Here is a 56,732-nt window from a genome sequence, read left to right on the forward strand (position 1 = left end):
CGGCAAGCTGATGCGCGGCGAGGAAAGCCGTATCGGCGATAAGAAGAAGGCGGCGGCTGCGAGTGCGGTGAGCGGCGAGGATCGTTGAGCGGGTGCAGCGCCGCTGAAACCGGCGCTGCGTCGATGACATAAACGCTCAGTCGCGGAAGTTATTGAAGTCGAGCGGCGTGTCCGTCACGTCCTTGCGCAGCATCGCGATCACGCTTTGCAGGTCGTCGCGTTTTCCCCCGGTGATGCGCACCGCGTCGCCCTGAATGCTCGCCTGAACCTTGATCTTGCTGTCCTTCACGAGGCGCACGATTTTCTTCGACAGATCGCCCGACACGCCCTTCTTGATCTTGATGACCTGCTTGACCTTGTCGCCGCCGATCTTCTCGATCTTGCCGTAGTCGAGGAAGCGCACGTCGACGTTGCGCTTGGCCATTTTGGAGATCAGCACGTCTGTGACCTGGCCGAGCTTGAAGTCGTCGTCGGCGTAGGCGGTGATTTCGTTTTCCTTGTGTTCGACGCGCGCGTCCGACCCCTTGAAGTCGAAGCGGGTTGAGATTTCCTTGTTGGACTGCTCGATCGCGTTCTTGACTTCGATCATGTTCGCTTCGCAGACGACGTCAAACGATGGCATTGCATTCTCCCAATAGTGCGGCGGTGCGCGACGCGGCCGGCGGCTCGTCGCGGGGCACTCGCTATAATCACGGACCAGCGTCATTTTACCGACGCAACCCTCATTTGCCCAAGGCCGCCGCGCGGGCCCGCAGCCCACGGCCGTTTGCCCGCCCATAGTTCCGATTCCGATGTCTCAAACCGATTCCGCCGAGTTCATTGCCGGCTATCCGCTGAAGGCGCACAACACCTTTGGTTTCGACGTCCACGCGCAGTGGGCGTGCCGCATCGAGCGTGAAGCGCAGTTGCCGGCCGCGGCGCACGATCCGCGCATTGCTGGTTTGCCGCGGCTCGTGCTCGGCGGCGGCAGCAATGTGGTGCTGACGCGCGACTTCGCGGGACTGGTGCTGCTCGTGGCGCTGCGCGGACGCCGTGTCGTCGGCGAGGACGACGAAGCCGTCTATGTGGAGGCAGCCGCCGGCGAGCCGTGGCACGAGTTCGTCGGATGGACGCTGTCGCAGGGTTTGCCGGGCCTCGAAAACCTCGCATTGATTCCAGGCACGGTGGGCGCCGCGCCGATTCAGAACATCGGCGCGTACGGGCTGGAAATGTGCGAGCGCTTTGCCTGGCTGCGCGCCGTGGAACTGGCTTCCGGCGAGTCGGTCGAGTTCGATGCGCGGGCCTGCGCGTTCGGCTACCGCGACAGCTTTTTCAAGCGGGAAGGGCGCGACCGTTTCGTCATCACGTCGGTTACGTTCCGTTTGCCGAAAGCCTGGCAACCGCGCGCGAACTATGCGGATCTCGCTCGCCAGCTCGCTGCTGACGGCTACCACGCGGACGGCAAGGAGCCGGATGCGCAAGCCATCTTCGACGCGGTCGTCGCCGTGCGGCGCGCCAAACTTCCCGATCCGCTGGAACTCGGCAACGCGGGCAGCTTCTTCAAGAATCCCGTGGTGAACGCCGATCAGTTTGAAGCGCTGAAAAGCCGGGAGCCGGATGTCGTGTCCTACGCGCAGCCGGACGGGCGCGTGAAGCTCGCGGCGGGCTGGCTGATCGACCGATGCGGCTGGAAGGGCCGCTCGATCGGCGCCGCCGCCGTGCACGAGCGCCAGGCGCTGGTGCTGGTGAATCGCGGCGGCGCGAGCGGGGCGGACGTGCTGGCCCTCGCGCGTGCGATCCAGCATGACGTGCTGGAGAGATTCGGCGTCGAGTTGGAGGCGGAGCCGGTTTGCTTGTGAGCGTGCGGGCTTGTAGGGCAAAGTAACGCCGCTTTGCCGGTGTTTTACAGCGCGCATGAAGAAAGGCGCCGCGAGTTTCCTCGCGGCGCCTTTCTTTTCGTTGCATCTATCGCGCTAGCGGGAAGCTCTGTTTAACCGCAAGGTTTCCGCCCAGCCGCGCCTCGACGGCGCTCCGCTTAACCGCGCTGACGGCGCGCGTTCTCCGCGATCCGCATACGCAACGCGTTCAGCTTGATGAAGCCGCCGGCGTCGGCCTGGTTGTAGGCGCCGCCGTCGTCGTCGAAAGTGGCGATGGTCTTGTCGAACAGCGTTTCCTTCGAATCGCGAGCGACAACCGACACGCTGCCCTTGTAGAGCTTCACGCGCACCCAGCCGTTGACCTTCTCCTGCGTGTGGTCGATCAGCACCTGAATCGCGCGGCGCTCCGGGCTCCACCAGTAGCCGTTATAAATCAGCGCGGCGTAGCGAGCCATCAGGTCGTCCTTCAGGTGCGCGACTTCGCGGTCGAGCGTGATCGACTCGATGCCGCGGTGCGCCTTCAGCATGATCGTGCCGCCCGGCGTTTCATAGCAGCCGCGCGACTTCATGCCGACATAGCGGTTTTCCACCAGATCCAGACGGCCGATGCCGTGCTTGCCGCCAAGACTGTTCAGTTCAGTCAGCATTTCGGCCGCCGACAGACGCTTGCCGTTGATCGCGACCGGATCGCCGTGCTCATATTCGATGTCGACGTATTCGGCCTGATCCGGCGCCTGCTCCGGCGACACGGTCCAGCGCCACATGTCGGCTTCCGCCTCGGCCTTCGGGTCTTCGAGGTGACGGCCTTCGAACGAAATGTGCAGCAGGTTCGCGTCCATCGAGTACGGCGCGCCGCCTTGCTTGTGCTTCATTTCAATGGGAATGCCGGCTTTTTCCGCGTAGGCGAGCAGCTTTTCGCGCGACAGCAAATCCCATTCGCGCCACGGCGCGATCACCTTGATGCCCGGCTCGAGCGCGTAGTAGCCCAGTTCGAAGCGAACCTGGTCGTTGCCCTTGCCGGTCGCGCCGTGCGACACGGCCTGCGCGCCGGTGGCGCGGGCAATCTCGATCTGACGCTTCGCGATCAGCGGACGCGCGATCGACGTGCCCAGCAGATATTCGCCTTCGTAAATCGTGTTGGCGCGGAACATTGGGAACACGAAGTCGCGCACGAATTCTTCACGCAGGTCTTCGATAAAGATGTTGTCCTGCTTGATGCCCAGTTGCAGTGCCTTCTTGCGCGCCGGTTCCAGCTCTTCGCCCTGGCCGATGTCGGCCGTGAACGTGACGACTTCGGCGTCGTAGTTGTCCTGCAACCACTTCAGGATGACGGAGGTGTCGAGGCCGCCCGAATAGGCGAGCACGACTTTCTTGATATCGCTCATGGTGAACTCGTAGCTGGAGAAAGCGGGAAAACAAGGCGCGCCGGCGGTTCCGGAGCGCGGAAAACAACTATTTTGACACTAAAACGGCGCGCGTCCGCGTTTTTGGCTGTTGCGGCGAATATTGCGGAGCGCTGGTGAGGCTGCTGCGGGCCGAAGCGTGGTGCGCGGTGCGCGGTCCCGGCGTGGACGGCTTGCGTCGTAGTCAAGGCCGAACGCCGCGCCGCGCTTCATGCAAATGTCGCGCGGCAATGCGCTCAGTGATTGAGCTTGCCGAGCAGCAGATATTCCATCAGCGCCTTCTGTACGTGCAGACGGTTTTCCGCTTCGTCCCACACGACGCTTTGCGGACCGTCGATCACTTCCGCGCTCACTTCTTCGCCGCGATGAGCCGGCAGGCAGTGCATGAAGAGCGCGTCGGCGTGCGCGCGCGACATCATTTCCGCGTCGACGCACCAGTCGGCGAAGGCTTTCTTGCGCGCTTCGTTTTCGGCCTCGAAGCCCATGCTGGTCCACACGTCAGTCGTGACGAGATCGGCGCCCGCGCACGCTTCGTTCGGATCGTCGAATTCCTCGTAGAACGGCGCGCTTTCCGCGGCGACGAAGCCGCGGTCGAGCTTGTAGCCCGGCGGCGTGGAGAGGCGCAGCTTGAAGCCGAGAATCTGCGCGGCTTCGATCCACGTGTAGAGCATGTTGTTCGCGTCGCCGACCCACGCGACCGTCTTGCCGCGAATCGGACCGCGATGCTCGAAATACGTGAAGATGTCGGCCAGCACCTGGCACGGGTGATATTCGTTTGTCAGCCCGTTGATCACCGGCACGCGCGAATTTTCTGCAAAGCGCTGAATGATGTCCTGACCGAACGTGCGGATCATGATGATGTCGACCATGCGCGAGATGACCTGCGCAGCGTCTTCGATAGGTTCGCCGCGGCCGAGCTGCGTGTCGCGCGTGCTCATGAAAACGGCGTGCCCGCCCAACTGGAAAATGCCGGCTTCGAACGACAGGCGCGTGCGCGTCGAATTCTTTTCGAAGATCATGGCGAGCGTGCGGTCGTGCAGCGGATGGTAAGTCTCGTAGTTCTTGAACTTGCGCTTCAGAATTCGCGCGCGCTCCAGCACGTACTCGTAGTCGTCTAGCGAGAAATCCTTGAACTGCAGATAGTGGCGAATTTTCTTGGCGGTCATGAAACAAATACGGCGGTCTCACCCGGCAGGATTGCCGGACGGCGCCGCCGTCGTTTTGTGGTAACTCAATGCAGCATAAAGGATTTCGCCTCATTTGACGAGTCGGCCAAAAGGCCGGGAAAGCGCTTTGAAAGCCGCGCTGCGCTGCCGAAACAAGCTTGTGTGCAGTGCGGAAAAAGGTCCGCTGCGCTATAATCTGCGGGTTATTCAAAGGCCCAGCAGGCCCGTGCTTCGTGGTGAGGGCACAGGCGTCGCGTGGCGGCTCAAGCGGTTCGCAAGGCGCCGCCTTTGTGCGTGATGCTTCGTTAGTGCGCCGTTTAAGGTAGGCACAGCGCGTGCGTCACGACGCCGACAACGCGCACGTCATAGCGGCCAAACCGCTTTGCACGATCCTGCGGCGGCGCTCTCTGGAGCGGTTCACTCGCCGGGCACAGCGTTTCGAAATCCGTTTTGTTGCTTGCTGTCGCCGTCATCCGCTGGGCAGTCACACAGGTATTTCTACATGGCCGAAGCAGCTCCAACCGAATACTTCATTCAGGGCATCACGTCGACGGGAAAAAGATTCCGGCCGAGCGACTGGTCGGAGCGTCTCGCAGGTGTGATGTCATCTTTCGGACCGGGTGCCAGAAAGGGCCCCAACGCCTACATGCAGTACTCGGTGTACGTCCGGCCGACCATGATCGGCGACCTCAAGTGCGTGATTCTCGATTCGCGCCTGCGCGACATCGAACCCATGGCGTTCGACTTCGTCATGAACTTCGCCAAAGACAACGACCTCGTGGTGACGGAAGCGTGCGAGCTGGAACTGGAGCATGCGCCGCCGCCGCAGACGAAGCGGCACATCATCTAGCGCCAGCGAAACCGGCTCGCAGAAAAGCAAAAACCCGCCACATCGGCGGGTTTTTTCATGCTGGCGTTGCTGCGCCAATCGGCCATTCTCTTCCGCTACGCGCGCGTGGCAAACAAAAAAGCCCGCCAAAGCGGGCCTTCATGCGCAGCGGAAACAGGAGGTAGCCCGCCGGAGCGGGCCGACCGGAATTACTGGGCTGCGGAAGCCTGCAGACCCTTGATGGCTGCGGCGAGGCGGCTCTTATGGCGAGCTGCCTTGTTCTTGTGAACGATTTTCTTGTCGGCAATGATGTCGATGGTCTTCGACGATGCCTGGAAGATTTCAGCGGCCTTGGCCTTGTCGCCGGCGTCGATTGCCTTGCGCACTGCCTTGATGGCCGTGCGGAACTTCGAGCGCAGTGCCGAGTTGTGCGAGTTTGCCTTGGCGGCCTGGCGGGCGCGCTTGCGTGCTTGTGCGGAGTTAGCCATGACGGTTCCTTATCCTGTTCCTGTTTCCAGTACCTGACCTTCAAGTGGTGAGGCGCTGCTTTTAGATCCGAACTCTTGGAAGCGATTGCCCAAGAGCGCAAAAGTGTCGAAAAACGATCGAACTACGCGAAGGCGGGCCCGTGTTTGCGGCGCCATGTTCCGGCGTATGTGAAGGAAGTGGCGGCCCATATTCGTTCACATTCGTGACACCTGGCGCCGACCTCGACCCTCGTCCGGAAGCCGTCCGAGAACTGAGCGAGCTTCGAAACCGGCGATTATAGCAACAAAATCAGGGACGTGGCAACGGGAATGCATGCCGCGCCGCCGGCTCGGGGGAGGCCAGACCCGCCCGCGCGAGTCGGATTGCTGCCCGGCCGCGGTTCACCGCGCCCGAGCGCGGCCCGATTGCACAAGCCCTTGCCGGCCGCCCGCGGCGCGCGCGAAAAAATGCAGCGGAATTCGCTGCCCCAACCGAACGTCTCTAGAGGAAATCGGTCCGAATCGCTTCCTGGCTCGTCGTCCGCCTTTGCGGCACCCTTATAATAAGCGCCCCATGAATCTATTCCGAGCCCTGCTGACGGTCAGCGGTTTCACGCTGTTGTCGCGCGTGACCGGACTGGCCCGCGAAACGCTGATCGCGCGCGCGTTCGGCGCCAGTCAATACACTGACGCGTTCTACGTCGCCTTCCGCATTCCCAACCTGCTGCGCCGCATTTCCGCCGAAGGCGCGTTTTCGCAGGCCTTCGTGCCGATCCTCGCCGAGTTCAAGAACCAGCAAGGACATGACGCCACCAAGGCGCTCGTCGATGCCACCTCGACGGTGCTCGCCTGGGCGCTCGCGGTGCTGTCGCTCGTCGGCGTGCTGGGCGCGTCGGGCGTCGTGTTCGTGGTCGCGTCGGGCCTCGCTCACGAAGGCCAGGCCTACGCGCTCGCGGTCACGATGACGCGCATCATGTTCCCGTACATCATCTTCATTTCGCTGACGTCGCTCGCGTCCGGCGTGCTGAACACGTACAAGAACTTCTCACTGCCCGCGTTCGCGCCGGTTTTGCTGAACGTGTCGTTCATTGTCGCCGCGGTGTTTTTCGCGCCGCGCATGCACACGCCGGTCTATGCGCTTGCGTGGGCAGTGATCGCGGGCGGGTTGTTGCAGTTCGTCGTGCAACTGCCGGGCCTCAAGAAGATCGACATGGTGCCGCGCATCGGCCTGAATCCGCTGCGCGCGCTCGCGCATCGCGGCGTGAAGCGCGTGCTGTGGAAGATGGTGCCGGCCATGTTCGCCGTCTCCGTCGCGCAAATCAGCCTCATCATCAATACGAATATCGCGTCGCGCATTGGGCCGGGCGCCGTCTCGTGGATCAACTACGCGGACCGGCTGATGGAATTTCCGACCGCGCTGCTCGGCGTCGCGCTAGGCACGATCCTGCTGCCGAGTCTATCGAAGGCGCACGTCGACGCCGATCCTCACGAATATTCGTCGCTGCTCGACTGGGGTTTGCGCGTCACGTTTTTGCTCGCTGCGCCGAGCGCCGTTGCGCTGTTCTTTTTTGCTGAGCCGTTGACGGCCACGCTGTTTCACTACGGCAAGTTCGACGGCAACGCGGTCGTCATGGTGGCGCGCGCGCTGGCCGCTTACGGTGTCGGCCTGATCGGTCTGATTCTGATCAAGATCCTCGCGCCCGGCTTCTACGCGAAGCAGGACATCAAGACGCCGGTGAAAATCGGCATCGGCGTGCTGATTCTCACGCAGTTGAGCAACTATGTGTTCGTGCCGATCTTCGCGCATGCGGGGCTCACGCTGAGCGTCGGGCTCGGCGCTTGCGGCAACGCGCTGTTGCTGTTTCTCGGACTGCGCAAGCGCGGCATCTATACGCCGTCGAGCGGCTGGCTCAAGTTCTTCGCGCAGTTGTTCGGCGCGTGTCTGGTCCTCGCGGGCACCATGCGTTGGCTGTCCATCAGCTTCGACTGGATCGGCATGCATGACCGGCCCATCGACCGCATGGCGCTGCTCGCTGCCTGCCTCGTGCTGTTCGCGGCGCTATATTTCGGTATGCTTTGGCTGATGGGCTTCAAGTACGCGTATTTCAAAAGGCGAGTGAAGTGATGACGATCACGCGGGTTCTCGACTATTTCAGCACGCTCGTCGCCGAAGACGAGAGCTTGCCGCTGACCGAGGCGGCGCTCTCGCTCGCGCAGGATGCTTACCCGGACCTCGATCTGCAAGGCACGCTGGCCGAGATCGACGAACTGGTGGTGCGCCTGCAGCGCCGCATGCCGGACGACGCGGACATCCGCCAGAAGGTCGGCATTCTGAACCGGTTCTTCTTCCGCGAGTTGGGTTTTGCCAGCAATCTGAACGACTATTACGACCCCGACAACAGCCATCTGAACGCGGTGCTGAAGCGTCGCCGCGGCATTCCGATTTCGCTCGCGGTGCTGTACCTGGAGATGGCCGAGCAGATCGGCATTCCGGCGCGCGGCGTATCGTTTCCCGGTCATTTCCTGTTGCGTGTCACGACACCCGATGGCGACGTGATGCTTGATCCGACGAGCGGGCATTCGCTGTCGGAATCGGAAATGGTCGACATGCTGGAGCCGTATGTGGCGTCGGCCGGCGAGTCGGTGAGCCGGGCGCTGCGCATGCTGCTGCAGCCGGCCACGCGGCGCGAGATCATCGCGCGTATGTTGCGCAATCTGAAGTCCACGTATTTGCAGACCGAGCGCTGGCAGCGCCTGCTTGCCGTGCAGCAGCGTCTCGTGATCCTGTTGCCCGACAGTATCGACGAGATTCGCGACCGCGGTTTTGCGTATGCGCGCCTGGACTATTTGCGCCCGGCGCTCGAAGACCTCGAGCGTTATCTTGGCGAGTGCCCGGATGCGGAAGACGCAACCGTTGTGGAATCGCAGTTGCAGGAATTGCGTCAGCGCACGCAGCATAACGATCGCGACTAGCGAGCATTAAAACCGCCAACGGTTGTAAGGCCGCGCGCTAAAAACAGAACGCCTGCATGCGATTCGCGTGCAGGCGTTTTTCATTATCGCGGCGGCAAATCGCAACGGCAATTCGCGGCGCGTCGTTACTTCGGCTGCATGCGAATCGCGCCGTCGAGACGAATCACTTCGCCGTTAAGCATCGGATTGTCGAGAATCTGCTTCGCGAGCATCGCATATTCGATTGGTTTGCCAAGGCGCGGCGGGAACGGCACCATCGCGCCCAGCGCGTCCTGCACTTCCTGCGGCATGCCGAGCAGCATCGGCGTTTCGAAGATGCCGGGCGCGATCGTCATCACGCGGATCGCGTTGCGCGACAGGTCGCGTGCGATAGGCAGCGTCATGCCGACCACGCCGCCTTTGGACGCCGCGTAGGCTGCCTGTCCGATCTGGCCGTCGTAGGCCGCGACCGACGCCGTGTTGATGATCACGCCGCGTTCGCCGTTCGCATTCGGCTCGTTCTTCGACATCGCAGTGGCCGCGAGGCGAATCATGTTGAACGTGCCGATCAGATTGATCGAGATGGTGCGCGCGAACGCGTCGAGCGGATGCGGCCCGTCCTTGCCGACGGTCTTGGCGGCGGGCGCGACGCCCGCGCAATTGATGAGGCCGCGCAGCGTGCCGAGTTTCGTCGCGGCTTCGACGGCTCGCGTCGCGTCGTCCTCGCGGCTCACGTCGCATTTGACGAAAACGCCGCCGAGTTCCTTGGCGAGCGCCTCGCCGGCGTCCTGATTCAGGTCGGCGAGCACCACCTTGCCGCCGTTCTCCGCGAGAAGGCGCGCGGTCGCGGCGCCAAGCCCCGATGCGCCGCCGGTGATCAGGAATGCGTTGTCACGAATCTCCATCTCTGCTCCTTTCCTTGATACGGTAAGTAACGTCCAGATCGAATATCTTTTCGATCATGGATGATCCCACATCGCCATCGCCGAGGAGCAAATTAAAACGGCCGTGCTGAAGGCATAAAAAAACCCGCCGGAAAGAGGCGGGTTTTTTGCCAACGCAAGCTGCGGCGTTGAATTACTTCAGCGCGTCGAACACGCGGTCGCGGATTTCCTCGACCGTGCCGAGGCCGGAGATGCGGCGGTATTGCGGCGCCTTCAGCGATGTGGTCGCGTCGCCGTTCTTCGCCCAGCCGTTGTAGTAGTCGATCAACGGCTTGGTCTGCGCTTCGTACACCTGTAAGCGCTTCTTGACGGTTTCTTCCTTGTCGTCCTCGCGCTGGATCAGCGGCTCGCCCGTCACGTCGTCGAGACCTTCCACCTTCGGCGGGTTGAACTTGACGTGATACGTGCGGCCCGACGCGGCGTGCGAGCGGCGGCCGCTCATGCGCACGATGATCTCGTCGAACGGCACGTCGATTTCCAGCACGTAGTCGATCGCGACGCCGGCCTGCTTCATCGCCTCCGCTTGCGGAATGGTGCGCGGAAAGCCGTCGAACAGATAGCCGTTTGCGCAGTCCGGCTGTTGCAGACGCTCTTTCACCAGGTTGATGATCAGCTCGTCTGTGACGAGTTCGCCTGCGTCCATGAAGCGCTTCGCCTCGAGGCCGAGCGGCGTGCCTGCCTTGACGGCCGCGCGCAACATGTCACCGGTGGAAATTTGCGGGATGCCGAATTTTTCCTTGATGAAGTTTGCCTGAGTGCCCTTACCCGCGCCGGGCGCACCCAAAAGAATCAAACGCATGTGTATCTCCAGATCTATGTGAATTCTTGGTGGCGCTGCGGTCGTCCCACGAGGGGCAAGGGACCCGCGTCGGCTGCCGCTTCGCGTTTCGCGCTGCACGTCGACGACGGCGCTGCTGAAACACGTACGGCGCGACCGGGCAAACCCTGGCTCTCGCTAATCACGGGAGGCGCGCACAAGCGTCCGATTATGCCACGGGTTTTTGCGCTCAAGACCCGAATAAAGCCCGCACGCGCGCGAGGTCCGCGGGCGTGTCCACACCCGGCAACGGCACTTCGGGCGTGACCAGGACGGCGATGCGTTCGCCGTGCCACATCGCGCGCAATTGCTCGAGTGCTTCGACCTGTTCGATCGGCGAGATCGCCAGATCGGGATAGCTGCGCAGGAATTTCGCGCGATACGCATACAGCCCGATATGCCGATGAACCACGGCGGGCGAGGGCGGCACAGGCATCGACGCAACGTTGGGCCAGTGCGGCTGGTAGGCGTCGCGTGCCCAGGGAATCGGCGCGCGCGAGAAGTAGAGCGCGACGCCGCGCGCGTCGAGCACGACCTTGACGACGTTGGGATTGAAAATCTCCGCGGCATCGGCGATAGGATGCGCCGCGGTGGCGATCGCGCAATCGCTGCGTGCCGCGAGATGCGACGCGACGCCACGCACGAGAGACGGATCGATCAGCGGTTCATCGCCTTGCACATTGACCACGATCGTCTCGTCGCTCCAGCCGAATTGCGACGCGACTTCGGCAAGACGGTCCGTGCCCGACGGATGATCGGCGCGCGTCAGCACGGCTTCGAAACCATGCTCGCGGGCGGCGTCGAGTACCGACTGAGCGTCCGATGCGATCAACACCTGCTCGGCGCCCGATTCGCGTGCGCGCTCGGCGACCCGCACGACCATCGGCTTGCCGCCGATATCGGCGAGCGGCTTGTTGGGCAGACGGGTCGACGCAAGGCGTGCCGGCACGACGGCAATGAACGGGGGCGTGGCGGAGGCGGTGTGGGTCATCGGAGAGATGAGGAAGTGGGGGGAAGGGGAGAGGGAGGTGGTGTGGGGTGCGTCAGGGGGTGGGAGCGGGAGCGGGCTAACGAGAGCTGACAATTTTGACGAATCAACGAGGGCCAACAAGCCACGCGATGAGCTGCGAGCCGAGGAGCCAGCCAAGTCCCGAGCCGCAAGCCAACCGGCACAACCGGCCAACGAGCCACCTTGGCAACCGGCACACTAATCTTGCACCAATCGCCGCTTCGTAAACATGGCCAACCACCCGCCGCTAACAGACCCGAAACTGGCTCCGCGCGAAATCCTCGCGCCGCGCCAGCCCGACACGCCTCAGGCCACGGACCCCGGATTCAGATCCACAGGCGTGCCTTCGACAGTCTGCCGCGCTTCGTCGACCAGCATGACGGGGATGCCGTCGCGGATCGGATAGGCGAGCTTGTCCGCGTTGCAGATCAGCTCCTGCGCCGAACGGTCGTAGCTGAGCGGGCCCTTGCAGATCGGGCAAACGAGAATTTCAAGCAGGCGAGCGTCCACGGACTTTCTCCACAACTAATGCAATGAGGCGATGATCGAGCGCGGCTTCGACGGGAACAACCCAGATGCGCGCGTCGCGCCAGGACCCCAATTTTACCGCATCCTTTTCCGTTATCAGGATGGCGTCGGCGTCGGCGCCGGTAAAAGGATTGCGCTCGAAAGCGTAGTGATCGGGCAGCGCGCGCGTCTCGGGCGCGAGGCCGGCGGCGCGCAGCGTGGCGAAAAAACGCTCGGGCGCGCCGATGCCGGCGGCCGCCAGCACGCGCTCGCCGCGGAACTGCGCGAGCGGGCGGCGCAACGCGGGATTGTCGAGGTGCCACGCGTCGGCCGGTGCAAGCTGAAGCGCGAACGTGTTCGGCCACGGAGGCAGCGTCTTCGCGTAAGGGTCGTTGATCAGCGTGGCGTCGCGCCGACGCGAGAGCGGCTCGCGCAAGGGACCCGCCGGCAGCAGAAAGCCGTTGCCGCCGAGCCGGTGATCGAACACGACCAGCTCGGCGTCGCGCGCGAGCCGGTAGTGCTGAAGGCCGTCGTCGCTGACGATCACGTCGACGTCGCGATGCGCCGCGCACAACGCCTCCGCCGCCGCCACGCGATCGGGGCACACCCAGACGGGCGCGCCGGTGCGCCGCGAGATCAACAGCGGTTCGTCGCCGCCGACACTGGCCGCCGAGGCGGGCGTAACCGGCGTCGGCGTCTTGACCCGCGCGCCGTAGCCGCGCGACACGACGCCAGGGTTGAAGCCGGCGCCGCGCAACGCTTCGACGAGCGCGATCACGGTCGGTGTCTTGCCGGTTCCGCCGACGGTCACATTGCCGACCACCACCACGGGCACGCCCACGCGCACCGGCTTAATCCAGCCGAGCGAGAATGCCGCGCGGCGCAGCGCGGCGACAGCGCCGAACACGCATGCGAGCGGTGTCAGCGACCACGCAAGCGGTCCGCGGTGCTGCCACTCGCGCGCCACGCGCGCTTCGAAACGATCGAAGATTCCGCTCATCGGCAGGCCGGGCGGACGAGCGGCTCGCCGCTCGCGGGACGGCGCGAGCGCGGCGGCGTGAAGGCGCCAGGGGCAATACGCGGGACAGGCATCAGCGCGATTCTCCGGACGGTCGAAAAACTTAAAAGCAGAAAGGGAAGCATAGGCAGCGCGTGTCAGCAGCGCCCTTCGTCACGCGCACGTTGCGGCGCTTGCGTGCGTGCTTTTCCCTTACTGTCGAACCCGCCACTCTAGCGCGCACGCGTCCCCGGCCGCAAGTCGCGTTGGCTGCGTCCTATGCCTGCCGCGTCGCGTGTTGCGCCTCTTGCAGCCTGTGGATAACTTTGTGGAGAACCCGCCCGCCGCAGCGCCTCAAGGGCCGTTGCAAGCGCCTTGCGTCGGCGATCACCTCAGGAGGTCATCAGTAAATTTCATATAAATCAACGGGATGCTTCGGTTTCCCGTAGTTTGCCGGGCGCGTGGCGGAATTCGCCTTGACGGTCCCGGCATGTGGACACTTTTAACAATTTGCGCGTCGCGCTGGACGCGATTGGCCACTCGGTCTATCGTCTGTCCGGCCAGTCACCACCATCCCTTCGCATGAATTCCGACAGTTCCCTTACCTCGTCGACGATGCCCGGCGGCGAAGTCGTCGTTCCCGTTTCCGCTCTGAATCGCGCGATCGGCAGCATGCTCGAGCGCTCGTTTCCGCTGGTGTGGGTTGCCGGCGAAGTCTCCAATTTCACGCGCGCCGCGAGCGGTCACTGGTACTTTTCGATCAAGGACGCGCAGGCGCAAATGCGCTGCGTGATGTTCCGCGGCCGCGCGCAATACGCCGAGTTCACGCCGAAGGAAGGCGACCGCATCGAAGTGCGGGCGCTCGTCACGATGTACGAGCCGCGCGGCGAACTGCAACTGAACGTCGAGGCAGTGCGGCGCACCGGCCAGGGACGTCTTTACGAAGCGTTTTTGCGGCTCAAGGCACAGCTCGAAGCCGAGGGCCTTTTTGCCGCCGAACGCAAGCGCGCGCTGCCGTCGCATCCGCGCGCAATTGGCATCGTCACGTCGTTGCAGGCCGCGGCGCTGCGCGACGTGCTGACGACGCTGTCGCGTCGCGCGCCGCATATTCCCGTGATCGTCTATCCGGCGCCGGTGCAAGGCGTGGGCGCAAGCGCGAAGCTCGCGGCAATGGTCGATGCGGTCAGCGCGCGGCGCGAGGTCGACGTGTTGATCGTGTGTCGTGGCGGCGGCTCGATTGAAGACCTGTGGGCCTTCAACGAAGAAGTGCTCGCGCGCGCGATTGCGGAGAGCGCGGTTCCGGTCGTGAGCGGCGTGGGGCACGAAACCGATTTCACGATCGCCGATTTCGCCGCCGATGTCCGCGCGCCCACGCCCACAGGCGCCGCCGAACTGGTGAGCCCGCAGCGCGTGCTGTTGCTGCGCGAGCTCGACCATCGCCATGCGACGCTTGCACGCGGCTTCGGCCGGATGATGGAGCGGCGCGCCCAGCAGCTCGACTGGCTCGCGCGCCGGCTTGTGTCGCCCGCCGAGCGTCTCGCGCGGCAACGCACGCATTTGCAGCAACTGAGCGCGCGGCTCGCGTCGGCCGGGGCAAGGCCCGTGCGCGATGCCCGAGCGCGGTTTTCGCTGCTGCAGATGCGTTGGCAGCGCTGGCGTCCGGATCTCGCTGCGCATCAGGCGCGGCTTGGCAATCTCACGCAACGGCTCGACGCCGCATTGCTGCGTCAGCATGAACGTCAGGCCGCGCGCATCGCCACGCTGTCGGCGCGGCTCGAAGTGCTGAGTCCGCAGCGCACGCTCGAGCGCGGCTATGCCGCGGTACTCGATGCACAGACCGGCCGCGCGGTGCGCGCGCCGTCGTCGTTGAAACCGGGACGCCGCCTGACGATGCATCTCGCCGAGGGCACCGCAGACGTCGCCCTCGCCGATGTGCAGCCGCGTCTTGCCGACGGTTTCTGACATCGCGCTGACACGCTGCGCGTGCGTAGTTTTGACTGCGCGAGCTCGCGTTTGCAGAGCAAACGGAAGCACTAATTACGCGGTTTTGCGGGCGATTCGCCGATGCCGGACATAAAGTCCGTTCGTTTGCGGGGTTATTCCAAGTCGCCTACAATCGAGTGCTCTAAAGCGTTATCCGCAGACTCCCCACAACAGATACAGACTGAAGGAAAGCACCATGGAACATACGCTCCCGCCGCTGCCGTTCGCGAAAAACGCACTCGCTCCGCACATGTCGGAAGAGACGCTCGAGTTTCACTACGGCAAGCACCACCAGACCTATGTGACCAACCTGAACAATCTGATCAAGGGCACGGAGTTCGAGAATCTGTCGCTCGAAGAAATCGTGAAGAAGTCGTCGGGCGGCGTGTTCAATAACGCAGCTCAAGTGTGGAACCACACTTTCTTCTGGAACAGCCTGTCGCCGCAAGGTGGCGGTGCACCGACCGGCGCGCTGGCCGACGCGATCAACGCCAAGTGGGGCTCGTTCGACAAGTTCAAGGAAGAGTTCGCGAAGACCGCAATCGGCACGTTCGGCTCGGGCTGGGCATGGCTCGTGAAGAAGGCAGACGGTTCGCTCGACCTCGTGTCGACGAGCAACGCTGCGACGCCGCTGACCACGGACGCCAAAGCGCTGATCACGATCGACGTGTGGGAACACGCGTATTACATCGACTATCGCAACGCACGTCCGAAGTTTGTCGAGGCTTACTGGAACATCGTCAACTGGGAATTCGCGTCGAAGAACTTCGCGTGATTTTTCGGTGTGTTGCGGCGTTGAATCGATTCTGAGCCGGCTCTGAATCGGTTCACAACGGCCGCTATGCAAGAAAGAAAAGCCCTCCATGTGAGGGCTTTTCTGCTTTTTGCGCGCGTCGCCGCACGAGCATCGTTCATGACTTGCAGAATCTTTGTCACTGTTCGTAACCGCGCGATAACGCACATCGCGTGGCTCAGGCTTGCGGCGCGGCTTCGCGCACGGGCATAAAACATACGGTAACGATGCGGTAAACATCGCGAGCGTGGATTCGCATAACGTGTGATTTCCAATCCACGCTATTCGCGCCATCATGATTTCACGTCTAACACCGTTGCGCGTCGCGCTGCCTCTCGGGGCCGTCGCGCTCGCGCTATTGGGCGGCTGCGCCGTCGTGCCGCCGAGCGGTCCGTCGGTGGTGGCCATGCCGCGCAGCGGCGAGCCGCTCAGTCAGTTTCAGCAGGACGACTACACGTGTCGCGACTATGCGTTCCATTCGTCCGATGCGGCCGGCGCTTCGCAAGGAGCGACCACCAGCAGCGTCAACAGCGCGGCGGTGGGAACGTTGGGCGGCGCGGCCGTCGGCGCGCTGCTCGGCGCGGCGGCGGGCAATGCCGGAGCGGGTGCGGCGATCGGAGCGGGCAGCGGTTTGCTGATCGGCGGCGCGGCTGGCGCAAACGGCGCGCAGTACTCGGCGAACAGCTTGCAGGCGCGCTACGACGCAGCCTACGCGCAATGCATGACGTCGAAGGGCAACACGATCTCGCAGCCGCAAGTGCCGGTCTACGCGCCGCAGCCTGTGTATGCGCCGCAACCGGTTTATGTTGCGCCGCGGCCGCGCTATTACGGACCGCCGCCCGTTATCTACGCGCCTTATCCGTACTACTGATGCTTTGATTACGATGCTTTGATGCCTGACACACGATCGCGCGTGCGGTCGCTCCTTGTTTTCGCGTTGCGCCGCCAGCCGCGCGTTCGCCTGGCGGAGAGTGGCGAGACCCTGGCGGCATGAAATTCCGCAAACGGCGTACGGTTAATTGGCCGCGGACGTTGAATGTGATCATCCATCAGCCATCGGAAGATGTGCACGGGGCGTCCCTCCGCGGCACGCGACGTGTTCGCATCACGCGCAGCCTTCGTCTTGCGGAACTGAGCGTCGCATCGTTTGAGAGACGAGGCGGACATGCGCATCTCGCGAGGTGGCGGCGACCGGCTATCGGCCGGGCCGTGGGTTCGTGTGTGCACAGTGGCGGCGCTGCTCACTGTTGCCTGGGGGTTTGCTTCATGTGGCGGCGGCTCGGGCGGATCGCCGGGAGCGGCGTCTACATCGTCGGGCGGAGGGGCGAGCGGTGGTGGCTCGGGTGCGGGCAGCAGCGGCTCAGGGTCAGGCTCCGGCGCCGGCGCGGGGAGCGGCGCGGGCGGGGCTGCACCCGCCGGACCCGTATTCGCCACCGACGTGCTGATGCACCACAACGACCTTGCGCGCACCGGCCAGATGCTTGCCGAAACCACGCTGACGCCGGCCAACGTCAACGCATCGAGCTTCGGCAAAGTCTCGTTCCTTGCGGCGGACGGCAAGGTGGATGCCCAGCCGCTCTTTGCGACAGCGTTGTCGATTGGTGGCGCGCCGCACGACGTAGTCTACGTCGCGACCGAACACAACAGTGTCTATGCGTACGACGCGACCAGCTACGCGCAGTTGTGGCACGCGACGCTAAACGGCAGCGGCGAAACGCCCAGCGACGACCGCGGATGCCCGGACATCACGCCCGAGATTGGCGTGACGTCGACGCCGGTGATCGACCGCTCGCGCGGCCCCAACGGCGCGCTATATGCGGTCTCGATGACGAAAGACAGCGGCGGCGCCTACCATCACCGCCTGCACGCACTCGACCTTGCGACGGGCGCCGAACTGTTGGGCGGTCCCACCGAGATTGCGGCGACTTATCCGGGCGGCGGCGCGGGGAGCGTCAACGGCGTCATTACGTTCAACGCGTCGTTGCACACGGAGCGGGCGGCATTGACGCTCGTTGGCGGCAACATCTATATGGGCTGGACGGCGCACTGCATGTCCGGCGCTTACACCGGCTGGCTCATGGCGTACAACGCCGGCACACTCAAGCAGACCAGCGCGTTCAACATCACGCCGAACGGCAGCCAGGGCTCGATCTGGATGGCCGGCTCCGGCATGGCTTCCGACGGCTCGTCCATCTATGTCGTCGACGGCAACGGCACGTTCGGCACGACGCTCAATGCACAGGGCTTCCCGGTCGACGGCAACTTCGGCAACTCGCTGATGAAACTGTCGGCTGGCCAACTGCAAGTCACCGACTATTTCGCGATGTCCAACGTAGTCGAAGAGGCCAATACGGACAACGACTTCGGTTCTGGAGGCGTGATGTTGCTGCCGGACCAGACGACCGCGGCCGGCGTGGTCAAGCATCTTGCTGTGGCGGCCGGCAAAGACAACCACATCTATGTGGTCGACCGCGATTCAATGGGCAAATTCAGCCCAGCGGCCAATAACATCTGGCAAGAACTCATCGGCACGCTTGCTGGCGGCATCTGGGGTTCGCCGGCGTATTACAAGGGCGTCGTGTACTACGGAGGGCTAAACGACAACATCAAAGCCCTGCCGATTGCCGGCGCGTTCCTCGCAACGACGGCTTCATCTCGAAGCCCGACGACCTTTGCCTATCCGGGCGCAACGCCGGCGATATCCGCCAATGGCGCGAGCAACGGCATTGTCTGGGCGGCGGAGAACGGCTCGACCGGCGCCCTGCATGCCTACGACGCGAGCAATCTTGCCAACGAGCTGTACAACAGCAACCAGGCGGGCACGCGCGATCAATGGGGCGCGGGCAACAAGTTCATCACGCCGATGATCGCGCGCGGCAAGGTTTATGTCGGCGCGACCAACGGTGTTGCGGTGTTCGGCTTGCGGTGACACTTGGCTTCGGCCGCTGCCGGGTGCGGAGCAAGGCGCGGACTATTCAGTGTGGTTCGGCGCCATTCGGTGTCGTTCGGTGTCACTCGGTGTCGTTGCCTCCCGTTGTCTTGCGCGGCCGGCGGTTGCGCGACGACGCGGTTTTACGCGCGGCTTTCCTGGCGGGCGCGGGTGTTTCCTCTGCGGTCGGTGAAGGTTCGGTTGCTGGCGATGCGGTGTCTGGAGTGTGCGCGGTGTTCGCCGTGTTCGCCGTGTTCGTGTTGCTTGCCGTGTCGTCCGATCGTGCTGCGGTCTTCCGCGTTTTCTTCGCGGCCGTTTTACGCGGCTCGCGTTGCTTGCGACGCTTGGGCTGCGTTTCGTCGGTCTGGTGCAAGTCGGCATTTTCGGCCGCGCCCGCCTGATCAGAAACATGGCTCGGTTCGTTCGTGAGCGCTTGCGGCAGCTCGGACGTCGCGCGCTTGTTTTCCGCTTCAGGGGCATACATCGCATCGCCTTCAGCCTGGCTCAGGTTGGCTCCGCTTTCTTCGCGTCTGGTGCGTCGGGTGTTGGCGGCTTGCGGCGTCCTTCGTGGCGCCGTTTGGTGGCCGGCTTCCTCTGCGCTTCCCTGTGCCGTCTCGTGCGTGGCTTCGCGGGCGGCTTGCTGGCTTGCGCCTCGCTTCCGATCTCCACGACCCCGACGACGAGACTCGTGTTTGGCGCCTGTTTCCGCTTGCGCCGCGCCAACTGTCTGCGACTCGTCAAGTTGTTCCGCTACCTCTGCGGTGTCCACAGCTTCGTTTCCACGTGCGGCTGCATGCTCGCCCGCCGATTCGCCCGTACTTTCTCCGGCACCTTCCCCCGCAGCGCCCGAAACCGTGCTCCGATATACGTAAGCCCCTGATTTTTCGTCGCGGCCGAATTCCAGCAGCCCGCGCGCGTGCGCCTCTTCGAGCAGATTGCCGAACGCGCGAAAGCCATAATAGGTTTCGTTGAAATCCGGCTTGCGCCGCTTGATCGCGTTCTTCAATACCGACGCCCAGATTTTCCCGCTGTCGCCCCGCTCGGATGCAAGCGCGTCGAACGTTTGCACCGCAATCTCCACCGCCTTGGTGCGGCGCTTTTCCAGATCTTCCTTGTTGCGGCTTTTCTCTTCGTCCTGCGATACCTTGGCTGTCGGCTGAGCGCTCTTCTGCTGGCGCAAGGACTCCCGTTTGGCGACGGTGCGCTGACTTTCGCGTACCAGGTCGTCGTAAAAAAAGAACTCGTCGCAGTTCGCGATCAGCAGATCAGACGTGGACTGCTGGACGCCGACACCGATCACCTGCTTCGCGTTCTCGCGCAATTTCGACACGAGCGGTGAAAAGTCCGAGTCGCCGCTGATGATCACAAACGTATTGACGTGCGACTTCGTGTAGCAGAGGTCGAGCGCGTCCACGACGAGCCGGATGTCCGCCGAATTCTTGCCCGATTGACGCACGTGCGGAATCTCGATCAGCTCGAAATTGGCTTCGTGCATCGCACCTTTGAAGCTCTTGTAGCGATCCCAGTCGCAATATGCCTTTTTCACGACAATGCTGCCCTTGAGCAGCAGACGTTCGAGCACCAGCTTGATATCGAACTTGTCGTACTTCGCGTCCCGCACGCCCAGCGCGACGTTTTCGAAGTCGCAGAATAGCGCCATGCTGACGGTTTCGTTGGATGACGCCATGTAAATCTCCATTGAAGCGCTCGTCGGAGTCGACGAATCGCGACCATGATAGCGATTCCAGCCAACGTGATCAGCTTTTGTCGGGCAGACCAGTGCAAGCGCGGGCAGTTGAACCCGGCACAGTTCAACCGCGCTGCGCTATACGTCATGGTGTCTGTCCGACGCCACCGAAGACGAGTTCAGCGCCGCCCGCGTTTCCAGCACTTCGTCCACGAGGCCATACGTTTTTGCCGCGGACGCGGACATGAAATTGTCCCGGTCTGTGTCGCGCGCGACTTCCTCGATGCTGCGCCCCGTGCGTTCGGCCATCATTGCATTGAGACGTTCGCGCAGATAGAGCACTTCCTTAGCCTGAATGTCTATGTCCGCTGCCGTGCCCTGGCTGCCGCCCGAAGGCTGGTGAATCATGATGCGCGCGTTGGGCAACGCGTACCGCTTGCCGCGTTGGCCCGCGCACAGCAGGAATGTGCCCATGCTCGCTGCAAAACCTGTGCATAAAGTGGATACCTCCGGCTTGATGAACTGCATGGTGTCGTAAATTGCGAGCCCGTCGTACACCGAGCCGCCGGGCGAATTGATATAAAACGAAATGTCCTTGTCCGGGTTCTCCGACTCCAGAAACAGTAATTGCGCCACAATGAGACTGGCCGATTGCTCGTTCACGGGTCCGACCAGAAACACGATGCGCTCGCGCAGCAGACGCGAGTAGATGTCGTAGGCGCGCTCGCCGCGGCCGGACTGCTCGATCACGGTTGGCACGAGGCCAAGGCCGGTAACAGGTGGATAGCTCGATTGCATATTTGCCTCGTCAAAAGTGGGCTGCTGTCCTTATGACGAGCCGGCTGTCGGCGGCGTGACATAAATTTTTTTTCGCGCGCCTGTCACGCGGCGGCTCGCCCAATCGTCAAGCTGCAATGGATGTCTTTGCGGCGCGCGGTCGAGGAATCTGGCAGGCGGCGCACGCGCTTTTACCACGCACGATCTGGAGGTCTACGCATGAAAGAACACGAAATCGACAAGGCATCCAGCTTCGGGGCGGTGCGGGCCCGCCTGCTCGCGTTGGCGTACCGCATGCTCGGCAGCCGTGCGGAGGCGGAAGACATCGTGCAAGACGTCTGGCTGAAGTGGCATCTCGCTGATACGCATGAGGTGCAGACGCCGGCCGCGTGGCTCACCACGCTCACCACGCGCACGGCGATCGACCGTCTGAGAAATGTGCAGCGCGAGCGCGAGTCTCAGGCCACCGGCTGGCTGCCGGAGCCGTGGCTCGACGAATTCGCGCCATCGGCTGAAGAACTCGCGCTGCGTGCGGCGGAAATGTCCTATGGCGTGATGCTTTTGCTCGAGCGCCTCAAACCCGACGAGCGCGCCGCGTTTGTGCTGCATGAAGCGTTCGATTGCGACTACGCGGAGATCGGCAGGATTCTTGAACGTAGCGCGGCCAGTTGCCGGCAGATCGTGCATCGGGCGAGGGCGCGCCTGCAGCGCGCGGGCGCACCGTTGCATCGGGCCGATCCGGAGAGCCACGCGCGGATTGTCGAGCGCTTGCGCAACGCACTTGAGGCGCAGGACAGGACTAGCCTGCTCGAGCTGTTTAGCGATGCGCCGCATGTCGTCAGCGACGAGCCGGTGTGCGGCCCGCCGCTGAATGTGCCGGGCGACTCACCGGCCGTTGTGCGTGCCGCTGCCTCGACAAACTGCTATGCACACGCCGATGCACGCGCGCTTGGTGTGCCGCCGAAGGCGTTCGCCCAGGCACGCACCGGCGCGTCAGACCGCGCATTGGGTGACTGGATGGAGAAGGTGACGTCGCTTGCGCGTCAGGCGAGCCACGTGGAACTGGTATCGGTGGAGGGGGCGTTGTCTATCGCGCTGCTTATCGAAGGCGACGTCGTTGCGTTGATCGACATCGCCACCGAGGGCTCGGGCAGCGGCGCGGCGAGCGGCATGAAAAACGGGACGACCGGCGGCTTCGACACTGGCTTCGAGAGCGGCCTTACAACCGGGCTCACCACCGGCGAGGCGCACGGTCATAGGCGGACCCACGGTCCGGCCAACGGCGCTGGAAGAATCGTTTCGTTGCACGCAGTGACGAGCGCATCGCGATTGCAGGCCGCCAATCGTGTGCTGGGCCGCACTGCGGTCACCGAATTGCTGGCGCGCATTCAGCAGCGCTCGGTGGACTCGGCCGACTCAATTGCGATGAGCCGCGACTTCCCAGTTGATGTCTACGCATAGCACTTGCGTGCCGCCGGGCGTATGCGCCGCGATGGAAGCGGTCACGCACAAATGCGCTTCATTGATCGACAGATAAGGAGGAGTGAGATGCACGCGCCCAGGCGTACGCATCGCCTGAATGAAGTAAGGCCGGCGCTCCCAGCTTGCACCTTCGGAATGCAATAGCGGACGGAAGCGTTTCGCGCGTTGCGACGCGCGGCCAGGAGGCAGCACGTTGTCGCCGATTTGCCGTCCGGAGCCATCCAGAATGAAGCAGCGCGCCGTCTCGCCGAGCTTGAGCAGCGCGGCCGTCGCGTCAGCGGCTGGCTGCCCGGCAACCAGCTGTGCGGCTGCGGTTTCGAGCGCGCTGACGTACGGCGCGAGCCGCGTCGCCTGCGCGCGTTCACGCGTGGCAACACGCTCGCGCAGCGCGGCGGAGAGCGAGTCCATCAAGCCGGCAGCGGCTTGCGGCTTGACCGGTTCGACGCTCGGGCCCGCGAAGAATGCGCCCTGGACGAAATCGACGTTGCATTCGAGTGCGATCAGCGCGTCCCGCTCTGTGGTCAGGCCGCCCATCAGGACCAATTGGCCGGATTCATGCAGCAGGGACACGAGGCCGGGCAGCACGCGTTCAATGTGCGAGTGCTCGCTTGCCTGCGCAAGAATGCAGCGGTCGAGCGTGACGATATCGGGGCGCAGATTCCACACGCGGTCGATGTTCGAGTGCTTGGCGCCGAAGCCATCGAGCGCGATGAGGAAGCCCGACTTGCGCAACGCGTCGATGATCTCGGCGAAACGCGTCGTTTCTCCGCCCGCTTGCTCGGAGACCTCGAGCACTACACGCTGCGGCGGCAAGCCCAACGCCTTGAGCCCGGCGAGCAGCGCGTCGCCGTAGCTCGTGTCCATCAGCGCGGCCGGATGGAGACTCAGAAAGAGCCATTCGTCGTGACTGTCGAATGCATTGAAGTTGCCAAGGTGGAGCGACTCGGCCAGCCGGCCGAGTTCCAGCAAGTCGCCGCGGCGCGCGGCCTGCGTGAACACCTCGTGCGAGGGGACTTGCCGCGCATGCTCGTCGTGTGCGCGCAGCGAGGCGTGATAGCCGATCGCGCGCCGGTGCGACACGGAGAAAACCGGCTGAAATACGCTGAAAACGGTGTAGCCGCCGTAGAGAACGGTGCGCCGGGAGCCTTCGTCGCCGGCCATCGGGCGGGGAGGCTGAAAACCGGGAGGATCGAGTTCGATCATGCTCATCATGTCAGTCGTGTGGGTGGCGGCCGGATTAGGGGCTCAATGCGGAAGCTGCACGCGCAATGCGTAAGTTTACAGGATAGGCGAGCAAGATCTATGCGCATACGAAAGGCTGGCGGGGTGCGCAGTTGGCGCGCGAGCCGCCGAGCGCCGGCCAACGACGCGGGCACCGGCATGATGTATCGCACTTCGCTGGTGCGGGCTGCGCCCCGTTGCGGGTCGAAGTTGGTGGTGCTCATGTTGGGCCTGAATGCGAGCAAGTGACTACCTTGGGCGTGGCATTCGTTGAACATCCGCTCGGATAGTGTGGCGCCATGACGGCTTGCGTAGGTAGCTAGCCCTCAGCCCTCAGCCCTCAGCCTTTCGCCTTCAACCTCCAGCCCTCACATCTCAGCCCTCAACCACGAGCCACGAGCCACGAACCACCAGCCACGAACCACGAACCACGAACCACGAACCACGAACCACGAACCCCCAGCCACCAGCCTTCACCCCTCAGCGGCTAGCCTCCACCGTTCCACCTCCAGCCCCCAAGTCATCGAGCCGCCGAGCCATCAAGCCATCGAGCCATCAAGCCACTTCCGCCCGCATTCCAAGCGCAACCTTCCCACCAGCAAACCCCCACCAACCCCACCCCTCACGTCCGCTCAGAAGGATCAGTTTTCCTGGCCGGCGTCCGGATATCCGGCGACAACTGCGCGAAGATCCACGCCGAACCCGCGGTGATAATCCCCACGCAAAGGAACGTCGCATGAAACGCGGGCAGAGAGTTGGCAGCCGTCACGCGCGGCAAGAGCCCGGTGAAGGTCGCCAGCAGCGCGCCGGCCACGGTGACGCCGAGGCTCATCGACAGCATCTGGACCAGTGAGAACAAACTGTTGCCGCTGCTTGCGCCGCCGGTGCCGAGATCCTTGAGCGTCAAGGTGTTCATCGCGGTGAATTGCATCGAGTTGACGCCGCCAAACAACGCCAGTTGCACGAGCCTCAGCCACAGCGGCTGTCCCGCGTTGGTCAGCGAGAAGCTGGCCATCGTCAGGCCGACGAGAACCGTGTTGACGATCAACACGCGACGATAGCTGTACCTGACGATCAGCTTCGTCACGAGCCGCTTCGACGCCATGCCGGCAGCAGCAACGGGCAGCATCATCATGCCGGCTTCGAATGCGCTGTAGCCGAGACTCACTTGCAGCAGCAGCGGAATCAGATAAGGCATCGCGCCGCTCCCGATCCGCGCGAACAGATTGCCGAGCAGTCCGACACTGAACGTGTGAATCTTGAACAGGTCGAGCGGAAAAATCGGCGCGGGCTCGCGCACCGCGTGCAAGCCATAGGCGACGAAGCAGGCCAGGCCTAGAATCAACAGCACCAGCACCGTTGCGTGTTGAATGCCGAATTCGGTGCGGCCATCGAGTGCAAACGAAATCGCCACCATGCCGACGACCAGCAGCAAGTAGCCCTTGACGTCGAACCTGCCGACCTCTTCGTTGCGGCTGTCGGGCATGAAGATGAAGGTGGCGATGCATCCGGCGATGCCCACCGGCACGTTGATCAAAAAGATCCAGTGCCACGACGCGATTTTGACGAGCCAGCCGCCCAGCGTCGGGCCGATCAATGGACCAATCAGTCCCGGGATCGCAACGAACGACAGCGCCGGCAGATAGCGCTCTGCCGGAAAAGTCCGCAGCACGGCGAGCCGTCCGACCGGCAGCAACATCGCGCCGCCCACGCCTTGCACGATCCGGAAGATCACCAACTGGTTCAGCGTATGAGCGTTCGCGCACAGCAACGAGCCGACCGCGAAAACCAGAATCGCGCTGAAGAACACGCGTCGCGTGCCCAGTTTGTCGGCGAGCCAGCCGGAGACCGGGATCATCACGGCCATCGTCAGCGAATAGGCGATCACGACGGACTGCATGCGCAACGGCAATTCGCCGAGGCTCGTCGCCATCGCCGGGAGGGCGGTGTTGACGATCGTCGAGTCGAGCGTCTGCATGAAAAAGCCGGTGGCGACGAGCCACAGCATGACCGTCAGCGAGCGGGCGGAAGGCGCGCTGGGCGCTACGGTTGAAGAGACAGGCTGGGTCGGCGGCGTGGACATGAAGTAGCGGCTTGGCGCTCAGAACGGGCAGGAACTCGCTATTCTAGGGAAAAGCCGCGGACGACACAGCGAGGGGTCGGGCCGCAGCACCGCGCGAGACGAGCGTGTTCGCATCTGCTGCGCGCTATCGTTTGGAGAATGCACCGACGCAGCACGGCCGCGGTGCGGAGCCAGGCTCAGACATCCAGCGCGCAAGCCCGAGTCACTCACTTCAACTTCGCCGCCGCCCGAAAAAACGCCTGTGCACGCGGCTCGTTACCGAACGCCGCGTGAATTCGAATCCACGGACTCGGCTCCATACCCGGCCTGAAGTAACTGCCCGGCGCGACCGTCACGCCCAGCGGCGCGCCGCATTCCACCAGCCGCTCGGCATTGTCCACGTGCGGCACGCGCGCCCACAAAAATTTTCCGCCGACGGGCTTCTCGAACACTTCCCAGCCCTCATCCTCGAGTGTCTGGATCGTCGAGCCGAGCGCGTCACGCATACGGCGGCGCAGTCGTTCGAGATACTTACGATATGCGCCGCGCTCGAGCAGCGACGCCGTCACCGTTTCAGCGAAAAGCGAGCCGCCGATGCTCGTCAGCATCTTGATGTCGACGAGATCCTTGATGATCGCGTGACTCGCGACCACGCAGCCGATGCGCAACGACGACGACAGCGTCTTCGACAGTCCGCCGATGTAGATCACATGTTCGAGCTGATCGAGTGTGGCGAGGCGGTCGGTGACGTCGGTCTGAAAGTCGGCGTAGATATCGTCTTCGATGATCGTGAAGCCGTGTTCGCGCGCCAGTTGCAGCAGCCGGAACGCGACCGGCGGCGCGACCGTGGTCCCGGTCGGATTGTGAAACACGGTATTGATGAAGAACAGCTTGGGCCGGTGCTGCTTCAACTGCGCCTGCATGACGTCGAGATCCGGCCCGCTGCGCGTGCGTGGAATGCCGACGAGCCGCACGCCGTGCAGCTTCAGCAGGCCGTAGAGATTGTAGTAGCCGGGGTCTTCGACGAAGATCGTGTCGCCCGCCTTCAGCATGTAGCGCATCAGCAGATCGAACGCCTGACTCGCGCCGTTCGTGATCAGGATCTGCGACGTGTCCGCGCGAATCCCGAGTTGCGCGATTCGCGCCTGCAAATGTTCGCGCAAGCTGAGGTTGCCGAGCGGCGTCGCGTAATCGACCATGCTCGCGGGATCGGTGCGCAGCACGTGCCGTATCGCCTGCGCGATGCTGTCCGTATCTCGCCACGGCTCGGGGATAAAGCCGCTGCCGAGCTTCAGCGTTTCGCCGGGGTGGTTGAACTGCTGCAGCAGATGGTCGGATTCTTCTTCGGCGCGGCGCGGGTCCGAGGTGCCGTCGCACTGTGCGCCGCCGGGCGGCCGGTCCGCCACATAGAAGCCGGAACCGTGGCGCGAGTCGATGTAACCGAGCGATACGAGCCGGTCGTACGCCTCGATAACCGGAAAGCGGCTCACGCCGTAGTCGGCGGCGAACTGGCGGATCGACGGCAATTTCGAGCCCGGATGCGCGGTCCGTGAACGAATCCAGGTGCTGACGCCCGCGACGATCTGCTCCGTCAGCGGTACGCCGTTGTCTCTATCAAGCTGAATCTCAAGTCGCATGTGCTTTCCTTCCCGGACGGGACGTGCGGTGCGGGTCAGGAGCTCACACACGCCAACTGTTCGGTTTTTCGACTGCACAGTTCCGATGAAACTGTTCGGAACTGTGCATGGGTATTCGATGATCGCACGACAATAATCGATACAACACAAAAGCCCTCTGAAGGAGAACGGCCATGCGTGAAGTGCGGATTTTTGAACTGGAACATGACGAGCCGGTGGCCGCGTGGCGCGTCGCGCGCCCGTCCACTTTCAAGGTGATCTCAGGTGAAATCTGGCTAACGGTCGAAGGCGACCGCGACGACTATTGGCTCGCCACCGGCGAATCGATCGATCTGCCGCGCGGGGCCGTCGCGTGGATCAGCGCGGGAGAGGCGGGTGCGCGCTTCGCGCTCGCCAGCGGCTCGGAGCGTAGTGCGGAACGCGGCCCGGCGAGGCCGACGCGCGGTGCGGCGGTGCCGAGCTGGCTGCCGCGTTGGCTCGGCGCTATGTGAAGGAGCGGAGGGGAGCGTTTTGCGCGACAGTCGTTGCGTGAAGAGAGAAGGAGCCCGCCGGGCCGGCGCGTAGGTGCCCCGCCCGACGACAAGAAACGCTCAACTCTCCCCTACATACCTCGCCCGCGGCCGGATCAAGCCGCCGTCGCGCGCCTGTTCCATCGCATGCGCGATCCACCCGACGACACGCCCCACCGCAAACAACGTGAAAGCGGCGCCCACGGGCAAGCCAAGCACCCGCTCCATAGCCGCGAGCGCGAAGTCGACGGTCGGCTCAGCACCGGTCGTATCGCGGACCGCCCGCGCCAGCGCCTGCACCTCGCCGAGCGGCGAGCGCGCCGGCGCGCACTCCCCTAACAATTCCAGCAGGAGCCGCGCGCGCGGATCGCCTTGCGGATACAGCGGATGGCCGAAGCCGGACAGCACCGGCCCCTGCGCGCCGTGCTCATCGCGCGATAGACGAGTGGCCAGGTAACGATCGAGATCGGCGGCGCGCGACGCTTCTTCGAACAACGCCGCGATGCGCATGGTCTCGCCGCCGTGACGCGGGCCGGCCAGCGCGGCGAGACCGCCCGCCACCGCGCCGAACAGATGCGTGCCCGTCGACGTAATGCAGCGAACCGTGAACGTCGACGCATTCAGCTCATGGTCCGCGCACGCGACCAGCGCGGCGCGCAGCAGCGCCGCCTGCTGCCGGTTGCGGACCTGCCACGAGGACGCCAACTGTCGATGCAGCGGCGCATTCGAAGGCGCGGCCGAGATCATCGCGGCGGCCAGCAGCCGCATCACGGCGCACGCGTTGTCCAGTTGCGCATCGCGCCCGAGCGCCCAGACCCGCGGCATTTGCGCGGCCGCCGCGGGCAGCAGCACGAGCGCGCGATCGAGCGGCGTGCTGTCGCCCCACAGCTTCAGCCACGCGGCCCATTGAGCGGCGCCGAGCGGGACGGGCGGCGCATCGGCGATACGCGCCGCGCTGCACTCCCACAGCAACGCCGCAATATCTTCGAGCGATTCGGTGCGCGCGAGCTCCATCGCATCGCGTCCGCGATACAGCAGGCGACCGTCGGCGACGAGCGTAATCGACGATTCCAGCACCGGTACGCCCCAATCCAGCACTTTCTGCGCGACCTTGCCCGCGCGCTTGCCGTCTTCCTTGCGCCGCGCGAGCCGCCGCACTTCGCGCGCGTCGTAGCGGCGATGCTTGCCTTGTGCATCCGGTGACGAACTCAGCAAGCCGCGGCTCACGTACGCATAAAGCGTGGTCACGCTGATGCCGAGTTCGGCGGCGGCTTCGGTGGCAGTCAGGGAATCGGAGGATGGGGGCATGAGAATAGGCCGCACAACAACCAAACAAATCAATATACATTGATTATCACAATCAAGATTGATTCAAACAACCCACGCTTCTAGACTCAACCACATTCCTCGACCCGAATGTGAACGCCATGACCCCCGAACTCGCACTCGATCACATCTGGACGCTCGCAGGCTGCGAGCGAGCCGCGCTTCGCTCGGTTCACTTCACCGGCAGCGAGCCGGCCTTGCCGTCGGTGTTTCGTGTCGGCGCGCTGGCGTGCGCGACCATCGCCGCGACGGGGCTGGCAGCGGCTGAATATCATCGGTTGCGCACGGGACGCGGGCAGCGCGTGAGCGTGGACATGCGCCGAGCGCTGGCTTCGTTTCGCAGCGAACGTTATCTGCGAATCGACGGTGGTCCGCCGCCCGCGCTGCGCGATCCTGTGACGGGTTTCTATGAGACGCGCGACGGCCGCTGGATTCAATTGCACACGAACTTCGCGCATCATCTGGCGGGCGTATTGAAAGTGCTCGGCTGCGAGAACGATCGCGCGGCGGTCGCATCGGCGATACGTGGATGGGATGGCGCCGCGCTCGACCAGACGCTCGCCGACGCCGGCCTGTGCGCCGCGTTGATTCGCACGCCGCAAGAGTGGGCCGCGCTCGATCAGGCAAAGGCAATCGCGAGTCTGCCGCTCTTCGAAATCGAGCGAATCGGCGATGCCCCGCCGGAACTCGCGACGCGGCATGCGTCGCCGTCGGTGAATGCGGGCAGCCGGCCGCTGTCGGGTGTGCGCGTGCTGGACCTGTCGCGCATCATCGCCGGTCCGGTCGGTGGGCGCGCGCTCGCGCAGCATGGCGCCGAAGTGTTGATGATCAACGGCCCGCATCTGCCGAACATTGCGCCGCTCGTCATCGACAACGGCCGCGGCAAGCGCTCGGCCGTGCTCGATCTGCGCGATGCGGCAGGCCGCGAGACGCTGCGCGGATTGACGCGCGATGCCGATGTCTTTTTACAGGCGTATCGCCCCGGCGCACTGGCGGCGCGCGGATTCGGTCCCGACGATGCAGCGCGCGTGCGGCCCGGCATCGTCTACGTGTCGGTGTGCGCCTATGGATACGAAGGGCCGTGGGCGTCGCGGCGCGGGTTCGACAGCCTCGTGCAGTCCGCGAGCGGCATCGCGGCGACGGAGCAGCGCGCGGCGGCATCCGCGGAGCCGAGGCATCTGCCGTGTCAGGCGCTCGATCACGCGACCGGCTATCTCGCCGCGTTCGGCGCGATGGCCGCGTTGGCGCGGCGCGCTACCGAAGGCGGTAGCTGGCATGTGAAGGTGTCGCTCGCACAGACGGGCCGCTGGCTGCAATCGTTCGGTGAGATTCCCGACGGCTGGCAGGCGCCTGAGCTCACGCTCGACGACGTGCGCGACTGTCTCGAAACCGTGCAGTCCGGGTTTGGCCGCGTGCAGGCCGTGCAGCCTGCCGAGCAGCTCGATGGGACGCCGGCTTTCCTCGCACTGCCACCCGCGCCGATCGGCACGCACGAGGCGAAGTGGGTTTGATGCGTTGATGCGGCCGCATCACGACGGCCGCATCGAAGAAAGCTTGCACGGCAAACCCCACGACCTACTTCCTCAACTCCGCCACAAAATCGTAGTAATCGTTACGGCAATAAGTGTCGGTCAGTTCAATAGCGCGCTGATCCGCCGTATAGCCCACACGAGTGATCAACAGCAGCGCCTCATTCGGCGCGATGCTCATTTGCTGCGCGATTTCCTCGCTCGCATTCACCGCGCGGAAATGCTGCAACGCGCGGACGATGGTCAGCCCGCGGTTCTCCAGGTACGTATAAAGCGAATCGCCGATGGCCTGCGGATCGGGAATCACCGCAGCCGGAAAGGTCGAATTCTCGACGGCCATCACGATGCCGTCCGCGAGACGCAAGCGCCGCAGACGCGTCACCGCCGCAGCCGGCGACAGCCCGAGCTGGATCACTTCGTCGCGATTGGCCGGCAGGATCTCGCGCGACAGCCACTGCGAACTCGGCGTGAAACCGCGCCGCCGCAGCATTTCGCTGAAGCTCGACAGACGCGACAGCGGATCTTCGTAGCGCGGCGTGATGAAACTGCCGGCGCCCTGCGTGCGTCGAATCAGGCCTTGTTCGACGAGCAACGCGATGGCCTTGCGAGACGTGATTCGCGAAACGCCAAGCGCCTCCGAGAGCACACGCTCCGAAGGCAGCGCTTCGCCCGCGTTCCAGCGATTCTCGTGAATCGCGGCGCCGAGCTTGCGGGCAAGTTGCAGGTAGAGCGGTGTGTCGTTTTCCGGGTCCGGGCGCAGGTCGCGCCAGCGGTCTTCCGAGGCAGAGGTCATGGGGCTTACGCTAGAAGGGCGAGGAGCAATTCTAAGACATCGGCGCGCGACGTTATAGCGGGCTTTTGCCTGGTCATCGGTCGGATCGCGGCGTAGCCGCTAAACTCGTCGATGCGTCGTCGATACGAATCGAGCAGCAGCGCCGTGCGCCGGGTCTGTGTTTCGCGCCGTCGCATGGTCGGACATTCAGCCATAGTCAGTCACTTCAGGAGCCAGCATGACGAGCGACATCGCAAGCGTGAGCCTGCCCGACGGCGAGCGCCTCCCGAAACTCGGGCAGGGCACATGGGAGATGGGCGAGCAGCCGGCGCGCCGCGCGGCTGAGATCGACGCGCTGCGATGCGGCGTCGAGCTCGGCATGACGCTGATCGATACCGCCGAAATGTACGGCGACGGCGCGACCGAGTCGCTGCTCGGCGAAGCGCTTGCAGGACTGCGCGACCAGGTGTTCCTTGTCAGCAAGGTGTATCCGCATAACGCGAGCCGGCGCGGCGTGATTGCGGCGTGCGAACGCAGCCTCAAACGTCTGAACACGGATCGGCTCGATCTGTATCTGCTGCACTGGCGCGGCTCGGTGCCGCTCGCGGAGACGGTCGCGGCCTTCGAGGCGCTGCGCGAAGCCGGCAAGATCCGCCACTGGGGCGTGAGCAACTTCGATACCGACGACATGGAAGAACTCGTGGCCACGCCGGGAGGCGAGTCGTGCGCGACGAACCAGATCCTGTATAACGTCGCGCGGCGCGGGCCGGAGTTCGACCTGCTGCCCTGGCTCGCCGCGCGCAACATGCCGGCCATGGCCTACAGTCCCGTCGATCACGCGCGTCTGCCGCGCCGCTCGCCGCTCGACGATATTGCGAGCGCGCGCGGCGTCTCGGTGTTCCAGGTCGCGCTTGCGTGGGTATTGCAGCAGCCAGGCGTGTTCGCGATTCCGAAGGCGGGCCGCGTCGAGCACGTGCGCGACAACTATCGCGCGCTCGAATTGCGGCTCGACGCAGAGGAGCTTGCCGCCATCGACGGCTACTTCAAGCCGCCGCGCGGCAAGCGCGCGCTGGAAATGCTCTGAGCGTCGTGCTCATCGCACGGGCAGTGCGTCGTCAATTGCAGCTGTGATGCATGTGCACCGAGCCCAGCACCGCGACTTCGGCGGGCGTGTGCTTGAGCGACTCGTCGTTGACCTGGCCCGCGTCCGTGACGAATTCCTCGACGATCGACGACACCGGCGCATTGCGCAGGCACAGCGACACGCGCTGCGTTTCGTTGGCCGGCAAGGACGTGCGCTGACCGAGGAACAACACGCCGTACTGATAGCCGTGGATGATGCCGCGAATCGCGCCGACACACTGGCCCTGCGCGACGTTATCGTTCTTCTGCTTGCAGGTCTGCGCGAGCGAGTACGCGGAGAAGCTGGGATCGACAGGCGGCGCGGCCTGCGACAACGTGGGCGACAGTGGTTGCGCGGCCGGCGCCGGCTTTTGCGTGCCGGTCTGCGCATGCGCAAGCGAGGCGAGACTCAAAGCGGCGGCCGCGGCGAGGCCGGCGACCGCACGCGCCGCGTAGCGGGGGACGTTTCGTTGCATGTTGTGATGCCCTCATATCGAACGTTGAATTGATATGAGGCAATTGCGGCGCTTTGGTTCCAGGCACGCGCGGCTGGCGCATCTATTGCGATGGGTCGCGTCCGGCGTTTTGCGTTAGACAGTTGGCGCATCGTCGGGAATGTCGTTGACCTCGTCGCGCGGGGCGGCTTGCAGCATGCGCAATTGATCGACGGGAATATGGCAGCGGATCAGGTGCTTGCCTTCGGTAGTTTCCGTGCCGCCGCTTGCGTCCGCAAACGGCGGGTCCTGCTGCTCGCAGATCGCGCCCAGCTTGCGCGGGCAGCGCGTATGAAACACACAACCCGACGGCGGCGATGCGGCGCTCGGCAAATCGCCTGAAAGCCGAATGCGGGTTTTACGCGCGTGGGCATCGAGTGTCGGTACCGACGACAACAGCGCTTCCGTATAAGGATGCTGCGGTCCGTCGAACACGGCTGCAGCCGGCCCGATTTCGAGCAGCCTGCCGAGATACAACACGGCGATACGATCGGACAGATAGCGCACGACATGCAGATCGTGCGAAATGAACACGTAGCTGACGCCGCGCTCGCGCTGCAAATCGGCGAGCAGATTGAGAATCGCGGCCTGCACGGAGACGTCGAGCGCGGAAGTCGGCTCGTCGCAGACCACCACGCGCGGCTCGCCCGCGAATGCGCGCGCAATCGCCACGCGCTGCTTGAGTCCGCCGGAAAGCTGGCGCGTGCGCGAGCCGAGATAGCGCTCCGGCAAACGCACGGCGGCGGTCAGCGTGGCAAGCCGTTCGTCGATGGCGGCGCCGCGCAGCGCGCCAAGACGCGACAACGCGCGGCCTATCAGACGCTTGACCGAATGCGCGCGATTCAACGCCGAGTCGGGATTCTGGAACACGATCTGCAGCGACTTGACCTGCTCGTCGTTGCGTCGCGTGACGCGCGCGGCGAGCGGCGCGCCGTCGAGTTCGAGCACGCTGCCGGCGTCGGGCGTGAGCAGGCCGAGCATCAGCTTCGCAAGCGTCGTCTTGCCGCTGCCCGATTCGCCGACGAGGCCGAGCGTCTCGCCGGCTGCGAGATCGAGCGATACGTTGTCGACCGCGCGCAACCCGCCGCCCGATACATGGAAAGTCTTCGACAGATTTTCGGCCCGCAGCACGAGCGCACGCGGCTCGTTGCCGCTCATCGCGCGATGGTCCGCGGGCAACGCTTGCGCGCTTGCGCGCGGCAACTCGATCGCGCGCTCGTGATAATGGCAACGCGACATCTGATCGCCATGCGCTGCGCTCACGCGATACGGCGGCGGCGCTTCGCGGCGGCAGCGGTCGTCGGCGAGACGGCAACGCTCGGCATAGATGCAGCCTTGCGTGACCGACCCCGGCGACGGCAAGCCGCCCGCAATCGTATCGAGCCGCTCGCTGTCCTTGCTGCGCCCCGCCGTGGGCAGGCAGCGCAACAAGCCCACCGTGTACGGATGACGCGGCCGCGTGAAGACATCTTCGGTCGCGCCTTCCTCGACCAGCTTGCCCGCGTAAAGCACGCCGACGCGCTCACACATGCGTCCGATCACGGCGAGGTTATGGCTGATGAACAGCACGGCCGTGCCCAGCTCCGCGCGCAGTTGCGCGACGAGGTCGAGCACTTCGGCTTCGACCGTGGCGTCGAGCCCCGTGGTCGGTTCGTCGAGAATCAGCAGCGCCGGGTTGGAAGCGAGCGCCATCGCGATCACCACGCGCTGCTGCATGCCGCCCGACAATTGATGAGGATAGCTGGCCATCACCCGCTCGGGCGACGCAATGCGCACCCGTTGCAACATCTCGAGCGAGCGCTGCAATGCTTCTTCGCGCGCGAGACCGGCGGCTTCGAATGCTTCGGACACTTGCCGCGCAATCGTGAGCGACGGATTCAACGCGCGGCCGGGGTCCTGATAGACCATCGAAATCGTATTGGCGCGCAGCGCCCGCAATGCATCGGCATCGAGCTTGTTCACCTCGGCGCCCGCGATCGCGATCTTGCCCGCCTTCACTTTGCCGTTGCGCGGCAGATAGCGCAGCGCCGCCATCGCGACGGTCGACTTGCCGCAGCCCGATTCGCCGACGAGCCCATACGCTTCGCCGCGCCGCACGCGAAACGACACGTCCTGCAGCACTTCGCGATCGCGTCCGCGCATCCGGTACGTGACCGTCAGGCCGACGACGGTCAGCGCATCCGTGCGATCGCTCTTCGAGACGTCGAAGGCGGGGAACGAGGAGGGCGGCGGTCCGTTCATCGGTCGAGTACACCTTGTACGCCGTCGGCGATCAGATTCACGCCGACGACGAGCGACGCAATCGCGGCGGCCGCGAACACGACGGTCCACCATGCGCCGCCCGCCATCAGCGTGTACGACTCGGAGAGGGCGAGGCCCCAGTCGGCGGACGGCGGCTGAATGCCGAAGCCGAGAAACGACAGCGTGGCCACCGCGAAGATCGCGTAGCCGAGCCGCACGGTCGCCTCGACGATGATGGGCGGCAGCACGTTCGGCAGAATCTCCGCGAACATGATGTACGGCGCGCGTTCGCCGCGCAGTTGGGCGGCGGCCACGTAGTCGAGATGGCGCTCGGCGAACACGGCCGCGCGCACGGTGCGCGCGGTGATCGGCGCGAAGGTGATGCCGATCACGAGTATCACCGTGAAGTTCGACGCGCCCACCGCGGCAAGCGCGAGCAACGCGACGATCACGAGCGGCAGCGCGAGAATGGCGTCGATTGCGCGGCCCACCACGTTGTCGACCCAGCCGTCGAAGTAGCCGACCACGAGACCGAGCGCGGTGCCCGTCGCCGTGCCGAGCAGCGTCGCGAGCGGCGCAATCGTGAGAATGTCGCGCGCGCCGACGATCACACGCGAGAACACATCGCGGCCCAGTTGATCGGTGCCGAACCAGTGCGTGTGATCAGGCGGCATCAGCGAGTTGAGCGGGTCGGACGCGTACGGATCGACGGGCACGAACCACGGCCCGGCGATCGCGCAAACAATCCACCATACGACGATGACGAGGCCGACGACGAACGTCGGCGAGCGCAGCAGCACGCGCAACGGGTCGAAGCGCGGCTCGCTCGCGGCGCGCGGCGCGGCCGGTGGAACGATCGTGCTCATTCGGCGCTCCTCACGCGCAAGCGCGGATTGAGCAGCACGTGCAACGCATCCGCGATCAGATTGGCCGCGGTGTACACCACGCCGATGGTCAGTACGCCGGCTTCGAGCATGGGGAAGTCTTTGGCCTTCGCGGCGTTGTAGATCAGCGAGCCGATGCCCGGATAGCGGAACAGCGTCTCCACCACGACAAGTCCGCCGATCATGTAGCCGAGCTGAGTTGCGGCCACGGTGATGGTCGGCAGCAGCGCATTGCGCAGCACATGCCGCCAGATCACGACATGACGCGGCAAGCCCTTCAATATCGCGGTGCGCGTGTAGTCGGCGTCGAGCGCTTCGACGGTGCCGGCGCGCGCCATCCGCGCGATGTAGCCGAAGAACACCAGCACGAGCGGCAGGATCGGCAGGATCAGGTAACGCAACTGTTCGAGCGCGCCGGCATCGGGCGGATACGACGCTTCGATAGGCAGCCAGCGCAGCCACACGCCGAACACGAGAATCAGCACGATCGACGAGACGAACTCGGGCACCACCGTTGCCGACAAGCCCGCGATGCTGATCGTGCGATCGAGCCAGCGTCCCGCGTGCATGGCGGACCACACGCCGCCCGCAATGCCGAGCGGCACGACGACGATGAACGCGAGCAAGCCGAGCTTCGCGGAATGCGCGAGCGCATCGGCGATGAACGGTCCCACTGGCTCGCGATACGCGTACGAAAGCCCCATGTCGCCGCGCAGGAAATGCGTGATCCAGTCGACGTATTGCGTCGTCAGCGGACGGTCGGCGCCGAGTTGATGATTGAGCGCGGCGACCGCGCGCGCGTCGGCGAGCGGACCGAGCACCGCGCGGCCGATGTCGCCGGGCAACAGTTGGCCGCCCGCAAACACGATCATCGACAACAGCCACAGCGTGATCAACGAGAGGCCGACGCGCGTCGCCAGAAAACGCACGACGCGCCCGGCGTTGCCGTTCGGCGCGGAAGCGGAGGGATTTGCAGTGGTCGACATAGTGAACGGCTGACCAGTCAAAGGCGGCGCGCGAGTAAAACGCTCAGACGCTGGGACGCTCAGGCGCTCAGCACCGCGCGGTCGAAATAAAGCTGCGCGAGCGCGGTGAAACGCACGCCGTTCACGCCCTTGCGCATCGCGATCAGTTGATCGTAGAAGAATGGAATGATGATCGGCGTTTCGTCGAGCAACAAGGTCTGAATCTGCCCGGAGATTTTCTTCTGCGAGGCGAGGTCGACAGCCGCGACGAACTGCGCGACCAGTTGATCGTATTGCGGATTCTTAAAGTGCGCGGCATTCCATGTGCCGCCGCTCGTGAGCGGCGCGTTCAGAAACACATTCGGCACGCCGCGATGACCGTAGTCGGTGATGCCGAGCGGCGAGTCGAGCCAGTCCGATTTGCCCGGCGTACCCGCGCCGTAATACAACGACTGGCTCTCGACTTTCAGGTTGATGCGCACGCCGATCGCCTTCGCCGCGTTCTGCACGACGACCGCGAGATCGGGAATCTCCATGTACTTTTCGGTGGTCAGCGTGACGTCGAAGCCGTTGGGCACGCCCGCTTGCGCGAGCAGCTGCTTGGCCTTCGCGACGTCGATCCTGCGCTGCGGCACGCCCGCATCCGACGAAGGAAACACCGGCGCGAACGGACTGTCGTTGCCGAGTTGCGCGCGGCCCTTGAAGAGGCCGCGCACCAGGACGTCGCGATCGAGCGACAACGCGAGCGCCTCGCGCACGCGCTTGTCCTTGAAGAGCGGATTGTCGTTGCGCATATGAATCTGCCGATGCGCGCTCGACTTGACGCCCACTGCCTTGTAGTCGGGGTTGTTCAGAATGGCCGCGCCGCCCTGCACGGTGAACGTGCCCATCACATCGGCCTGATGGCCTTGCAGCGCGAGCAGTTGCGCCTGCTGGTCCGCGTAAAACGAAAACTGTACCCGTTGCGGTAACGCTTTTTCGCCCCAGTAATCGGGGTTGCGCACGAACGACGCGCCGACCTTCGCCTGATACTTCTCGAGCTTGAACGGACCGGTGCCGATGAAGCTCTTTTCATAACCGCCCGCGTAATTCGCCGGCAGGATCACTGCGTTGTAATTGTCCGAGGAAACGTAGTAGGGGAAGTTGCCGTTCGGTGCGTCGAGGTGGAAAGCGACCGTGTGGTCGTCGACCGCCTTTGCGCCGCCTTTGGACAGCACGCCCTTTAGCACCGACAGCGCCGCCGAGCCGCTTGCCGGATCGGCGAGACGGTCGAACGTGGCGACCACGTCTTTCGCGGTGAACGGCTGGCCGTCGTGGAACTTCACGTTCTCGCGCAGCTTGAAGGTCCACACATCGCCCTTGTCGTTCGGCTTCCACGACAACGCGAGCGCCGGCTTCAGCATGAGCTTTTCGCCGTCGTCGTCGATCAGGAATTCGCCGGTCTGGTTCAGCAGCGCGAGGCTCGCCGCGTCCGTCACCGTGAGCGGATCGACTGCGCCGGCGGGCGTCAGATGCGCAACGCGAATCGTCTGATTCGACGGCGTGCCGGGTTTCGCGCTGCCCTGTGCCGATGCGCGCGGCGCGTCGAGCACGCCGCCGCCCACGAGCGACAAGCCGATCACGCTCGCATAGCGCAGCAGTTCGCGGCGCGTGATGCGGCCGGCGCGGAATTCGTCGATGGCGTGATTGCCGTAGGCGTCGGCGGTGCGGCGGGCGAGGTCGAGAGCGGGAAATCGGTCAGCGGGAGTCTTCATCGTTGGAATGTCCAGTCCGTTCGGTTGCCGGTTCTGAGAAGCCGCGCCGGATGCGCGGCAGGTTGACTGCGCATGGGCGCTGTTTCGGCGATGCAAGGCCGTTTCAGTTTAAGCGATTGCTCGCGGATTGGAGCGCTCGCGTCGGCGTGAGATCCGCGATCGGCGGATAAAAAGGGCCGGTGTGTGTCGTGATGACAACGGTTGCGATGGCTTCACGGGGCATCGCGCGGAAGCCGCGCGTCCCTGCTGCGGGCTGCGCGCGTGGACTTCGATTGCCATTGGCGGCGCTATAGCGAACGAACCGGCAACGGAGCTATGAAGAGCTTGAACGCTCGAGCGCTGTTGAACGCTCGAGCGCGGTTCATCGACTCACCGCGCTGCGACGTCCGGCCGCCGCCAGCGGTGAAACAGCACCGAGCCGATCCAGCACGCCATGAACGCGGCGACGATTCCGTAGCCGAGCACACCGAACTGCTCGTTGACGCTCGCCGCCGCATCCCACACGCCGCCACTGAGCCCGAGTTTGTCCGACAGCAGTCCCAACGCTTCGACGCCGCCAATCACAATCGCGATGACCGCCGACACGAACGTAATGCTCGCGTTGTAGTAGAGCTTGCGCTTCGGGTCGTCCATCGCCCAGCCGTATGCGTGGACCATCAGCACGTTATCCGTCGAATCGACGAGCGTCATGCCCGCGGTGAAGAGCGCGGGGAACACGAGGATCGAATACAGCGGCAAGCCCTTGCCGGCTTCGGACGCGGCGATCGCGAGCAGACCGATCTCGGTGGCGGTGTCGAAGCCGAGGCCGAACAGCACGCCGACAGGGTACATATGCCAGCTTTTCGTCACGAGCCGGAACAGCGGCCGCAGCGCGCGCGATAGAAGACCGCCGGGCGCGCCTGCATCGGCACGATCGAACGCGATCACAGCGGCTTCGCCGTCGCGTTGCACATGACGATAGCGGCGCCATACATCGCGCAGAATCACGAGATTCACAGCCGCGAGCACGAGCAGAAACGTCGCCGAAACAAGCGTGCCGATCGTGCCGCCCACGGCCTTGAAGGTCTCGAAGCGGCCGTGCAGCGAATGCGCGGTCCACGCTATGCCGAGCGTCGCCAGAATCACGATGGTCGAATGTCCCAGCGAAAACGCGAGACCCACGCCAAGCGGGCGCTTGCCGGTCTGCATCAGCTTGCGTGTGACGGCGTCGATGGCGGCGATGTGGTCCGCGTCGACCGCATGGCGCAGACCGAATCCATACGCGAGCAAGGCCGTGCCGATGAGCAGCGGATAGTGGCGGAACGCGATCAACGCCCACGCCCAGGCGGCGAGATTGGCGGCGATCAGAACGGCGTACAGCGTGAGAAGGCGAGGGCGCAGCGAAGCGGTCGGCGTCATGAGTCGCGTGAGAGTGGATTAGTGATCGTGCGGATGTTTGTGAATCGGATCGACCCAGTACACCGTTTCGGGCTGCTCGACGGCGTCGATGTTCAGATTGACCACGACCGCTTCGTTGTCGCTGCGCACGAGCACGCATTCGAGCGGATCGTCGGTGCTCGCATTGATCTCCTGATGCGGCACATACGGCGGCACGAAGATGAAGTCGCCGGGGCCCGCTTCGGCGGTGAACTCCAGATGCTCGCCCCAGCGCATGCGCGCCTGGCCGCGCACCACGTAGATCACGCTTTCGAGCGCGCCGTGATGATGCGCGCCGGTCTTCGCATTCGGATGAATCGTCACGGTGCCGGCCCAGATTTTCTGTGCACCGACGCGTGCCGCATTGATGGCGGCGGCGCGATTCATGCCGGGCGTCTGCGCCGTGTTGGTGTCGAGCTGATCGCCCCTGATGACCTTGACGCCATGCTCGCGCCAATCGACAGGCGCCGGCTGCGGCGCGTCTTTCTCGTCGTTGTAATGCGGATGTTCGTGATCCTGGCTCATCGCGTGTCTCCTCGTGGCTTGGGAGGCGGGGCGAACTTCGCGGCCCCGTCCGGCATTTTTACACGTTAAAAAAGCTGCGCGTCGCGTGAGTGCGCTCACGAGCTTATTCGATCGACGAAAAAAAGCCCGTCCACGAGGGACGGGCTTCGCCTGCTTTGCCTTGCAGAACCCAGGCCGTTTTCACCGGCGCACAGGCTTACTTGTGCTTCGCGTTGATGACGGCTTCCGCGACGTTGTTCGGCGTTTCGGCGTAGTGCTTGAACTCCATCGTGTAAGTCGCGCGGCCTTGCGTCGCCGAACGCAGCGATGTCGAATAGCCGAACATTTCCGCCAGCGGCACTTCCGCGCGCACGAGCTTGCCGCCGCCGCCCGCGATGTCTTCCATGCCTTGCACCATCCCGCGACGGCTCGACAGATCGCCCATCACGTTGCCCATGAAGTCTTCGGGCGTTTCGACTTCGACGGCCATCATCGGTTCGAGCAGTACGGGCTTGGCCTTGCGCATGGCTTCCTTGAACGCCATCGAGCCGGCCATGCGGAACGCGTTTTCATTCGAGTCCACGTCGTGGTACGAGCCGAAGGTCAGCGTCACCTTGACGTCGACCACCGGATAGCCCGCGAGCACGCCGGCCTTCAGCGTTTCCTGGATGCCCTTGTCGACGGCCGGAATGTATTCGCGCGGAATCACGCCGCCCTTGATGGCGTCGACGAATTCGTAGCCCTTGCCCTGCGGCGCCGGCTCGAGCGTGATGACCGCGTGGCCATACTGGCCGCGGCCGCCCGACTGCTTGACGAACTTGCCTTCGACGTCCTCGACCTTGTTGCGCACGGTCTCGCGATACGCAACCTGCGGCTTGCCGACCGTTGCCTCGACACCGAACTCGCGCTTCATCCGGTCGACGAGAATTTCCAGGTGCAGCTCGCCCATGCCGGAGATGATTGTCTGGCCGGATTCCTCGTCCGTTTGCACGCGGAACGACGGGTCTTCCTGCGCAAGACGATTGAGCGCGATGCCCATCTTTTCCTGGTCGACCTTGGTCTTCGGCTCCACGGCCTGCGAGATCACCGGCTCGGGGAAGATCATCTTTTCGAGGATGATCACGTTGTTCGGATCGCACAGCGTGTCGCCGGTCGTCGCTTCCTTCAGGCCGACTGCCGCGGCGATGTCGCCTGCGTAGACTTCCTTGATTTCCTTGCGCTCGTTTGCGTGCATCTGCAGGATCCGGCCGAGGCGCTCCTTCTTTTCCTTGATCGCGTTGTAGACGGTGTCGCCCGAATTCACGACGCCCGAGTACACGCGGAAGAAAATCAGCTGGCCGACGAACGGGTCGGTCATGATCTTGAAGGCGAGCGCGGAGAACGGATCGGTGTCGTTCGGATGACGCTCGATTTCGTTGTCGTGTTCGTCGTGACCGGTGATGGCGGGCACGTCGACCGGCGACGGCAGGTAGTCGATCACCGCGTCGAGCATGGCCTGCACGCCCTTGTTCTTGAACGCGCTGCCGCACAGCATCGGCACGATTTCATTGGCGATGCAGCGCGTGCGGATGCCGTGCTTGATTTCGTCTTCGGTCAGCGTGTCGCCGCCCAGATATTTTTCCAGCAGTTCCTCGCTCGCTTCGGCGGCGGCTTCGACCATCTTGTCGTGCCACTCCTTAGCCGTCGCCGCGAGTTCCGCGGGGATATCGCGGTACTCGAACTTGATGCCCTGATTCTCTTCGTCCCAGAAGATCGCCTTCATCTTGACGAGATCGACCACGCCCTGGAAGTGCTCTTCCGCGCCGATCGGAATCTGGATGGGCACGGCGATACCTTTCAGGCGGTCGCCGATCTGACGCTGCACGCGGAAAAAGTCCGCGCCGACGCGGTCCATCTTGTTGACGAACGCGATGCGCGGCACCTTGTACTTGTTCGCCTGACGCCAGACGGTTTCCGATTGCGGCTGCACGCCGCCGACCGAGTCGTAGACCATGCAGGCGCCGTCGAGCACGCGCATGGAGCGCTCGACTTCGATCGTGAAGTCGACGTGCCCCGGCGTGTCGATGATGTTGATCCGATGCTCGGGATAGTTGCCGGCCATGCCCTTCCAGAAGGCGGTGGTGGCCGCCGACGTGATCGTGATGCCGCGCTCCTGCTCCTGTTCCATCCAGTCCATCGTCGCCGCACCGTCGTGAACCTCGCCGATCTTGTGGGTCACGCCGGTGTAGAACAGGATGCGTTCAGTGGTGGTGGTTTTGCCGGCATCGATGTGAGCGCTGATGCCGATATTCCGGTAGCGCTCGATGGGAGTCTTGCGGGGCACGTGAACCTCCTTGGAATAGCGCGCCTGAAACGCTTGCCGGGCGGCAGTCTGTGCCGCCCGAACCGCGGGATTGCTGCGTTGCTAAGACTACTAGGATAGCGCGTCGGCCCGTCTTTTGCAGGAATCTTGCCAGGTGTGGCTGTGGCGTGGCTGGCGGTGTGGCTGGCGGCGCGCGGAGCGTAAAAACGACAAAAGCCGATGCCTTATGAACAGGCACCGGCTTTGCGGTGAGCGAGGCGACGTTGGGGGCGGTTTTACTGCGCCGCCGGAAGCCCCTGAATCTTCATGCCAGGCTTGATCCCTTTCGACGTGAACCAGCCCTTGCTCATCTCGAGCGCGTACACGCCGTTGTTCTTCGGGCAGTGGTTATTCGTCGTCTCGGCCTGCATTTCGTCGATGTCGGTCACGGTGCCGTCCGCGCGAATGAACGCGATCGACAACGGAATCAGCGTGTTTTTCATCCAGAAGCAATGCACGGCGTTTTCATTGAAGACGAACAGCATGCCTTCGTTGGGCGCGAGGCTGGTGCGGTACATCAGGCCCTGCTCGCGGTCGGCGTCGTTGGCGGCGACGGCCGCGTCGATCACGAACATGCCCGCGGTCAGCTTCGCGCGCGGAAATTCGCCCGGCTGTTTTGCGCCAGAGGGCATTTGCTGCGCGTGAGCAGGCAGCGCACTCAGAGCCGAAAACGATATGGCCGCGAACGGCAGGATTGCGGCAACGGCGAGACGTGCCATGAAAGGTGTCATGAAGCGCGCCATCAACGAGCGCAGGGGAAATCGCACGGCGTGACTCCTTGCTGAGATTAACCGGGGAATGTTACGCGAGCGCGTCAAAAACAAAAAGGCAGATCGCCTTGCGGTGATCTGCCTTTCAACGCCGTAAGAACGGCAATGAAGCGAGTTCTTGACTGCGTTTTTACGACAAACTTACTCCGAAGCTGCCGAAGCGGCTGCTGCAGCAGCTGCCTTCTTGTGCGACTTCTTGTGAGCGTGCTTCGTGGTCTTCTTTGCCGACGAAGCTGCTGCTGCCGGAGCTGCCGAAGCTGCTGCCGGTGCCGAAGCTTGTGCGAATGCTGCCGTTGCGAAAAGGCCAGCGACCAGAGCGGCGATCAGTTTGTTCATTTTGAAAATCCTCAGCTTGAGTTAATTAACCAAATGACCCGGTTATGTTTGAGTCATGTCGGTAAACGTGCCATCCACCTTTCGGTTGACAGCGCATCGAACAAATTTTCGACGCGTCTGCCGAGCGCTCAGACTGCCCGCACGGACCGCACAAGCGGCTTGTACAAAGGCTCTTAAGGCTGAATGCCGGACAGCTTCGGGCGGCATCTGCGTCGAATAACGCGTGAGCTTGCGCACCGGTTGACGTCAATTTTGCGGAAAATTTCAGCACGCGACATTGAGTTGAACCAGGCTTCGAGCCGTGCATGCGCGAGCCGCTGTTTCACGGCTTTTTTATTAACTGGTTTCACGCGCGATTTTGTTCGCGCATACAACGAGTTAGCGAATCAGGCGACGCCTTGCCAAGGCGCGTTGTGCGGCAACTCGACGCTCTCGCCCGGTTGCAGGCCGAGCGAAAAAATATCCAGCGCGCCGATGCCGACGCGCACGAGACGCAGCGTCGGAAAGCCGACCGCGGCCGTCATGCGGCGCACCTGGCGGTTCTTGCCTTCGGTGATGGACAACTCGATCCATGTCGTCGGAATCGCGGCGCGATAGCGAATGGGCGGCATGCGCGTCCATAGCGTGTCGCCTGGCTCGACGTACTCGGCGCGACACGGCTTCGTCACGTAGTCGCCGAGATCGACGCCGCGCGCGAGCTTCTTCAGCGCGGCCGAATCCACCCCGCCTTCCACTTGCGCCCAATAGCGCTTGACGAGCTTGTGACGCGGCTCGGCGATGCGCGCTTGCAGCGCGCCGTCGTCGGTGAGAAGCAGCAGGCCCTCGCTGTCCGAATCGAGACGGCCCGCCGGATACACGCCCGGCACCTTGACCCAGTCGGCGAGCGACGCGCGCGTTTCGTGCGCGGAAAACTGGCAGATGGTGCCGAACGGCTTGTTCAGAGCGATGAGGCGCATAGGAAGGTGATGATGTCGTGCGGCGCCCGCCGCAGCAGCATGAGGCGCGACGCGGGGCCGCCGGAGCGATGCCTGTGGCGAATGGCGGGATAATAATGCATAGGGCGCGGCGGGGCGGCTGCGCTCATCGACGAGATGGAGAAGACAACAGACGGACGCCGTGCTTTATTCCAGTCTGCATGTTGGAAAACCCCGAGCCGCGGCGGCCTCGATGCCGCGGCCGTGTGGGCTAGAATAACGGCCAGGCCGCGTGCGCGCGTCCGGCATTGCGCGTAGCGAGGAGCATCGTCTTGGCAGTCTCCCATCAGCTTGCAGCACAGCCTTCACTGGAGTCCGATCATGCCGTATCAGCACATCAAGGTTCCGACCGGTGGTGACAAGATCACCGTCAATGCGGATTTCTCGCTCAACGTTTCGGATCAGCCGATCATTCCGTATATCGAAGGCGACGGCACCGGCCTCGACATCACGCCGGTCATGATCAAGGTCGTGGACGCAGCGGTCGAGAAGGCTTACGCGGGCAAGAAGAAAATCCACTGGATGGAGATCTACGCGGGCGAGAAATCGACGCGAGTGTACGGGCCGGACGTGTGGCTGCCTGAAGAAACGCTGCAGGTGCTGAAGGAATATGTGGTGTCGATCAAGGGACCGCTCACCACGCCCGTCGGCGGCGGCATCCGTTCGCTGAACGTCGCGCTGCGTCAGGAACTCGATTTGTACGTATGCCTGCGTCCGGTGCAGTATTTCAAGGGCGTGCCTTCGCCGGTGCGTGAGCCGGAAAAGACCAACATGGTGATCTTCCGCGAGAACTCCGAAGATATCTACGCGGGCATCGAATGGCCGGCCGAATCCGAGCAGGCAAAGAAGGTCATCAAGTTCCTGCAGGAAGAGATGGGCGTGAAGAAAATCCGCTTCCCGGATACGTCGGGCATCGGCATCAAGCCGGTCTCGCGCGAGGGCACGGAGCGTCTCGTGCGCAAGGCGATTCAGTATGCGATCGACAACGACCGCCGCTCGGTCACGCTCGTGCACAAGGGCAACATCATGAAGTACACGGAAGGCGCGTTCCGTGATTATGGTTATGCGCTCGCGCAGAAGGAGTTCAACGCGGAGCTGATCGACGGCGGCCCGTGGATGAAGGTCAAGAATCCGAAGACGGGCGGCGACATCGTCGTCAAGGATGTGATCGCCGACGCTTTCCTGCAGCAGATTCTGTTGCGCCCCGCCGAATACGACGTCATCGCCACGCTCAATCTGAACGGCGACTACGTGTCTGACGCGCTGGCCGCGCAAGTGGGCGGCATCGGCATCGCGCCGGGCGCGAACATGTCGGATTCGGTCGCGATGTTCGAGGCCACTCACGGTACGGCGCCCAAGTACGCGGGCAAAGACTACGTGAATCCGGGCTCGGAAATTCTCTCGGCGGAAATGATGCTGCGCCATCTCGGCTGGCTCGAGGCGGCGGATCTGATTATCAAGTCGATGGAAACGTCGATTCTGCAAAAGCGCGTCACGTACGACTTCGCGCGTTTGATGGAAGGCGCGACGCAGGTGTCATGTTCGGGGTTCGGGCAGGTGATGATCGAGAATATGTAGTCCGGCTTTGGGGACGCGCGGCAACGTCCCGTCAGGTCGATAAAAACCCAGCTAATGCGAACGATTAGCTGGGTTTTTTTATTTCATGTTCATTTGCATGGCGCGCCAACACGGATTATTAGTGCGGCTCGAATTGTCTTGTTCTTCGCGACGGCTTTATCGGCGGCATTGACGCGGGCACAGTGCGAGGCTCGGGCTGCGCACAGTGCGCGGCCGTCAACCACAGGAATATCACACGTGCCAAAAGGTTATTTGATCGCACACGTCAACATCACCGACGCAAACGCTTACGCCATCTATTCAAAAGCCGCAGGCGAAGCGATAGCGAGCTTCGCCGCGAAACACGTCGCGCCAAAGGTCATCGCAGTTTCCGGCCGACACGAACATGTGGAGGGCGAGACGCACACGAAGCACATGGTTATCGAATTCGATTCGTTCGCTGACGCGAAGGCGTTCTATGAGAGCCCGGAATATCAGGCGGCGAAAGTTTTGCGCGCAGGGGCGGCGAGCGGGAATTTTGTTTTGGTGGAGGGAACGGCTTAGGTAGTGTGTTGAGCAGCGCTTTAACCAACAACGGAAAGGCGAGGTCGATTGAAAAATAAACTCCGGAAAGTGAATTAACACTTCTTAAGCTCTCGCACATCCCGACTCGTTCGTTTTGTCGCTTGCCGATGATAAAGTTCAGACGAAACAGAACTGAGAGAGGGCCACTTGGGACGCAGCATTATTTGCGAAGGTGACACAACGTCGCACGGCGGCAGAGTGCTTGAAGGAAACCCGACAGCAACGGTGGAAGGCAAGCCCATTTCGGGCGTCGGCCATATGGTTGCGTGTCCGCAATGCAAGGGCACATTTCCGATCTTGCCCGACGTGCTCGGCCGTCGTTATCCGCACGCAATCGACGGTCGAAATACGGCTGTCGAAGGTATGCGCACTGCATGCGGCGCGACGCTGATCGCGTCGCAGTCGAGTTCCGCTCTTAGCGACGACGGGCAAGGGCAGGCGCATACCGGCGCAGCGCTCGCGGCGGCTACTGCGTTGCCGCTGTCTCCGAGTCCGACGCTCTGCCTCGAATGCCTGAAAGCCGCGGCAGAAAGTGGCGCAACGATGGTGATGCGGGGGTAAGCCGTGCCGTCGACGATCGACACTTATTTCGCACAGCGCCAGGCGCAGGCGACGTTGCCGCTGCGGCTGTATGCGCTCATCGACGCGCTGCTTTATGCGGCCACGGCAGCGGATGCGGATGGCGAGTCAGTAGAGCGGCCCGCATCCGCTATTGCGTTATTCGACGGCACACCCGACGCATCGTTGGCCGGCGCCGGACCTTGGTTGATCGATGTCGAGCAGGCAACCGGCGACGTTCGACAGTCACTCTTCGCGATGGGCGCAGGCGCTCAGGGCGTTTCATGGCTCGTCAGCGCCTATCCCTTTGCTTCGCTTGCCGACGAGTTGCGAGCGCGTTTAGACGCGCGCATGCCCGACGGTCGCACCGCGCTGCTGCGCTTTTACGATGCTCGCTTGATGAGCGAGATCGCAGACCTGCTGTCGTTCACGCAGCGCATCGAATTTTTTGTGCCGACGCTCGACTGGCTGGTCGAGGTCAACGGCGAACTGACGAGAGTGCACCCGCATGCTTGAGCTGACGACGGAACAGGTTGCGGCGCTCGCCGAAATTGATGCGAAGGGCTTTGTCGATGGCGTGCGGGCGGATTTGTGCAAAGACGATCCGAAGCTCGCGGACGACGCGACGCTTTCGTCGCGGCTGTGGCGCGCGTTCAAGGCGGCGCGCGAACCTGGCATCGAGCGTGACGAGAATCTCGTTGCGGTTCTTCGCATCGAGGCGTATGCGCCGGGCTTTTACGAACAGCCCGCCATACGCGCGTGGTTGACGCGTCCGGGCCGCTCGGCGGACGAACGGTTTCACGACTATTTGCGCGTTGTGCGCTGGAAGATCGAACATCCTGAATTTCAGGGAGGACTAAGCAATGGCGGGTCTGGCAATACCGTTAATCGAGGGAGCAGCGACGGCGCTCGGTCCGGTCTTGGCGCGCGTTGGCGCAGCTTTATTGGGCGGGGCGGCGGTAGCGGGAACGGCTAGCCTGTCCGGCGATACGACGAAGGAAGACAGCAAGGCTGCGCCGGCTGCGCGGACGCTGCCGCGGACTGAGGAGAGTTGCAAGAAGTGTCCGCCGGAGGGGGGATCGAGGGTTCGCCGCAACCACGGGGTCAACTGGAATTCCTACCAGTATCAAGCGCGAATCACGGGCTTTGCGTTTGACGTCGAGGAATGCCGATGGAGCGACGAGTGGCAATGGCTCGGCATTGACTTCGACGGGTTTCAGGCGGGAGCGTGCATGCTTCAAGAAGCAAAGGGCAAGTACGATCAGTTTCTTGATGGGTCAATCCCGAAGGCCGAAAAGTGGTTCGAAGGTTTCAGGACGATGGAAGACCAGATCGTTGAGCAGGGCACCGTGGTGCGCATGAATCCGCCTGCACGCATGACGTGGTACTTTCAAACGCCGCTCACGTACAAAAAGATGGCCCCGCTGCTCACGCGCGTGGGCGTTCCAGCTGTCTACCAACCGTGATCCGACAATGGAAATAAATGCACTCTTTCGGGACGCTTCACTGCCGTCCCATGATTTCCGGGAAATGTTGACTCGTGAATCGCGGCTCGTCGCTGCGCTGTTCGCGAAACAGCCGCTGATGGCACATGCCAACTGGCGACTGACAGCCGACTCGCTGGAGGAGGCTCGCCTCTATCCAGCCTTTGACGAAAACGGAGAGCCTTCTACCTCAGCACTCGCCGTCCTGACGACGCGAGCCGGCGGTAAAAAGCGTGGCGTATCGCATGCCGCGATCTGGAATGACGCATGCGATGACGACAGCGCCGTGATTTCATGTCAAGTATCGGATGCAAAGGTGCTGCCCGATCGGGCGACGCTTGATATCGATACGGCGCTGGCCCCAGAATCGGCGGACGACATGGCTCGTGTAGTTCAGGCGATCGTCGCCACATTCGAACCGCTTGTCGTGGAAGTAACGCCGAAAGATTATTTCGAAAAACGCGTATTCGACGACAAACCCGGCGTCGGCTGGATGCTGTACCTGCCAAAAGTCATCACGGTGCAGCAAGTGCCGGAAGCTCGCGCGTTGATTCCCGTGCCCGCGGCCGGCCGCGAGCAAACCGGCACGATCATCGTCAGCGTCACCGACGCGGTATTCTCTGCGGACAACCCTGAGCACGTGGAAGTCGCAAACCGCATCGAAATCCGTTTAGTCGATCTGGATTTATTACCCGCCTACGCGGACATCTAAGCGCGCGGTGCCAGACCCGCACGCACCGGCACCACACGCAGTTCGCACCCTCTAGAAAACCCGGCCACACCCAATCAGCCGGGTTTTCCCACGCCTAACGATCGTTGATTGCACCCACACCGCCACAGCCCCAACTTTATCGAGACGCACAACGCGCCGCCTCGGTTAAGTTACGGCGCGGCGGACGACAGCCGCCTCCCGCATGCAATCAGATAACGATCAGAACATGAACCCAGCTCACATCGCCGCAAACGTCTACGTCGCCACGCCGAGCTACGGCGCCGTCGTTACCACGGGCTACGCACTCGGACTGCTCGACCTCTACGACATGTCGTCGACACACGGTTTCGGCATTCGCGTGAACTTCAACAGTTTCGACAGCCTCATCACACGCGCGCGCAATACGATGGTCGCCGAATTCCTCGCGGACGACCGCTTTACTCACCTGATGTGGATCGATAGCGACATCGGTTTCAGGGGCGAAGATGTCGTGCGTCTCTTGCGCGTCGATCGACCCGTCGCGGCAGGCGTATATCCGTTGAAGAACGACGGCTGGCCGGCAACCGGACTCACGCATGCGATGCCGGCCGGTTCGACCAAAGCGGACTTCCGCGCGCTTTACGCGACCTATCCGGCCGTCGCGCGCACCGACTCGCTCGAGCCGGACGCCGACGGTTTCCTCGACGCGCGCTACGCGCCGACCGGTTTCATGCTGATCCGCCGCGAGGTGTTTGTCGCGCTGATCGCGCGTTATCCGGAATTGCGGTGCCGCTCGCCGTTCGTCGGCCGCCCGGAACTCGACGAGGGCAAGACCGCCGACTTTCTTTATGCGTTTTTCGACACCGGAATCGATCCAGAGACGCGGGTATACCTGTCGGAGGACTACTGGTTTTGTCACCTGGTCGAGAGCATCGGCATCACGCCCGTCATCGATACGCGCTCGAACCTCAGCCACCAGGGCATTGCGACGTACGAAGGCGACCTTTCTCGAAGCCTCGAACTTCAGCGCTCGATGACACGCGAAGCCACACAATAAATAGCCAGCGCGACAATTTGCCCGTTATTTGGGACATCGACGATTCGCCGCGGACGGTAAATCGCCGCACCGAAAACGCACGCAAAAAAGAAGCGAAAAAATACTCGCCCAAAAAGAAACCCGGCGCGAAGCCGGGTTTCAAAAGGACGGGTATCGAACAAGTATCAGGCGGGTGCCTGGATGTTCGATGCCTGCTTGCCCTTCGGGCCTTGCACGACCTCGAAGGTCACCTTTTGGCCTTCCTTGAGGGTCTTGAACCCATTCATCTGGATGGCCGAGAAGTGTGCAAACAGATCCTCGCCGCCTTCATCCGGCGTGATGAATCCGAAACCTTTTGCGTCATTGAACCATTTGACCGTACCAGTTGCCATTCCAACTTCCCCTGTAACTCATGTCACTACCACGAGCCCTCGAAAAGCTCGACGACCGCGTGATGCAGCCGCTCCCTCCTCACAAGCTCACCATCGGCATTTTTTCGAAATTTGGCGCAGTGAAAAAAGTGCCAGCTTGATTGTTGAGGCTCTTTATTCGAGTGTCAAGAAAATTTTGAGATGCCCTGACACACGTTGCAAACAGGCGGTTTCCAGGGTTTTTCCCGCTTTCGTTATGTGCGGTTGCGCAAGCGGGCTGTCTTGAAAAGTCGCATAATCGTCTCACATGGTGTTCTGCGGGTCGCTCGCCGCCGGTTGCGCGAGTGGGCGGCGGTCAGCCAGCTCCGGCAGGTTGTGCGATACTCGATCCGACTGCGGCGCAGCACGGCCGCAACGCATGATCTGGACTGGAGCCGGCCCCGCAATCGGCTCGTCGAATGGCGCACGCAGGCGGTAATTTTCGCCGTGCGGTAGCGAACGGGCTCACTGGCCGGCTGGCCGGGTTTTGACAGGATTGCGGGCCTGTCCTAGTTGTTTAGAATGGGTGTATGGCGATTATCCCGGACAAGCAGGACGGCACCGTACTGGAGCGGCAGGAGAAAAAGCTCAAGCCGCCATCCATGTACAAGGTGGTGCTGCTGAATGACGACTTCACGCCAATGGAATTTGTCGTGATGATCGTGCAGGAATATTTCAATAAAGATCGTGAAACCGCAACGCAGGTGATGTTGAAGGTGCATCGCGAGGGCAGGGGAGTTTGTGGGGTCTATACGCGGGACATCGCGTCGACCAAAGTCGAGCAAGTCGTTACCCACGCACGGCAGGCCGGGCATCCGCTGCAGTGTGTGATGGAGGAAGCATGATTGCCCAGGAACTGGAAGTCAGCCTGCACATGGCGTTCATGGAAGCACGCCAGGCGCGGCACGAGTTCATAACGGTCGAACATCTCTTACTGGCGCTGTTGGACAATCCGACAGCGGCAGAGGTGTTGCGTGCATGCGCGGCCAATATCGAGGATCTGCGCCAGAACCTGCGCAACTTCATTCATGACAACACGCCGACCGTGCCTGGCACGGACGACGTCGACACGCAGCCCACGCTGGGTTTCCAGCGTGTGATCCAGCGCGCGATCATGCATGTGCAGTCCACCTCGAATGGCAAGAAGGAAGTGACCGGCGCGAACGTGCTGGTCGCGATCTTCGGCGAGAAGGACTCGCACGCGGTGTATTACCTGCAACAGCAGGGCGTGACGCGTCTGGACGTGGTCAATTTCATCTCGCACGGCATCGCCAAGACGAGCAGTTCGGACGCCGCGAAAGCGAGCGACGCGAATGCCGAGTCCGACGAAGCCGCCGCGCAGAAAGAAACGCCGCTCGCCCAGTTCACGCAGAACCTGAACCAGATGGCGAAAGACGGCCGCATCGATCCGCTGATCGGGCGCGAGTCGGAAGTCGAGCGCGTGGTGCAGGTGCTGTGCCGTCGCCGCAAGAATAATCCGCTGCTGGTGGGCGAGGCGGGCGTCGGCAAGACGGCGATCGCCGAAGGGCTCGCGTGGCGCATCACGCGCGGCGAAGTGCCGGATATTCTGGCCGACGCGCAGGTGTATTCGCTCGACATGGGCGCGCTGCTCGCGGGCACCAAGTATCGCGGCGACTTCGAACAGCGTCTCAAGACGGTCCTGAAGGAACTGAAGGAACGTCCGCACGCGATTCTGTTCATCGACGAGATTCATACGCTGATCGGCGCGGGCGCCGCGTCGGGCGGCACGCTGGACGCGTCGAATCTGCTGAAGCCGGCGCTCTCGTCGGGCACGCTCAAGTGCATCGGCGCGACGACGTTCACGGAGTATCGCGGCATCTTCGAAAAAGACGCGGCATTGTCGCGCCGTTTCCAGAAGGTGGACGTGACGGAACCGTCGGTCGAACAAACCGTGGCGATTTTGCGCGGGCTGAAGTCGCGTTTCGAAGAGCATCACGGCGTGAAGTATTCGTCGGGTGCGTTGTCGGCGGCGGCTGAGTTGTCGGCACGCTTCATCACAGATCGTCACTTGCCGGACAAGGCCATCGACGTGATCGACGAAGCGGGCGCGGCGCAACGCATCCTGCCGAAGTCGAAGCAGAAGAAGACCATCGGCAAGAACGAGATCGAGGAAATCATCTCGAAGATCGCGCGTGTCCCGCCGCAAAGCGTGTCGCAAGACGATCGCAGCAAGCTGCAAACGCTGGATCGCGATCTGAAGAGCGTGGTGTTCGGGCAAGACCCGGCTATCGACGCGCTGTCGGCCGCGATCAAGATGGCGCGCGCGGGCCTCGGCAAGCTGGACAAGCCGATCGGCGCGTTCCTGTTCTCCGGTCCCACGGGCGTCGGCAAGACCGAAGTGGCGAAGCAGCTCGCGTTCACGCTCGGCATCGAGCTGATCCGCTTCGACATGTCGGAGTACATGGAGCGTCACGCGGTGAGCCGGTTGATCGGCGCGCCTCCGGGCTATGTCGGTTTCGACCAGGGCGGCCTCTTGACCGAGGCTGTCACCAAGAAGCCGCACTGCGTGCTTCTGCTCGACGAAATCGAGAAGGCGCATCCGGACATCTACAACGTGCTGCTGCAGGTGATGGACCACGGCACGCTGACGGATAACAACGGCCGCAAGGCGGATTTCCGCAACGTCATCATCATCATGACGACGAACGCGGGCGCCGAGGCAATGGGCAAGTCGGTGATCGGCTTCACGAACCGCCGCGAAACCGGCGACGAGATGGTCGACATCAAGCGCATGTTCACGCCGGAGTTCCGTAACCGTCTGGACGCGACCATCAGCTTCCGTGCGCTGGATGAAGAGATCATCATGCGTGTGGTCGACAAGTTCCTGATGCAACTGGAAGATCAGTTGCACGAGAAGAAGGTCGACGCGCTCTTCACCGACGCGCTGCGCAAGCATCTCGCCAAGCACGGTTTCGATCCGTTGATGGGCGCGCGGCCAATGCAGCGTCTGATCCAGGACACGATCCGTCGCGCGCTGGCCGACGAGCTGCTGTTCGGCAAGCTGATGAACGGCGGCCGCGTGTCGGTCGACGTCGATGCGGAAGACAAGGTGCAGTTGACCTTCGACGAGCATCCGGCGCCGCGCAATCCGAATCCGGAAGCGGTGGAAGTCGAGTAAGCGTTAGCGAGTAAGCGTACTGCCTACTCGCCAAACAAAAAACGGCGTGGACCTCAGGGTCCACGCCGTTTTTCTTTGTGCTCAGCAAATCTGGATCAATGCTTGCCGGTGCTGCCGAATCCACCCGCACCGCGCTCGCTTTGCTCGAACTCGTCGACGATATTGAACTGCGCCTGCACGACCGGCACGATCACGAGTTGCGCGAGACGCTCCATCGGATTCAGCACGAAGGTCGTCTCGCCGCGGTTCCACGTCGAGATCATCAGTTCGCCTTGATAATCCGAATCGATCAGGCCGACCAGATTGCCGAGCACGATGCCGTGCTTATGACCGAGACCCGAGCGCGGCAGAATCAGCGCCGCGTAGCCGGGATCGCCGACGTGAATCGCGAGCCCCGTCGGCACTAATGCGGTTTGACCCGGTTCGAGCGTCAACGGCTCTTTGAGGCACGCGCGCAAATCGAGGCCCGCGCTGCCGGTGGTCGCGTACGCGGGAAGCTGATCGCGCATGCGCGCATCGAGAATCTTCAAGTCGAGTTTCATGCAGGTTTTTCGAGAGTTTAAGGAGTTGAAGCCGGGCGCCCGAGTTCGAACGCGTCGGCAAGAAGTTCATAGGAACGCAGACGCGCGCGATAGCTGCCTGCGACGGTGAGCACGATAAGTTCGTCGGCCTGGAATTGTTCCTGCAACGCATGGAGCCGCTCGGTCACGACTTCGGGCGTGCCGACGATGCTGCGCGGTCTTTCGCGATCGATCACCAGTTGCTCGCGCTCGCCGTACTCTTGCGCAATGCCTTGTTCGACGGTCGGAATCGGCTCGTTCAGGCCATAAGCCATTTGCACGCGACGCAGATCGACGGCCTTTTCCAGATCCGCTGCTTCCTGTTTCGTATCCGCGCAAATCACGAAGACGGCGGCGGCCAGATACGGTTGCTGCGTTTCCTGACTCGCCTCAAAGCGCTCGCGATACGCGCGCGCAACCTGATGTCCGAAATGCGCGTTGATGAAATGCGCGAACGCGAAGCGGATGCCCAACTGTGCGGCGAGCAGGCCGCCGAATTCGCTCGAGCCGAGCATCCATAGTTGCGGACGCGTCGGCACTTGCGGTTGCAACAGCACGCCTTGCGCGATGTGGTCGGCGGGCAGCGTGCCGTGCATCAGTCCCACCAGATCGGCCACTTGCTGCGAGAAGAACTCGCCGCGGTTGTAGTCGCCGGCAGCGACCGCCTGCGCGGTGCGCATGTCGCCGCCGGGCGCGCGTCCCACGCCGAGATCGATGCGGTTCGGGAACAGCGCCTCGAGCATCATGAATTGCTCGGCGACCTTGAACGGGCTGTAGTACGGCAGCATGATGCCGCCGGAGCCGAGCCGGATGCGTCGCGTGACGCTGCCAAGACGCGCCAGCATCACTTCGGGACATGGGTTCGACACGCCGCGCAAGCCGTGATGTTCGGCGCACCAGTAGCGCGTATAGCCGAGGTCGTCGGCAAGTTGCGCGAGTTCGACAGTGGCGGCGATAGCGTCCGCCACCGAGTGCCCTGAGATGACGGGCGTTTGATCGAGCACGGAAAGTAGCGTCATGTCGGTGTGCTCCAGATGCTTCGGTTCGCTTCGCTTTGTGGTGTCTCGGCGGCGCGCGGCAAGTTCAGCGAATCAGGCTTGTGTCGGGCAGACGCTTCGCGATTTCCGCGATCAACGCGCGCGCGAGCGTCTGCTTGTCGGCGCGCGGCAGCCGGGTTGCACCGCCGGCTTCGAACAGGATCACTTCGTTGTCGTCCATGCCGAACGTGAGCGGCCCGAGATTGCCGATTAGCAGCGG

Annotated in this window: 54 protein-coding genes (2 of these 54 cut by a window edge); 23 read left to right on the forward strand and 31 right to left on the reverse strand. The window is 63.3% G+C overall.

All coding sequences use genetic code 11. From position 1 onward, the window contains the following. Positions 1-88, forward strand: partial view of a glycerol-3-phosphate 1-O-acyltransferase PlsY gene (gene plsY, locus P0D87_RS14595; protein WP_053858676.1) — the 3' end only. The gene continues 554 nt to the left of window position 1, outside the view; the window shows 88 of its 642 coding nt (coding positions 555-642); the start codon falls outside the window, past its left edge; its stop codon occupies positions 86-88. A gap of 48 nt (positions 89-136) precedes the next feature. Here the strand turns inward: plsY and P0D87_RS14600 are convergent, their stop codons facing one another. Continuing rightward, positions 137-622, reverse strand: coding sequence for a YajQ family cyclic di-GMP-binding protein (locus tag P0D87_RS14600; protein WP_006050047.1), 486 nt, complete (start codon positions 620-622; stop codon positions 137-139). A gap of 169 nt (positions 623-791) precedes the next feature. Here P0D87_RS14600 and murB point away from each other — a divergent pair, with 169 nt between their 5' ends. Next, the gene (gene murB / locus P0D87_RS14605; RefSeq protein WP_006050048.1) at positions 792-1,838 is read left to right on the forward strand and encodes a UDP-N-acetylmuramate dehydrogenase; all 1,047 of its coding nucleotides are present in this window, start codon (positions 792-794) and stop codon (positions 1,836-1,838) included. 176 nt (positions 1,839-2,014) lie between these two features. On the opposite strand, the gene P0D87_RS14610 is transcribed toward murB, so the two are convergent. Both P0D87_RS14610 and argF read right to left on the reverse strand, forming a co-directional pair. Then, a complete protein-coding gene (locus P0D87_RS14610; RefSeq protein ID WP_006050049.1) occupies positions 2,015-3,241 on the reverse strand; it encodes an argininosuccinate synthase in 1,227 nt (408 codons plus the stop codon). Between the two features lie 254 nt (positions 3,242-3,495). Continuing rightward, positions 3,496-4,425 (reverse strand): ornithine carbamoyltransferase, encoded by a 930-nt coding sequence (argF, locus tag P0D87_RS14615; RefSeq protein WP_006050050.1) that lies wholly within the window; start codon positions 4,423-4,425, stop codon positions 3,496-3,498. A 502-nt stretch (positions 4,426-4,927) separates the two neighbouring features. Here argF and P0D87_RS14620 point away from each other — a divergent pair. Continuing rightward, positions 4,928-5,275, forward strand: coding sequence for a DUF3579 domain-containing protein (locus tag P0D87_RS14620; protein WP_006050051.1), 348 nt, complete (start codon positions 4,928-4,930; stop codon positions 5,273-5,275). A 188-nt stretch (positions 5,276-5,463) separates the two neighbouring features. Here the strand turns inward: P0D87_RS14620 and rpsT are convergent, their stop codons facing one another. Beyond that, a complete protein-coding gene (rpsT, locus tag P0D87_RS14625) occupies positions 5,464-5,742 on the reverse strand; it encodes a 30S ribosomal protein S20 (RefSeq protein WP_020069158.1) in 279 nt (92 codons plus the stop codon). 553 nt (positions 5,743-6,295) lie between these two features. Here rpsT and murJ point away from each other — a divergent pair. Together murJ and P0D87_RS14635 are read left to right on the forward strand one after the other, a co-directional pair. Beyond that, positions 6,296-7,846 carry a murein biosynthesis integral membrane protein MurJ gene (gene murJ / locus P0D87_RS14630; protein ID WP_006050053.1) on the forward strand — a complete coding sequence of 517 codons (1,551 nt, stop codon included), beginning with the start codon at positions 6,296-6,298 and terminating at the stop codon, positions 7,844-7,846. Positions 7,847-7,851: 5 nt separating this feature from the next. Next, positions 7,852-8,694 (forward strand): SirB1 family protein, encoded by an 843-nt coding sequence (locus P0D87_RS14635; protein WP_029968099.1) that lies wholly within the window; start codon positions 7,852-7,854, stop codon positions 8,692-8,694. Positions 8,695-8,819: 125 nt separating this feature from the next. Here the strand turns inward: P0D87_RS14635 and P0D87_RS14640 are convergent, their stop codons facing one another. From P0D87_RS14640 to lpxK, 5 genes are all read right to left on the reverse strand, one after another. Continuing rightward, positions 8,820-9,578 (reverse strand): 3-hydroxyacyl-CoA dehydrogenase, encoded by a 759-nt coding sequence (locus tag P0D87_RS14640; RefSeq protein WP_006050055.1) that lies wholly within the window; start codon positions 9,576-9,578, stop codon positions 8,820-8,822. Between the two features lie 172 nt (positions 9,579-9,750). Continuing rightward, entirely contained in the window at positions 9,751-10,416 is a 666-nt protein-coding gene (gene adk / locus P0D87_RS14645) for an adenylate kinase (protein WP_006050057.1), read from the reverse strand. 208 nt (positions 10,417-10,624) lie between these two features. Then, a complete protein-coding gene (kdsB, locus tag P0D87_RS14650; RefSeq protein WP_006050059.1) occupies positions 10,625-11,425 on the reverse strand; it encodes a 3-deoxy-manno-octulosonate cytidylyltransferase in 801 nt (266 codons plus the stop codon). Positions 11,426-11,749: 324 nt separating this feature from the next. Beyond that, entirely contained in the window at positions 11,750-11,953 is a 204-nt protein-coding gene (locus P0D87_RS14655) for a Trm112 family protein (protein ID WP_006050060.1), read from the reverse strand. Continuing rightward, positions 11,934-12,950 (reverse strand): tetraacyldisaccharide 4'-kinase, encoded by a 1,017-nt coding sequence (gene lpxK / locus P0D87_RS14660; RefSeq protein ID WP_029968094.1) that lies wholly within the window; start codon positions 12,948-12,950, stop codon positions 11,934-11,936. Before lpxK ends, P0D87_RS14655 begins: the two co-directional genes overlap by 20 nt. Before the next feature lie 579 nt (positions 12,951-13,529). Here lpxK and xseA point away from each other — a divergent pair. The 4 genes from xseA (at position 13,530) to P0D87_RS14680 (ending at position 18,652) form a co-directional block, all read left to right on the forward strand. Next, entirely contained in the window at positions 13,530-14,909 is a 1,380-nt protein-coding gene (gene xseA / locus P0D87_RS14665) for an exodeoxyribonuclease VII large subunit (protein WP_029968091.1), read from the forward strand. Between the two features lie 217 nt (positions 14,910-15,126). Beyond that, positions 15,127-15,705 carry a superoxide dismutase [Fe] gene (gene sodB / locus P0D87_RS14670; protein ID WP_006050063.1) on the forward strand — a complete coding sequence of 193 codons (579 nt, stop codon included), beginning with the start codon at positions 15,127-15,129 and terminating at the stop codon, positions 15,703-15,705. Between the two features lie 313 nt (positions 15,706-16,018). Further along, complete coding sequence (locus tag P0D87_RS14675; RefSeq protein ID WP_006050065.1) at positions 16,019-16,594, forward strand: glycine zipper family protein; 576 nt, start codon at positions 16,019-16,021, stop codon at positions 16,592-16,594. Between the two features lie 294 nt (positions 16,595-16,888). Beyond that, the gene (locus tag P0D87_RS14680) at positions 16,889-18,652 is read left to right on the forward strand and encodes a PQQ-binding-like beta-propeller repeat protein (protein WP_053858674.1); all 1,764 of its coding nucleotides are present in this window, start codon (positions 16,889-16,891) and stop codon (positions 18,650-18,652) included. Between the two features lie 82 nt (positions 18,653-18,734). Here P0D87_RS14680 and P0D87_RS14685 read toward each other — a convergent pair whose 3' ends face one another. Both P0D87_RS14685 and clpP read right to left on the reverse strand, forming a co-directional pair. Continuing rightward, positions 18,735-20,339, reverse strand: a complete 1,605-nt coding sequence (locus tag P0D87_RS14685; RefSeq protein WP_053858673.1) for an NYN domain-containing protein — start codon at positions 20,337-20,339, stop codon at positions 18,735-18,737. Between the two features lie 138 nt (positions 20,340-20,477). Further along, complete coding sequence (gene clpP, locus P0D87_RS14690; RefSeq protein ID WP_006050068.1) at positions 20,478-21,137, reverse strand: ATP-dependent Clp endopeptidase proteolytic subunit ClpP; 660 nt, start codon at positions 21,135-21,137, stop codon at positions 20,478-20,480. A gap of 198 nt (positions 21,138-21,335) precedes the next feature. Here clpP and P0D87_RS14695 point away from each other — a divergent pair, with 198 nt between their 5' ends. Continuing rightward, positions 21,336-22,577 carry a sigma-70 family RNA polymerase sigma factor gene (locus P0D87_RS14695; RefSeq protein WP_053858672.1) on the forward strand — a complete coding sequence of 414 codons (1,242 nt, stop codon included), beginning with the start codon at positions 21,336-21,338 and terminating at the stop codon, positions 22,575-22,577. Here the strand turns inward: P0D87_RS14695 and P0D87_RS14700 are convergent. The 3 genes from P0D87_RS14700 to P0D87_RS14710 form a co-directional block, all read right to left on the reverse strand. Then, positions 22,533-23,807: an EAL domain-containing protein gene (locus P0D87_RS14700; RefSeq protein ID WP_044021278.1), complete on the reverse strand. Its 1,275-nt coding sequence runs from the start codon at positions 23,805-23,807 to the stop codon at positions 22,533-22,535. The genes P0D87_RS14695 and P0D87_RS14700 overlap by 45 nt on opposite strands. Before the next feature lie 634 nt (positions 23,808-24,441). Next, the gene (gene mdtD, locus P0D87_RS14705; RefSeq protein WP_232292290.1) at positions 24,442-25,827 is read right to left on the reverse strand and encodes a multidrug transporter subunit MdtD; all 1,386 of its coding nucleotides are present in this window, start codon (positions 25,825-25,827) and stop codon (positions 24,442-24,444) included. A gap of 281 nt (positions 25,828-26,108) precedes the next feature. Next, on the reverse strand, positions 26,109-27,518 hold the full coding sequence (locus P0D87_RS14710; protein ID WP_053858671.1) for an aminotransferase-like domain-containing protein: 1,410 nt from the start codon (positions 27,516-27,518) through the stop codon (positions 26,109-26,111). A 173-nt stretch (positions 27,519-27,691) separates the two neighbouring features. Here P0D87_RS14710 and P0D87_RS14715 point away from each other — a divergent pair, with 173 nt between their 5' ends. After that, positions 27,692-28,009 (forward strand): DUF2917 domain-containing protein, encoded by a 318-nt coding sequence (locus P0D87_RS14715; RefSeq protein ID WP_006050074.1) that lies wholly within the window; start codon positions 27,692-27,694, stop codon positions 28,007-28,009. A 99-nt stretch (positions 28,010-28,108) separates the two neighbouring features. Here P0D87_RS14715 and P0D87_RS14720 read toward each other — a convergent pair whose 3' ends face one another. Next, positions 28,109-29,335, reverse strand: coding sequence for a citrate synthase family protein (locus tag P0D87_RS14720; RefSeq protein ID WP_053858670.1), 1,227 nt, complete (start codon positions 29,333-29,335; stop codon positions 28,109-28,111). A 119-nt stretch (positions 29,336-29,454) separates the two neighbouring features. Between P0D87_RS14720 and P0D87_RS14725 the strand changes: the two genes are divergently transcribed. Further along, on the forward strand, positions 29,455-30,864 hold the full coding sequence (locus tag P0D87_RS14725; protein WP_053858669.1) for a CoA transferase: 1,410 nt from the start codon (positions 29,455-29,457) through the stop codon (positions 30,862-30,864). Positions 30,865-30,928: 64 nt separating this feature from the next. On the opposite strand, the gene P0D87_RS14730 is transcribed toward P0D87_RS14725, so the two are convergent. Continuing rightward, positions 30,929-31,675 carry a GntR family transcriptional regulator gene (locus tag P0D87_RS14730; RefSeq protein WP_006050077.1) on the reverse strand — a complete coding sequence of 249 codons (747 nt, stop codon included), beginning with the start codon at positions 31,673-31,675 and terminating at the stop codon, positions 30,929-30,931. A 217-nt stretch (positions 31,676-31,892) separates the two neighbouring features. Here P0D87_RS14730 and P0D87_RS14735 point away from each other — a divergent pair, with 217 nt between their 5' ends. Then, positions 31,893-32,738, forward strand: a complete 846-nt coding sequence (locus P0D87_RS14735) for an aldo/keto reductase (RefSeq protein WP_053858668.1) — start codon at positions 31,893-31,895, stop codon at positions 32,736-32,738. A 31-nt stretch (positions 32,739-32,769) separates the two neighbouring features. Here the strand turns inward: P0D87_RS14735 and P0D87_RS14740 are convergent, their stop codons facing one another. The 11 genes from P0D87_RS14740 to P0D87_RS14790 form a co-directional block, all read right to left on the reverse strand. Then, complete coding sequence (locus P0D87_RS14740; RefSeq protein ID WP_053858667.1) at positions 32,770-33,252, reverse strand: hypothetical protein; 483 nt, start codon at positions 33,250-33,252, stop codon at positions 32,770-32,772. A gap of 114 nt (positions 33,253-33,366) precedes the next feature. Next, positions 33,367-35,511, reverse strand: a complete 2,145-nt coding sequence (locus tag P0D87_RS14745; protein ID WP_035569892.1) for an ABC transporter ATP-binding protein — start codon at positions 35,509-35,511, stop codon at positions 33,367-33,369. After that, a complete protein-coding gene (locus P0D87_RS14750; RefSeq protein ID WP_006050081.1) occupies positions 35,508-36,377 on the reverse strand; it encodes an ABC transporter permease in 870 nt (289 codons plus the stop codon). Before P0D87_RS14750 ends, P0D87_RS14745 begins: the two co-directional genes overlap by 4 nt. Beyond that, positions 36,374-37,381, reverse strand: a complete 1,008-nt coding sequence (locus P0D87_RS14755; RefSeq protein ID WP_006050082.1) for an ABC transporter permease — start codon at positions 37,379-37,381, stop codon at positions 36,374-36,376. Before P0D87_RS14755 ends, P0D87_RS14750 begins: the two co-directional genes overlap by 4 nt. 59 nt (positions 37,382-37,440) lie before the next feature. Next, on the reverse strand, positions 37,441-39,114 hold the full coding sequence (locus P0D87_RS14760; protein ID WP_053858666.1) for an ABC transporter substrate-binding protein: 1,674 nt from the start codon (positions 39,112-39,114) through the stop codon (positions 37,441-37,443). Between the two features lie 369 nt (positions 39,115-39,483). After that, entirely contained in the window at positions 39,484-40,512 is a 1,029-nt protein-coding gene (locus P0D87_RS14765; RefSeq protein ID WP_053858665.1) for a HoxN/HupN/NixA family nickel/cobalt transporter, read from the reverse strand. A gap of 18 nt (positions 40,513-40,530) precedes the next feature. After that, positions 40,531-41,055, reverse strand: coding sequence for a cupin domain-containing protein (locus P0D87_RS14770; RefSeq protein ID WP_006050085.1), 525 nt, complete (start codon positions 41,053-41,055; stop codon positions 40,531-40,533). Between the two features lie 196 nt (positions 41,056-41,251). Beyond that, positions 41,252-43,357, reverse strand: a complete 2,106-nt coding sequence (fusA, locus tag P0D87_RS14775; protein ID WP_006050086.1) for an elongation factor G — start codon at positions 43,355-43,357, stop codon at positions 41,252-41,254. 254 nt (positions 43,358-43,611) lie between these two features. Beyond that, positions 43,612-44,142: a DUF192 domain-containing protein gene (locus P0D87_RS14780; protein ID WP_053858664.1), complete on the reverse strand. Its 531-nt coding sequence runs from the start codon at positions 44,140-44,142 to the stop codon at positions 43,612-43,614. Positions 44,143-44,286: 144 nt separating this feature from the next. Continuing rightward, positions 44,287-44,481 (reverse strand): hypothetical protein, encoded by a 195-nt coding sequence (locus P0D87_RS14785; RefSeq protein ID WP_027212290.1) that lies wholly within the window; start codon positions 44,479-44,481, stop codon positions 44,287-44,289. A 386-nt stretch (positions 44,482-44,867) separates the two neighbouring features. Next, positions 44,868-45,437: a pseudouridine synthase gene (locus tag P0D87_RS14790; RefSeq protein WP_053858663.1), complete on the reverse strand. Its 570-nt coding sequence runs from the start codon at positions 45,435-45,437 to the stop codon at positions 44,868-44,870. Positions 45,438-45,776: 339 nt separating this feature from the next. Here P0D87_RS14790 and icd point away from each other — a divergent pair, with 339 nt between their 5' ends. From icd to P0D87_RS14830, 8 genes are all read left to right on the forward strand, one after another. Continuing rightward, positions 45,777-47,033: an NADP-dependent isocitrate dehydrogenase gene (gene icd / locus P0D87_RS14795; RefSeq protein WP_006050089.1), complete on the forward strand. Its 1,257-nt coding sequence runs from the start codon at positions 45,777-45,779 to the stop codon at positions 47,031-47,033. Between the two features lie 252 nt (positions 47,034-47,285). After that, a complete protein-coding gene (locus P0D87_RS14800) occupies positions 47,286-47,576 on the forward strand; it encodes a DUF1330 domain-containing protein (protein WP_216649322.1) in 291 nt (96 codons plus the stop codon). Between the two features lie 168 nt (positions 47,577-47,744). Next, complete coding sequence (locus P0D87_RS14805; protein WP_029968055.1) at positions 47,745-48,158, forward strand: PAAR domain-containing protein; 414 nt, start codon at positions 47,745-47,747, stop codon at positions 48,156-48,158. A 3-nt stretch (positions 48,159-48,161) separates the two neighbouring features. Next, a complete protein-coding gene (locus tag P0D87_RS14810) occupies positions 48,162-48,671 on the forward strand; it encodes a DUF4123 domain-containing protein (RefSeq protein WP_053858662.1) in 510 nt (169 codons plus the stop codon). Beyond that, a complete protein-coding gene (locus P0D87_RS14815) occupies positions 48,664-49,131 on the forward strand; it encodes a hypothetical protein (RefSeq protein WP_053858661.1) in 468 nt (155 codons plus the stop codon). Before P0D87_RS14810 ends, P0D87_RS14815 begins: the two co-directional genes overlap by 8 nt. Next, positions 49,019-49,621: a restriction endonuclease fold toxin 5 domain-containing protein gene (locus P0D87_RS14820; RefSeq protein WP_053858660.1), complete on the forward strand. Its 603-nt coding sequence runs from the start codon at positions 49,019-49,021 to the stop codon at positions 49,619-49,621. The genes P0D87_RS14815 and P0D87_RS14820 overlap by 113 nt, the downstream gene beginning before the upstream one ends. A 7-nt stretch (positions 49,622-49,628) precedes the next feature. Further along, on the forward strand, positions 49,629-50,351 hold the full coding sequence (locus tag P0D87_RS14825; protein ID WP_053858659.1) for an immunity 52 family protein: 723 nt from the start codon (positions 49,629-49,631) through the stop codon (positions 50,349-50,351). 226 nt (positions 50,352-50,577) lie between these two features. Beyond that, positions 50,578-51,387: a hypothetical protein gene (locus P0D87_RS14830; protein ID WP_321175747.1), complete on the forward strand. Its 810-nt coding sequence runs from the start codon at positions 50,578-50,580 to the stop codon at positions 51,385-51,387. A gap of 164 nt (positions 51,388-51,551) precedes the next feature. On the opposite strand, the gene P0D87_RS14835 is transcribed toward P0D87_RS14830, so the two are convergent. Further along, the gene (locus tag P0D87_RS14835) at positions 51,552-51,758 is read right to left on the reverse strand and encodes a cold-shock protein (protein WP_007180614.1); all 207 of its coding nucleotides are present in this window, start codon (positions 51,756-51,758) and stop codon (positions 51,552-51,554) included. Positions 51,759-52,306: 548 nt separating this feature from the next. On the opposite strand from P0D87_RS14835, the gene clpS reads away from it, so the two are divergent. Next, positions 52,307-52,621: an ATP-dependent Clp protease adapter ClpS gene (gene clpS / locus P0D87_RS14840; protein WP_006050100.1), complete on the forward strand. Its 315-nt coding sequence runs from the start codon at positions 52,307-52,309 to the stop codon at positions 52,619-52,621. After that, a complete protein-coding gene (clpA, locus tag P0D87_RS14845) occupies positions 52,618-54,915 on the forward strand; it encodes an ATP-dependent Clp protease ATP-binding subunit ClpA (protein WP_006050101.1) in 2,298 nt (765 codons plus the stop codon). Before clpS ends, clpA begins: the two co-directional genes overlap by 4 nt. Positions 54,916-55,010: 95 nt before the next feature. On the opposite strand, the gene dut is transcribed toward clpA, so the two are convergent. From dut to coaBC, 3 genes are all read right to left on the reverse strand, one after another. After that, positions 55,011-55,457 (reverse strand): dUTP diphosphatase, encoded by a 447-nt coding sequence (gene dut / locus P0D87_RS14850; protein WP_006050102.1) that lies wholly within the window; start codon positions 55,455-55,457, stop codon positions 55,011-55,013. A gap of 17 nt (positions 55,458-55,474) precedes the next feature. Next, positions 55,475-56,494 carry an LLM class flavin-dependent oxidoreductase gene (locus tag P0D87_RS14855; RefSeq protein ID WP_053858657.1) on the reverse strand — a complete coding sequence of 340 codons (1,020 nt, stop codon included), beginning with the start codon at positions 56,492-56,494 and terminating at the stop codon, positions 55,475-55,477. A 64-nt stretch (positions 56,495-56,558) separates the two neighbouring features. Continuing rightward, a protein-coding gene (gene coaBC / locus P0D87_RS14860; protein ID WP_053858656.1) for a bifunctional phosphopantothenoylcysteine decarboxylase/phosphopantothenate--cysteine ligase CoaBC crosses the window boundary here: on the reverse strand, positions 56,559-56,732 show its final stretch. It continues 1,041 nt past the right edge of the window; 174 of the gene's 1,215 nt are visible here — the last part of the coding sequence; its start codon lies beyond the right edge, outside the window; the stop codon is at positions 56,559-56,561.

Origin of the sequence: Paraburkholderia sp. RL17-368-BIF-A, from assembly GCF_046054045.1 — a bacterium.
Classification (GTDB): domain Bacteria; phylum Pseudomonadota; class Gammaproteobacteria; order Burkholderiales; family Burkholderiaceae; genus Paraburkholderia; species Paraburkholderia graminis.

Bases quoted from the DNA above. Each gene is read 5' to 3' on its own strand.
- P0D87_RS14785 (WP_027212290.1), bottom strand. From the start codon at position 44,481: ATGAACAAACTGATCGCCGCTCTGGTCGCTGGCCTTTTCGCAACGGCA.
- argF (WP_006050050.1), bottom strand. From the start codon at position 4,425: ATGACCGCCAAGAAAATTCGCCACTATCTGCAGTTCAAGGATTTCTCG.
- dut (WP_006050102.1), bottom strand. From the start codon at position 55,457: ATGAAACTCGACTTGAAGATTCTCGATGCGCGCATGCGCGATCAGCTT.
- P0D87_RS14760 (WP_053858666.1), bottom strand. From the start codon at position 39,114: ATGAAGACTCCCGCTGACCGATTTCCCGCTCTCGACCTCGCCCGCCGC.
- murB (WP_006050048.1), top strand. From the start codon at position 792: ATGTCTCAAACCGATTCCGCCGAGTTCATTGCCGGCTATCCGCTGAAG.
- P0D87_RS14820 (WP_053858660.1), top strand. From the start codon at position 49,019: ATGGCGGGTCTGGCAATACCGTTAATCGAGGGAGCAGCGACGGCGCTC.
- P0D87_RS14730 (WP_006050077.1), bottom strand. From the start codon at position 31,675: ATGACCTCTGCCTCGGAAGACCGCTGGCGCGACCTGCGCCCGGACCCG.
- P0D87_RS14715 (WP_006050074.1), top strand. From the start codon at position 27,692: ATGCGTGAAGTGCGGATTTTTGAACTGGAACATGACGAGCCGGTGGCC.
- P0D87_RS14600 (WP_006050047.1), bottom strand. From the start codon at position 622: ATGCCATCGTTTGACGTCGTCTGCGAAGCGAACATGATCGAAGTCAAG.
- P0D87_RS14740 (WP_053858667.1), bottom strand. From the start codon at position 33,252: ATGCAACGAAACGTCCCCCGCTACGCGGCGCGTGCGGTCGCCGGCCTC.
- P0D87_RS14685 (WP_053858673.1), bottom strand. From the start codon at position 20,339: ATGGCGTCATCCAACGAAACCGTCAGCATGGCGCTATTCTGCGACTTC.
- clpP (WP_006050068.1), bottom strand. From the start codon at position 21,137: ATGCAATCGAGCTATCCACCTGTTACCGGCCTTGGCCTCGTGCCAACC.
- adk (WP_006050057.1), bottom strand. From the start codon at position 10,416: ATGCGTTTGATTCTTTTGGGTGCGCCCGGCGCGGGTAAGGGCACTCAG.
- P0D87_RS14640 (WP_006050055.1), bottom strand. From the start codon at position 9,578: ATGGAGATTCGTGACAACGCATTCCTGATCACCGGCGGCGCATCGGGG.
- P0D87_RS14725 (WP_053858669.1), top strand. From the start codon at position 29,455: ATGACCCCCGAACTCGCACTCGATCACATCTGGACGCTCGCAGGCTGC.
- P0D87_RS14710 (WP_053858671.1), bottom strand. From the start codon at position 27,518: ATGCGACTTGAGATTCAGCTTGATAGAGACAACGGCGTACCGCTGACG.
- sodB (WP_006050063.1), top strand. From the start codon at position 15,127: ATGGAACATACGCTCCCGCCGCTGCCGTTCGCGAAAAACGCACTCGCT.
- P0D87_RS14680 (WP_053858674.1), top strand. From the start codon at position 16,889: ATGCGCATCTCGCGAGGTGGCGGCGACCGGCTATCGGCCGGGCCGTGG.
- P0D87_RS14735 (WP_053858668.1), top strand. From the start codon at position 31,893: ATGACGAGCGACATCGCAAGCGTGAGCCTGCCCGACGGCGAGCGCCTC.
- P0D87_RS14825 (WP_053858659.1), top strand. From the start codon at position 49,629: ATGGAAATAAATGCACTCTTTCGGGACGCTTCACTGCCGTCCCATGAT.
- P0D87_RS14830 (WP_321175747.1), top strand. From the start codon at position 50,578: ATGAACCCAGCTCACATCGCCGCAAACGTCTACGTCGCCACGCCGAGC.
- xseA (WP_029968091.1), top strand. From the start codon at position 13,530: ATGAATTCCGACAGTTCCCTTACCTCGTCGACGATGCCCGGCGGCGAA.
- P0D87_RS14610 (WP_006050049.1), bottom strand. From the start codon at position 3,241: ATGAGCGATATCAAGAAAGTCGTGCTCGCCTATTCGGGCGGCCTCGAC.
- P0D87_RS14835 (WP_007180614.1), bottom strand. From the start codon at position 51,758: ATGGCAACTGGTACGGTCAAATGGTTCAATGACGCAAAAGGTTTCGGA.
- P0D87_RS14700 (WP_044021278.1), bottom strand. From the start codon at position 23,807: ATGAGCATGATCGAACTCGATCCTCCCGGTTTTCAGCCTCCCCGCCCG.
- P0D87_RS14620 (WP_006050051.1), top strand. From the start codon at position 4,928: ATGGCCGAAGCAGCTCCAACCGAATACTTCATTCAGGGCATCACGTCG.
- icd (WP_006050089.1), top strand. From the start codon at position 45,777: ATGCCGTATCAGCACATCAAGGTTCCGACCGGTGGTGACAAGATCACC.
- P0D87_RS14675 (WP_006050065.1), top strand. From the start codon at position 16,019: ATGATTTCACGTCTAACACCGTTGCGCGTCGCGCTGCCTCTCGGGGCC.
- P0D87_RS14770 (WP_006050085.1), bottom strand. From the start codon at position 41,055: ATGAGCCAGGATCACGAACATCCGCATTACAACGACGAGAAAGACGCG.
- P0D87_RS14790 (WP_053858663.1), bottom strand. From the start codon at position 45,437: ATGCGCCTCATCGCTCTGAACAAGCCGTTCGGCACCATCTGCCAGTTT.
- P0D87_RS14745 (WP_035569892.1), bottom strand. From the start codon at position 35,511: ATGAACGGACCGCCGCCCTCCTCGTTCCCCGCCTTCGACGTCTCGAAG.
- P0D87_RS14695 (WP_053858672.1), top strand. From the start codon at position 21,336: ATGAAAGAACACGAAATCGACAAGGCATCCAGCTTCGGGGCGGTGCGG.
- rpsT (WP_020069158.1), bottom strand. From the start codon at position 5,742: ATGGCTAACTCCGCACAAGCACGCAAGCGCGCCCGCCAGGCCGCCAAG.
- lpxK (WP_029968094.1), bottom strand. From the start codon at position 12,950: ATGAGCGGAATCTTCGATCGTTTCGAAGCGCGCGTGGCGCGCGAGTGG.
- P0D87_RS14720 (WP_053858670.1), bottom strand. From the start codon at position 29,335: ATGCCCCCATCCTCCGATTCCCTGACTGCCACCGAAGCCGCCGCCGAA.
- mdtD (WP_232292290.1), bottom strand. From the start codon at position 25,827: ATGCTGTGGCTCGTCGCCACCGGCTTTTTCATGCAGACGCTCGACTCG.
- murJ (WP_006050053.1), top strand. From the start codon at position 6,296: ATGAATCTATTCCGAGCCCTGCTGACGGTCAGCGGTTTCACGCTGTTG.
- P0D87_RS14815 (WP_053858661.1), top strand. From the start codon at position 48,664: ATGCTTGAGCTGACGACGGAACAGGTTGCGGCGCTCGCCGAAATTGAT.
- P0D87_RS14755 (WP_006050082.1), bottom strand. From the start codon at position 37,381: ATGTCGACCACTGCAAATCCCTCCGCTTCCGCGCCGAACGGCAACGCC.
- P0D87_RS14750 (WP_006050081.1), bottom strand. From the start codon at position 36,377: ATGAGCACGATCGTTCCACCGGCCGCGCCGCGCGCCGCGAGCGAGCCG.
- kdsB (WP_006050059.1), bottom strand. From the start codon at position 11,425: ATGACCCACACCGCCTCCGCCACGCCCCCGTTCATTGCCGTCGTGCCG.
- P0D87_RS14765 (WP_053858665.1), bottom strand. From the start codon at position 40,512: ATGACGCCGACCGCTTCGCTGCGCCCTCGCCTTCTCACGCTGTACGCC.
- P0D87_RS14855 (WP_053858657.1), bottom strand. From the start codon at position 56,494: ATGACGCTACTTTCCGTGCTCGATCAAACGCCCGTCATCTCAGGGCAC.
- clpA (WP_006050101.1), top strand. From the start codon at position 52,618: ATGATTGCCCAGGAACTGGAAGTCAGCCTGCACATGGCGTTCATGGAA.
- clpS (WP_006050100.1), top strand. From the start codon at position 52,307: ATGGCGATTATCCCGGACAAGCAGGACGGCACCGTACTGGAGCGGCAG.